We start from the raw sequence: 55,039 nt of genomic DNA, 5'->3' as shown, positions 1-55,039 counted from the left end.
CTCTCCACGGTAGGCCAGACGGTTTCCTGGTCGGCGCGCGCCTCGGCGATCAGCCATTCGCAGAAGGCGTGCACGAGGGGCCGCGTTTCCGCCTGGGGCGAGCGCAGCAGGTAATAGCAGTGGGGGCCGCGCACGGCGTGCTCGAACACGCGCACCAGGCGGCCCGAGCGCAAATCGTCGCCGATCAGGGGGCTGGCGGCGATGGCCACGCCCTGGCCGCTGGCGGCCGCGTCCAGGCATAGATACGTGTGCGAAAAGCGCGCGCCGCTGTTGCCGCTATTGCCGCTGTAATGCACGCCGCAGCTGTGCAGCCAGCGCGTCCAGTCGATTTCGCCGGGCAGGTGCACTTCCGGTTCGTCGTGCAGCAGCGGGTAGCGCAGCAGGTCGGCGGGCTGGCGCAGGCTGGCCGCGTTGGCGCGGAAATCGGGGCTGCAGACGGCGGAAAACCATTCTTCCATCAATAAATCGACTTTCAAGCCAGGATAGCGGCCCGGTCCCAGGCGGATGGCCACGTCCACGCCATCGCGCGCCAGGTCGACCGGGTGCATCGAGGCCAGCACGCGCAGTTCGATCTGCGGATAGCGGTCGCGCAGGCGGCCCAGGCGCGGCATCAGCCAGCGCGAGACGAGCGAACTGGTGGCCGTCACCGTCACCACCTTGTCGTCGCCCTGGCGCCGCGCCTGCTCGGAGACGTCGGCCAGCTGGTTGAGTATCGGCCCCAGCGAAGCCGCATAGCGCTGCCCGGCGCTGGTGAGCACCACGCCGCGCGGCATGCGCTGGAACAGCACGATGCCCAGCCACGCTTCCAGCTGTTTTACGTGGTGGCCGATGGCGCCGGCCGAGACGTGCAATTCTTCGCCCGCGCGCTGGAAGCCTTCATGGCGGGCAGCCGCCTCGAAGGCGTGCAGGGCGGCGAGCGGGGGCAAGGGACGTGACATGGCACTCTTCAAGTGAATTGAGCCTCAGTAATATTCGGCCTATCCGTGAAGAATATTGGTTTGTTTCATTTTGCGCAAGCGAATATGATGCCGTCTATGCGTGAAGTGACCCGCAATAGGATTCACGCATGAACATCTTCCGGCCTTGCTTGGCATTTATATTTACAACGCCTGGGAAAACCGTCGCGAGCGGCAGTGATTTGTGGCTGAGAAGCGCAACCGTACTTCAGTACGGTGAGCATCGCAGGCCGCAAAGCGCGACGCGCAGCAGGTTTGCCCAGGTGTACTCTAAGAGGTTTAGTCATGTCTGATCGCCGCGCTGTTGCGCTGGTGTTGCTGTCGGCCGCCGGTTTCGGCAGTTCCGCAGTGTTTGCCAAGGCGGCGTATGCGTCCGGGGTCAACCCGTCGACCATGCTGGCCTTGCGTTTCGTTATCGCCGCCATGCTGTTGCTGCCGCTCGTGTGGCTGGGCGGCTGGCGCTTGCCGCGCGGTCGCCTGCTGGCCGGCTACATGCTGATGGGCTTGATGTACACGGCGCAGTCGCAAGGCTATTTCAATGCCCTCATGTATGCCAGCAGCGGCCTGTGCGGCATGTTGCTGTATGTGTATCCCGTGCTGGTGACGATCCTGGCGCTGGCGCTGGGCTGGGAAAAGCTGGACCGCCGCATGCTGGTGCTGATGGCGCTGGCGATTGCCGGCATGGCCATCACCCTGGGCGGCAAGCTGCAGGGCCAGCCCATCGGCATCGCGCTGGCCTTGATGGCCGCCGGCGTGTACGCCGTGTACATTCTGTTTGGCAACAGCTTGTCGAAAAGCCGCGAGAATATTCACCCATTGGCCGCTTGCGTGGTGATCCTGGGCACGGCAGGTCTGTCGAACAGCGCGATTGCCTTGTGGCAAGGCGTGTCCTTGCCGGGCACGGCGACGGGCTGGCTGGCCGTCAGCGCCATCGCCCTGTTCTCGACGGCCATCGCGATTGCCGCCTTCTTTGCCGGCGTGGCGCAAATCGGCGCGGCCAAGGCATCCATCATTTCCACGTTCGAGCCCGTCATCACGATGGCGTTCGGCGTGACCCTGCTGAAGGAATCCGTCAGCGGCACGCAATTGCTGGGCGGCGCCATGGTGCTGGCCGCCGTGGTATTGCTGGCGCAGCGCCCCACGGCGAAACCGGCATCCATGCCGGCGGTACAGGCCAGCGCCTGAGTTCAACGCTGACATTTTCTCAACACTGATCAGTTGTATCGATCGGTCTCCTTTGCGCTGCGACGGGTTTACTGTCGCGGCGCTTTTTTTGCGCGTAACTTTTTTCACATAAATAAGCCTTGATTGCGAATGATTCTCATTTATAATTAACTTCAAGATTCCCCCACCACCAGCCAGCCCATGCCAGCCAGTGTTCGCCTTGAAAGGAGACACCGTGACGAGCATGCCCCCTATTTGCAACACCGAGCTGGTCGCCAGCGAATTTGCCCGCCTGCGCCGCGAGAAAAAAGCCCGCCACCGCGACATCGCCGAGGAACTGGCCATTTCCGAAGGCGAGTTGATCGCCGCGCATGCCGGCTTGTCGCTGGCCGATGGCGCCTTGCTGGTCGCCGAGCGCCTGCAGGCCGACTGGCCCGCCATCATCGCCGCGCTGGAACCGCTGGGCGAAGTCATGGCGCTGACGCGCAACGCTTCGTGCGTGCATGAAAAGACGGGTGTCTATCGAAAAGCCAGTCACAACAACCACGTGGGCCTGGTGCTCGGTGGCGACATCGACTTGCGCGTGTTTTACCGCCAGTGGGCGCATGGCTTTGCCGTGCGCGAAGTGAACGAAAAAGGGGGCGGGAAGGAAGTGCAGCGCAGCCTGCAATTTTTCGATGCTGCCGGCTATGCCGTGCACAAGATCTTCATGAAGCCGCAAAGCGACCTGGCCGCCTATGACGCGCTGGTGGCGCATTTTTCCGACGCGGACCAGGCGGCCGGCATCGCCGTGACGGCGCCGGCTGCGCCGCCGGCCGAACTGCCCGACGCGCAGATCGACGTGGCCGGCTTTCGCGCCGCCTGGGCCGATTTGCGCGACACGCATGAATTTTTCACCCTGCTGAAAAAATATTCGGTCTCGCGCCTGCAGGGCCTGCGCCTGGCCGAGGCGCGCTTCGTGCAGCAGCTCGACAAATCCTGCGTGCTCGACCTGCTCAACAGCGCCGCCCTCGAAAAAGTCGCCATCATGGCCTTCGTCGGCAATGCGGGCATGATCCAGATCCATTCGGGGCCCGTGCACAAGATCGCCGTGATGGGGCCGTGGATCAATGTCCTCGATGCGCGCTTCAACCTGCATTTGCGCGAAGACCATATCGCCAGCGCCTGGGTGGTCAAAAAGCCCACGGTCGACGGGCTGGTGACGTCGGTGGAACTGTTCGACGCCAAGGGCGACACCATCGTCATGTTCTTCGGCGAACGCAAGCCGGGCGTGCATGAACTGTGCGAATGGCGCAACGTCGTCGAGCGCGTGCTGCAGGAGGGTGAACTATGCGCCGCATGATCGCCGCCAGCGTGGCGCGCCGCATCGCGCTGAAAAAAATGGGGGCGGGAGCCCTGGCCCTGGCCGCGCCGATGCAGGTGCTGGCCGCCGTCAGCGACGCGGCCAAGCCGATTGTCAAGGCGCGGCGCATCGTCAGCGTGGGCGGGGCCCTGACGGAAATCGTCTATGCGCTCGAGGCGCAGGGCGAACTGGTGGGCGTCGATACGACTTCGCTGTATCCTGCCGTTGCGCAACAGCTGCCGCAGGTCGGTTACGCGCGCACCCTGTCGGCCGAGGGCGTGCTGTCGCTGGCGCCCACGCAGCTGATCGCCACCGAGGAGGCGGGGCCGCAAACGGTGCTGCGCCAAGTGCGCGACGCGGGCGTGCCGGTGGCGGTACTGAACGCGAATAACAGATTCGAAGGCTTGCTCGAACGGGTAAAACAGGTGGGCCAGATCACGGGACGCGCCGACCCCGCCGCGCGCCTGGCGCAAGCCTTGCAACAGCAGTGGGACGGCGCCCTGGGCAAGGTGCGCCAGCGCAGCCAATCACCGGCACAATCAGCGGTGCGCGTGCTGTTCATCCTCGCCCATGCGCCGAACCAGGTAATGGTGGGCGGGCGCGAGACGGGCGCCGACGCCATGCTCGCGTATGCGGGTGCCGTCAACGTGATGGGCGGGCAGGGCGGCTTTGCCGGCTACAAGCCGCTCACGCCGGAAGCCGTGATCGCCGCGCGGCCCGACCTGGTGCTCGTCACGGACCAGGGCTTGAAGGCCTCGGGCGGCGTGGACGGCATCTTGAAACTGCCAGGGCTGGCGCAGACGCCGGCCGGGCGCAAGCACCGCATCGTCTCGCTGGAAGCCATGCTGCTGCTGGGCTTTGGCCCGCGCATGCCGCAGGCGCTGGCCGAACTCGATGCCGCATTTGCCAAAGCCATGGCCGCATGAACGTGGCCTCCCTGGCGTCCGTCGCTCCCTGGCGCTGGCCGCGCTGGGGCGCTGGCGGGCTGCTGGCCGCCGCCCTGGCGTGCGGCTTGCTCATCGCCGTGCAGGCGGGCGCCGTGCCGGTGGCGCTGGCCGACTGGCTCGCGCCTTTGCAGGCTGGCGGCGAGGCGCTGTCCGGCGGCGCGTATGTGCTGTGGCATATCCGCCTGCCGCGCGCCCTGTTTGCCATCCTGATCGGCGCCGCGCTGGCGCTGGCCGGCGGCTTGACGCAAGGGTTGTTCCGCAATCCGCTGGCCGATCCGGGCCTGCTGGGCGTGAGCAGCGGCGCCGCCTGCGCGGGCGCGGCCACCATCGTCTTTGCCGCCAGCCTGCACGTGGCGCCCGAGCTGCGCGTGTGGCTGCTGCCGGCCGCCGCGTTTGCCGGCGCCATGCTCATTTGCGTGCTGCTCGACCGGGTCGCCCGCTGGGCCACGCCCGGCTCCATCGTCGGCCTGCTGCTGACGGGCGTGGCGCTCAATGCCATCACGGTGGCCGTCATGGGCCTGTGCATCTACCTGGCCAGCGACGACCAGTTGCGCACCCTGACTTTCTGGACATTGGGCTCGCTGTCGGCCGGTAGCTGGCGCCAGGTGGCGGCCTTGCTGGTGGTGCTGGCCGGCGCGCTGTGGGCCACGCGCTTCCTGATGCGCTCATTGAATGCGCTGGCGCTGGGCGAGGCGCAGGCCCTGCACGTGGGCATCGACGTAGGCCGGCTGCGCACGCAGGTGATCGTGCTGGTGGCCGTGCTGACGGGTTTTGCCGTCGCCTGGTGCGGCGGCATCGGCTTCATCGGCCTGATCGCGCCGCACCTGGTGCGCACCTGGCTGGGCGCGGACCAGCGCAAGGTACTGCCGCTGGCGATGCTGATGGGGGGCTTGCTGCTGCTGTTGGCCGACACCCTGGCGCGCACGGTGGCCATTCCGGCGGAAGTCCCCGTCGGCATTTTCACGGCCTTGCTGGGCGGGCCATTTTTCCTGATGCTGTTGCGGCGCTTCCGCCACGGCACCGCCTGAAAGGATGCGCATGACGCCCCTGCTGGAACTCTCCTTCGCCACCACGCAACTGGGCCAGCAGTATTTCGGCCCCTTCAATCTGCAGGTAGCGCCGGGCGAGCGCATCGCCATCCTCGGCCCCAGCGGCGCGGGCAAGTCGACCCTGCTCAAACTGATGGCGCGCGAACTGCCTCCGCAGGCGGGCCAGGTGGCGTTCGCGGGCCGGCCGCTGGCGCAGTGGCCGCTGGCCGAACTGGCCCGGCGACGCGCCGTCCTGCCGCAAGGTTCGAACGTGGCCTTCGGACTGCAGTGCGAGCTGGTGATCGGCCTGGGGCGGGTGGCGCGCCTGGTCGACCCGCAATTGGAACAGATCGTGCAGGACGCGGCCGCCCTGGCGCACGCCGCGCATTTGCTGGGCCGCCGCCTGGACACCCTGTCCGGCGGCGAACAGGCGCGGGTACAGCTGGCGCGCATCTTCGCGCAGATGTGGGACGTACACGATGGCTTGATACTCGTCGACGAACCACTGGCGGCGCTCGATCCCGGCCTGCAGTTCGATTTGCTCGACAGCCTGCAGCAGTTTTGCGCCGCGCGCGGCCACGCCGTCGTCGCTATCCTGCACGACATCAATCACGCCTTGCTGGGCTTCGAGCGCCTGCTGCTGGTGCGTTCGGGCCAGCTGGTCGCCGACATCGCCAGCGATGCCGGCGCCGTGCCCGCCCTGGCGGCGCTGTACGGCATCGCCCTGACGACGGCGACCAGCAGCGATGGCGACGTGTGCGTCATCCCTGCCAGAAGCGCCGTGCGCAGGGCCGCCTGACCGACTCACTCACCACACGTCCGCCGTGCGCGGCCGCGCCATCTGGCCGCTGCCCAGCAGCCACACCATCAGCGCATCGGCCTGTTCGCGCGTGGCCACCACCTCCTGCAGGATGCCGAAGGCCTTCATGGCGCCGGCCGCCATCGCCTGCAGGCGCGCGCGCTGTTGCGCGTCCGCCTCGACCGACACCAGGCCCCGGCACAGGGCGGCCAGCTCTGCCTTGTTGTGCTTGAGCCACAGGCCGCGCCGCTTGCGGTCGATGTGCGCTTCATCGCCGCGTTCCTCTTCGAACAGCATGACGAACGGTACGCCATGGCGCAGCAGGGCGTCCATGTCGTTTTCCCACAGCGGGGCATAGCCGGTAACGGCCGTTTCAGGGCGAAAGCGCACGACGGGAAAGTCGCTGACGTCGTGGATGGAAAAATGTGCGGGATTCGGTTTCATGGCGTGCTTCCTTGCGAGGTGGTTGAAAATGCTTGCCAGCCGCCGCCCAGCGCCTTGTAGACCTGGACCAGCGACAGCGAAGCGGTGGCGCGGCTGTCGACCAGCGCCGCTTCGTTGTTCAACAGCGTGTTTTGCACATGCAGCACGTTGATGAGGTCCGTGCCGCCCTGGCGGTACTGCAGTTCCGCGCTGCCCAGCGCCCGGCGTCCCTGCTTGACGGCTTCATCGAGGCTGGCCTGGCGGCGGGCGTTGGCCTGGTAGCCCGAGAGCGCGTCTTCCACCTCGTGCCAGGCGGCCAGCACCGTCTGGCGGTAGGCGATGGCCGCTTCCTGCTGCTGCGCTTCGCGCAATTGCAGGGTGCCGCGCAGGCGGCCGCCATCGAACAGGGGCACGCTGAAACCGGGGCCGAAGGCGAAGCGCTTGGCGTCCCAGCCGATGTCGGACAGCTGCATCGCCTGCAGGCCGATGCTGCCCGACAAGGTGATGCGCGGATAAAAGTCGCCTTGCGCGACGCCGATGGCGGCCGTGGCCGCGTGCAGCTGCGCTTCGGCGCGGCGGATGTCGGGACGCCGCTCGGCCAGGCTGCTCGGCACGCCCAGCTGCACTTGCAGGGCCACGCCCGGAATGTCCTTGCCCGCCGCCAGTTCCGCCTGCAAGGCTTGCGGCGGCAGCGCCAGCAAGAGGGCGAGGGCATTGCCCAGGCGCGCTTCGCGCTGCTGCAGCGGCGGCAGGCGCGCTTCGATGGTGGCCACGTGGGCTGCCGCCTCGGCCTCGTCGAGTTGCGTCGCCGCGCCTTCGCGCAGGCGGATGCGCGTCAGGTCCAGGGTATGGCGGGCGATATCGAGCAGTTGCTGCGTGATGGCCAGGGTCTGCTGCGCGCCGCGCAACTCGATGTAGTCGCGCGCCGTTTCGGCCAGCACGGCCAGCAGCACGCCGCGCTGCGTTTCCATGGCCATGTCGACGCGCGCGTCGGCCGCTTCCACTTCGCGCCGCACGCGGCCCCACAAGTCCAGCTCCCAGGCCGCATCGAGATTGCCTTGCCACAGGCTGTAGGCGGACTTGCCGTTGTGGCGCGACGGGTCGCTCAAGCCTTGTTCGCTGTTGCGCGCACGGCCATAGCTGCCATTCGCGCCCAGGGACGGGCCTTGCGCGGCGCCGGCCACGCCGCGCGCGGCGCGGCTCTGTTCCAGCCGGCTGCCTGCCGCCAGCACCTCGAGGTTGGCGCCGGCGGCGCGCTGCAGCAGGGAAGACAGGGTGGCGTCGCCAAAGCTGTCCCACCAGCGCTGCTCGATGGCGCCATCCTGGCTGGCGGCGAAACGGGCATCTTCCGCCTGGCGCCATTGCTGTCCCAAGTCGTTGCGCGGGCGCTGGAAGTCGCTGCCGACGCTGCCGCAGCCGGCCAGGCCCAGGACCGTGAAGAGTATCAGTGCTTTCATCGCGCGCTCACCTGTTGCAGCTGTGGATGGCGCATGGCCGTATCGATGCGCACTTCGGCCGACATGCCCACGCGCAGGCGGGCGTCGCCATCCTGGCCGGGATCGAGCGCGATCCTGACGGGAATGCGCTGCACCACCTTGGTGAAGTTGCCGGTGGCGTTTTCCGGCGCGATGGCGGCGAACGTCACGCCCGTGGCGGGCGCGATGCTGTGCACCGTGCCGCGCAGGAGCACGTCCGGATAGGCATCGACGGCGATGCTGGCGCGCTGGCCCTGGCGCACGTGGGTCAGCTGGGTTTCCTGCAGGTTGGCGACGACGAAGCTGCGGTTCAATGGCACCACGGCCATCAGGCTGGCGCCGGGCGCCACCAGGGCGCCGACGCGCACGGCGCGGCGTCCGACGATGCCGTCGATGGGGGCGCGCAGCTGCGTATGCGACAGATCAAGTTCGGCCCGTTGCAGGCTGGCGCGGGCGCGCAGCAGGGCCGCTTCGGCCGCGCCTTGCTGCGCCTGCAGAATGTCCGTCTGCTTGCGGGTGGAGACGAGGGCGGCGCGGTTCTGGGCCAGGCGCGCGCGGCTCACGTCGAAGCGCGATTGCGCCTGCTGCGCGTTTTGCACGCTGCCCGCGCCCTGGCCGGCCAGGTGCTGCGAGCGGGCCAGCTCCTGCTGCGCCAGTTTGTCTTCCGCCTGGTTGGCGTCGACCAGGGTCGTGGCTTGCTCGATCACCGATTGCTGGCGCTGCAAGGTGGCGCGGGCATTTGCCAGTTGCGCTTCGGCGCCGGCGACGTCGGCGCGGGCCGAGGCGGCGGCGGCCTGGTAGTCGCGGTCGTCGATGCGGGCCAGCAGCTGACCTGCCTTGACAGTCTGGTTGTCTTCCACCAGCACTTCCCGCACGATGCCGCCCACCTTGGGGGAAAGCACGGTGTAGTCGGCGCTGACAAAGGCGTCGTCGGTGGCTTGTTCGTCGCCACGGGCGAACAGCAGTTGCCAGGCGCAAAAGGCGAGGGCGCAGGCCAGCAGGGCCAGGCCGAGAAGAAATGCGCGTGAGCGCAGTATGGGTGTTTGCATGGTGAAGCTCTTTCGTAAAAATGGAAATCAGGCTGAGCGCGGCGGATAGACGCGCGTCGGCAGGATGGGGATGATCAGGATCATGGCCAGCGCGATGGCGGCCACGGTGAGGTACAGGTCGGACGAGGTCAGGGTGACGACTTGCGCATGCATGCGCGCACCCAGGCCCGCCACGTCCACGCCGACCGGCAGGTTGCCCAGGCGTTCGCTGAGCACCGTCGAATGAAAATGGTTGCGGCGCGTGATCAGCGCATCGAGCACGCCGGTGGCGACGACGGCCGACATGCCCTTGATGGTGTTGAACCAGGCGGAGGCGAAAGGGCCGTCCTGCGGCGCCAGGCCCGTCGTGGCCAGCAGCAGCAAGGGAATCACGGCCATCGGTTGCGCAAAGATCTGCACCGCTTGCAGCAGGTAGAAATGCGTGCGGATCCAGTCCGGCGACATGCGCGCGCCGAGCACGCAGGACAGGGCCAGCAGGGCCAGGCCGATGGCCAGCACCCAGCGGCAGTCGACGGCGCGGATATTGCACAGGGCGGCCACCAGCGGCAGGGCGATCAATTGCGGCAGCGCCACCATCAGCATCACGGGCGCCGTTTGCAGCGGGCGGTAGGCGTGCACCTGCGCCAGGTAGGACGAGGGAATCAGGATCACGGCCAGCAGCACGAACAGCACGCCGCCCAGGGTCAGCAGGGCGTGGCTGAGGTTGCGTCGCGATAGCAGCTGCAGCTTGAAAAACGGCAGCGGATGCGACCATTCGTTGATGAAGAACAAGACGAGCAGCAACAGGCCGCCGCCCAGCAGCACGCAGATCAGCGGCGAGGCGAACCACGCCAGGCGCTCGCCCTGCAGCAAGCCCACCACCAGCATGCTGATGGCGGGTAAGCCCAGCAGCAGGCCGCGCCAGTCGAACTGGTGCAAGCGTTCCAGGCGCAGCGGGTCTTGCGGCAAGCCCCAGGACACCATCAGCAGGGCGACGATGCTGCCCGGGACGACTTGCCAGAACGCCCATTGCCAGCCCAGGTATTCCGTCCAGAAGGCGGCCAGCGGCGTGCCCAGGCTGGGACCGAAGGTGGCGCTCAGCGCATAGCCGCCCAGGCCATACAGCTTGATGTTCGGCGGCAGGAAGCGCAGCGCCACCGTCATCAGCATGGGCGGCAGGGCGCCGCCGGCCGCGCCCTGCACCACGCGCAGGAACATCAATACGGACAGGTTCGGCGCGAACGGACAGAGCACGCCGGCGGCCATGCAGACGAGGATGGCGGCGGCCGTCAGGCGCCGCAGCGAAAAGGTGACGGAGCACCACGGCGCGAACGCCATGGCCGACACCGAGGCGGCCGCATACAGGGCGACGAGCCAGCTGGCGTCGTCGCGCGCGATGCCCATGGCGCCGCGGATGTCGGCCAGCGCGACCTTGGTGATGTTTTCATTCAGGCCGGACACCAGCACGGCCAGCAGCACGCCGGCCAGGCCCGTGGCCAGACGCAGGCCGAAGATGGGAGGTGCGGGCGGCGCGGCCGCAGGGACGGCGCCGGGAAGGGGGGCAGCAGACACAGGGAACTCCGTGGATGAGAATCAGTCCACGCAGTATAGGTAGCCGTTAATCTTGTGAAAATTGATAATTAATGAAGTCTGAATTGCGTCTGGCGCAATGATTCAGGTGCCAGGGAGCGCGCTGCCGCACAGCTCCTTGATCATGCGGCGCAGCCAGCGGTGCGCATGGTCGTGGTCGAGGCGCGGGTGCCAGGCCTGGAAGACTTCCACGCTGTCGACGGGGATGGGCAGCTGGAAGGTGCGCAGCCTCAAGCCCAGGCGCTCGACGATGGCCAGCAGGGGCGTGGGCATCAGCGGCAGCAGCAGGCGCGAATCGGCCACGGCGAAGATGGCGGACTGGAAGTTGGGGCTGATCAGCGACACCCGGCGCATGTAGCCCCGCTCGGCCAGGGCCGTGTCGAAGGGGCCGCGCGACAGGCCGCGCCGCGAGACGCTGATATGTTCGTACTCGGTAAAGCTGTCCAGGTTGACGGGGCCGTCGAAGATCGGGTGGTCGCTGCGGGCGATGCCGACAAAGCCGGTGGTAAACAGCTGCTGCAGCTTGATGTCGGGCGCAAAGGCGCGCCGCGCGCTGATGTACAGGTCGACGCGGCCCGCGTGCAGGGCGTCGTTTTCCGTGGCGCCATCGCCTTCGGGCACGAAGCGCAGCACCGTGTGCGGCGCATGGCTGGCCAGCAGGTCGCGCAGCTTGCCGCCGTAGGCGCCGACAAACACGTCGTTGGCGCACAGGCTGAAGGTGCGTTCCAGGGTGCGCAAGTCCACTTCGCGGCCGGACGTGAAGATGGCGTGCGCCTGCTCCACCACGCCGCGCACCTGTTCGCGCAATTCCAGCGCGCGCGGGGTGGGCGCCAGGCCGCGCCCGGAGCGCACGAAGACAGGGTCGCCGATGGCGTCGCGGATGCGCGCCAGGGTGCGGCTCATGGCCGGCGCGCTCAAATTCATGCGCCGCGCGGCAGCCACGGCGCTGCCTTCCTCGAGCAGGATATCGAGGGCGACGAGCAGGTTCAGGTCGGGGAGTTTCATGCGGCGATTATAGCCCGGGGGCCAACGTCGGCGCTGCGCCGGCAGGACGCCGGCGCATCAGGGGATGCTACTGCAGGATTACTCGGCTGCCGGCTCGGCGCCGCAGCATTTCTTGAACTTCTTGCCGCTGCCGCAAGGGCAGTCGTCGTTGCGGCCCACTTTCGGTTCTTCGCGCTTCATGGTTTGCACGGGGGCCTTGCGGCGCGGGACCCAGAAACGGTGGATGGCCGGCAGGTTCGCTTCCAGTTCCTGCGCCAGCTTGTGCGCCTTGACCGGGTCTTCCACCAGTTTCAGCTCTTCTTCCTTGATTTCGTCGGCGCCCAGCAGGTAGATAGGCTGCATCAGTTCGGCCACTTCGGAATCCCAGATCTCGTTCCACGAACCGGGACGCAGTTCCATGCCGTCCCAGAAGCCCCAGCACCAGGCTTCGGCGTCGATCAGGGTCTGGCCTTCGTAGTCGTGTTCGACGAACAGGGCTTCGAACTCCTTCGGCGCCACTTCAAACGTCACCAGCACTTCGTTCATGAAGCGCATGATCAGGTTGACGATGCGCTCTTCTTCCTTGCTGTTCTTGAATTTCGGCGCATCTTCGGCATCTTCGCCCCACACGCGCGGCAACCATTCGGCCGGCATGATCGGTTCCGGGCCGATGGCGACGGCCGTCAGATAGCCGTGCAGCATATCCATGGTCATCGCGTCTTCGGAGCAGCGCTCCGACAACAGGAATTGGTCTAATTCGTCGAATTCTTTTTCTGATAATGGCTGTTCGAGTTGCATGGCTTGCTCTTTGTATTGAATATAAGCCGCCAGTATACGCCTTGCGGCGCTTCATCACCGAAGTGTTTGCACCGGCGGCCCGCGCGCGCCTTACAATGTCGCTTATGCACAATGAAAACCAGCCGCACGAGGACGACCGGCCCGTCCATCCTTTTTCCGCCCTGAGCCCCGATTGCGTGCTCGACGCCCTCGACAGCGTGGGGCTGCGCGGCGATGGCCGCCTGCTGGCCCTGAACAGCTATGAAAACCGCGTCTACCAGGTGGGCATCGAAGACAGCGCGCCCCTGGTGGCCAAGTTTTACCGCCCCGCGCGCTGGAGCGATACGGCCATCCTGGAAGAACACGCGTTCGTGTCCGAACTGGTCGAGCGCGAAATCCAGGTAGTGCCGGCGCTGGAAATCAACGGCAGCACCCTGCACCAGTATCATGGCTTCCGCTTTGCCGTCTTCCCCCGCCACGGCGGCCGCGCGCCCGAGCTGGGCGACCCGGCGACCCTGGAATGGATAGGGCGCTTCATCGGCCGCATCCACGCCGTCGGCGCGCTGTCCACCTACAAGGAGCGGCCGGCGCTCGATCACCAGACGTTCGGCGTCGAGCCGCGTGAATTCTTGCTGGAAGGTAATTTCTTGCCGCCCGAACTGCTGGCTGCGTATTCCAGCGTGGCACAGCAGGCGCTCGACGGCGTCAAGCGCTGCTATGACCGCGCGGGCGACGTGGCCGTGCTGCGCACGCATGGCGATTGTCATGGCGGCAACGTGCTGTGGACGGATGCGGGCCCCCATTTCGTCGATTTCGACGACAGCCGCATGGGCCCGCCCATCCAGGACCTGTGGATGATGCTGTCGGGCGAGCGGGGCGACATGGTGCGCCAGATGAGCGACATCCTGGCCGGCTACGAAGATTTTTGCGATTTCGACCCGCGCCAGTTGTACCTGGTCGAAGCGCTGCGCACCCTGCGCCTGATCCATTATTCGGCCTGGCTGGCGCGCCGCTGGGACGATCCCGCCTTCCCCGTCGCCTTCCCGTGGTTTAACACGCAGCGCTACTGGCAGGACCGCATCCTCGAGTTGCGCGAACAGGTGGCCTTGATGGATGAGGCGCCATTGTGGCCTGTTTAAGCGCGCGATAAAACGCCCATGGCGGCGTTGCATTGCCTAGGCGTACTATTCGTACTGCCTTCGGCAATGCGCCTTGCCCTGAGCATTTTCTCGGACGCTTAAATCCCTGGCAAATCCTGAAAAGAGCGGTAAAACAGGCTCTTCTTGCCGCGCTGATTTGTGCATGCCTGTTCGATAATGGTGGTAATAAATTCCCATAAGCAACGGAATTCACCCGAATAAGCGAGAAATCATGCAAGCACAGCAAAATCAGCGCCAGGCCGCCTCCCTCACCGTCGCGTATTCCGCAGACGACGAGTTCGACCAGGACAGCATGGTCTCGCTGCATGATTTCAAGGACCTGGAGCGCAAGACCGAGGCGCCCGTGCCTGCTGCGCCAGTCGCCGCTGAGCTCCCTGCGCCCCAGCCGCCAGCCGAACCGGCAGCGGAAGCCGACGCCAAGGCGCCGGCCGCGGAACGCCAGAAAATGGAATTGAAAGCCATCCACGAGGCGATTGCCCGCGTGGAAGCGGAAGCGAAGGCCACCTGCGCCGCCGAAAGCCGCGCGCTGGCCGAGGCGCGCGTGCGCTCGCTGGCCGAGGACCGCGCCGCCATCGACGCCGCCGCTGCCGCCGCCGCGCAGCAAAATGCGCAGGCCGCCGAAGAGGCGATTGCCGCCAACCGCGAACGTCTCGATACCATGCGCGCCGCCGCGCAAGCCAGCGTGGCCCGCCTGGAAGCCGTCAAGCAGGAAACGGCGGAACTGCGCGCCCGCGTGGAATCGGACAATGAAATCCGCCTGGCCGCCGAACAGCGTGCGCGCGCCGAACAGGAAAGCCGCTTGCGCGCCAGCGAGCAAGTGGCCGTGCAGTCGGAACTGGCCGAACAGGCCGCCCGCGCCGCCGAGGAATTGCAAGTGCAGACGGAGCAGGCGCGCCTGCAGGCCGTCGAGCGCGTCGCCGCCGTGCAGGCGGCCAAGGAAGAAATGGTGGGCATCGCCTCGGCCGACGCCAGAGTCGCCGTGCTGGCCCGCGAGCGCGAACGCCATGCGCACGGCGCGCGCCAGACGGCGCAGATGCTGGCCGAGGCGGAAAGCGAAGCGCTGGACTTGACGGTGCAGCGCGAGCGCGCCGACCAGATCGCGCTGGAATCGGCCTTCAACCGCGCCGCCGCCGAAGTGCGCGCCCTGGAAGAAGCGCGCGCGCTGGCGCATCTGGAGCAGGAACGCGAAGCCATCGCCCTGGCGCAGGCGGAATCGGAACGCCATGCGGCGCAATCCCTGCGTTTGCGCCTGCAGACGGAAAAGGAATTGCGCGACGCGGCCATCCACCGCGAGCGCCTGGAAATGGTCGCCGTGGCCAGCGCGCAGGCGCGCCGCGATGCCGACGTGCGCATCCTGGCCGCCACCGAGGCGCGCATCGAGGTGGACCGCCAGCTGCGCGCCGTGGCGCTGGCCCGCGTCACCGCCGAACAGGATGCGGAAATCGCCGGCCACGCCAAGCTGGAGGCGGAAACGGCCGCACTGGAACAGACCAAGGCACGCGAAGCGGCCGAGCAGGCAGCTGCCGTCGCGGCGGCCCGCGAACTGGAAGAGCAGCAGCGCGCCGCCAGCCTGGCGCATGAGCGGGCCGAACTGGCGCGCCAGGCGGCGGAACTGGCCGCCAGCCAGAACGACGCCGAGCAGGCCGAAGTCGATGCCGGAAAAGCAACGTTGGCCGCGCAGGAACAGGCAGCGCAACTGGCGCAGGAAAAAGCCTTGCAGGCCGGGCAGCTGCTGCAGGCGGAACAGGAACGCCTGGCCGCCGAACAAGCTGCCATCGCCGCCTTGAAAGAGAAACTGGAAGCGGAAGCGCTGGCGTGCAACGCGGCGCAGGAACGCATCGCTGCCGAAGGCGCGCAGGCGGAACTGCTGCGCGGCCAGCATGCGGCCGAACTGGCCTTGCAGGAAGCGGCGCAGAAGGAAGCCGACGCGATCCGCATCCTGATGGATCAGGCGCTGGTCGAAGGCGAGCAGAAAGCCGCCGCCGCGCAAGCCGTGCAGGCGCAGGCGCGCCTGGCAGTGGAATTGGGGCAGGTGCACAGCGAGCGCGCCCGCGTGGAAGAAGACAAGGCGCAAGCCGCGGAAGCGCTGCTGGCGTCCGAACGCGATTTCGTCGCGGCCGAACGCGAGTCGCTGGCGCTGATCGCGCAAAAACTGGGGCAGCAGCGCCAGACCAGCAGCGCCGAAGAGCGCGCCTCGCAAGCCATCGCGGGCCGCCTGGAAGCGGAAAAGCAGGCGACGGCGGCAGCCGAAGCGCGCGCCGCGATGGAGCAGCAGGCGCTCGACGCCATGCGCCAGCGCGAGCAGCTGGAACTGGCTGCGCAGCAGGCCGCCAGCGAGAAGCTTGCCGCACAGCAAGCCTTGCTGGCCAGCGCCCAGGCCCATGCCGCCCTGCAGCGCAAGGCGGCCGAGACGACGCGCGCGATGGCCGAGGCCAAGCAGCAATTGCTGGAGATGGAAACGGCGCGCGCGCAGCAGCAGGAGCGCGAACTGGCCGCCCTGCGCGCCAGCCTGGAGCAGCCGCAAAGCGCGTTTTCCAGCTCCTTGAGCGCCGCCCGCGCGAAAGCCGAACAAGTCAGCTCGGCCAGCTTGACGCGCGAAGTGATCGAGCGCCTGACGCAGCCGAATGAATCCGCAGGCGCCGTCTGGCGCTCACGTTGAAGGCCTGAAAACCCGATAACACCCGGGGTCGGACCTTAACGGGGAAACGCAGTCCAATGGACTGCGTTCCAATCGCGCTGCGACCGACCCCAGTCCCAGGTTTGGGTTACGTCTGCATCTCCCTCAAAACTTCCGTCCCACCCCCACCAGTAGCACATCCGCATCGCGGTGATAATCGGTGATGACCCGGTTCCACGCCACTTGCGCCACCCAGCGGCGGTCGACGTGGTAGCGGGCCACGGCCGACAGCAAGCCTGTCAGGCGCGTGCCGTGGCCCTGGCTGTCGCGCCCGTCCCACGCCACGTAGGGGCCGCCGCCCATGCCGAATTCCACCTTTTCATTGAGCGAGCGGATCAGCCACAGCTGGGCGGCCGCGCCGCGCCGGTGCGCCAGGTCGGTGTTGCCTTCATCGAGGGCGGTGATGGTCCAGTCCACGTATTTTCCCGCCGCGCGCCGGTATTCCAGGGTGAAGGGGCGCGAGGACTCGGAGCGCAGGCTGTTGACGATGGTGTGGCCCGTCGCCAAGGTCAAGGTGTCGTCGTACGCCCAGTTTTGCAAGTGCAGCTTGGCGCCCGGCACGCCGTCATAGCGGTAGCCGGCGCCGAGCAGCAGGTGCGTGGTGTTGTCCTTGCCGTCCGGCTTGATGCGGTTGAGCTGCGCTTGCGCATACCAGCGGTTGTCGAATTGCCAGCGTGCCTGCAGGCTGACGATGGAGCCCCAGCCGTGGTCATTGTCGAAGTTATGCAGGCCGTCGTCGGTCCTGGCCGTGTCGAAGAAGAAGTAGCGGCCCACGCCGGCGCCCAGCATCAGGCCTTGCTCCACTTTTTTCGTGCGCAGCCAGGCCTGGCCTGCCATGCCGTCGCGGTGATGGTCTTGCGGATGGCCCTCGTTGATGTAGGACAGGCTGACGGCATTGTAGTTGCCCACCGGCTGCGTGTAGCTGACGGCGGCCACAAAGGTGCGCTCACTGGTCGAGCTGACTTTCAGGGCGCCGGCCATGCCGGACAAGTCCTGTGCCCGGGCGGACAGGGGGTGCGAGGCGGCCAGCAGCGCCAGGGCGATGAATGGTATGCGCATGACGTTTCCAGTGACGGGTGAATACACGCTAACGATCGGCTGGCGGAGCGACATGCGATGGCACAAGAATCTTGCACATTGACTACATTTGTAAACTGTTCAGCCAGAACTCGTCACAAGTGTACAAGAAAGTGAGAATGTGTGAGGCGCCGGCCTGGAAGGGCTGGCCGGCGCGGGATTGCTGGACTTGCGGGCGTATTGCTGTCTTATTACTGGCTCAATACGACTTTATCGGCAAAATATTCCGTCTCGCCGAAGCATTGCGTGGGCACGCCCTTGTGCTGGCTGTAGGTGACGAGGATGCGCTTGCCGGCGGCCGCCGTCAATTGCTTCGCCACTTCTTCATCGCGCACGCTGAACTGGAATTTTTCCGGGATGGTGCCCGGCAGCGCCGTCAGCAGCAATTCACCTTCCCATGTCTTGCAGATCCAGCCCCGCTTGGAGAACTTTTGCAGGTAGCCCGCCCGTTCGCCTTCCGAGTACGAGAAGCTGAGGGCCATCCACGTGTAGGCTGCCAGCAGCAGGAAGCCGGCCACGAGGAAGATGGCGAAGGCGAAGGTGACTTTTTTGGTCGTTGGGGTCATGTTGGGAGGTGAATTGTTTAATTGGAGAAAGAATTAATCTTTCCGTCCGGCTTTCCAGTTGAGACCAAAGTTGTAGCGCTCGTCCATCGCCTGGTGCGCCGTGATTTTACCTTGGCCGCCGAAGTATTCCACCAATTTTGTCACCTGCAGGTTGCCGCCGTGGTTTTCCAGCATGGCGATGGCGCACATGGCGTGCTGGCTGTCGCTGTCGAGGCGCACTTCCACGGTTGGCTGGCCGGGAATTTCGATCGTCACGACGCCATCCGTGGCGGCCCAGTTCGGCACGCCTTCGTAGATGAACGCGTACACGAGCACGCGCTTGATCTGGTCGAAATGGGTGCCGTTGATGAAGATGTTTTCGCCGCTGCTGACGCTGCCCGTGCGGTCGTCGCCTTCCAGGTGGATGTACGGCGGACGGTCATATGCGCCCCAGCTGTTGCCCAGCGCCTGCACGGCGCTCTTGGCGCCGTTGCTCATTTCGAACAGACAGCCGATATCGAGGTCGATGCCGCCCGCACGGCCGGCCGGCTTGTTGAACAGCTTGCCGAGGAAGCCCGTGTCCAGCTTCGAGGCGGGCGCCTGGCCTTGCGACGCGTTCTGGTTCCAGTTCAGGTTGACGCGGATGCGGCCATAGCCGCCGCTGTCGCGCTTGTCGAGCGAAATCTTGTCGCCGCGCTTTTCCAGGCGGATCTTCGACAGCGAGATTTTATTCGCCGCCGGCGGGGCCGCTGGCGCAGGCACGGGAACCGGCGCCGGGGACGATTGCGCCGCCTCGCTGCCGCCGAAGTGTTTCAGCAGCGCCGCCAGGCCGCCCGCGAAACCCTGGCCCACGGCGCCGAAGCGCCAGCTGCCGTCGCGGCGATACAGCTCGCCGATGATGACGGCTTTCTCGTCCTGGAAGTCATTGCCCGTGAAGGCAAACGTGGCCGCCTGGCCCAGCGCCATGCTGGAATTGCCCAGCGCGCGCATGCTGCCCTGTTCCGTCGCCGCCGTGAAGACCAGCTTGTCGATCGAGGCGGGCAGGCGGGAAAGGTCCACCTGGAAGGTGGAGCGGGGGCCGTTCAAGTCCACCGTGATGGCGTTGTCCGGCGCGCTTTTCTGGTTGAAGAACACCATGTAGCGGTCGTCCGACAGCTTGCCGGCCGCATCGACGCCGAAGCAGCTGACGTCCACTTCCATCGAACCCGATACGATATCGAGCGTGACGGCAAACGGGCCATTCAAGCCCAGGTCAGCCAGTTTGCCTTTTTGTCCGCGTGTGAAATTGGTCATGGTCGTGCAATCCCTTCGTCGCTTGAGAGTTGAGTCAATGAGGTAGTCGGTGCGTGCGCCGGCGCCGTGTCGGCCGCGTGGCGGATGCCGAACAGGCGCGCCTGCTCGATGATGCGTTGCGCCCAGCTGCTGTGCGTGGCCACTTCGCACATCGATTCCTGCATGCGGAACACGGCCGGGCTGTCCGGATCGATGATGCGCAGCGCCAGTTCGATGTCCGACTGCGCCACCTGGTAATGGCGTTCGATTTGCGGCACCTGGTCCGGGTGGATGGCCGTCTTGGCGATCATGCCGTGCGCCATGTCCTGCGCCACTTCGGCGTCCAGCCAGCTGCCTTGCGACAGGTGCTCGAAGACGGGCGCCGTCAGCTGGAAGCCGTGCGGCTTGAAGATGGTCACCAGGCGGCCGATGACCTGTCCCAGCGGGGTTGAATAGATGGTGCCGCTGGTAGGGCGGCGCAAGCCCAGCAGGGCCAGCAGATCGTTGCCGCCGATGCGCAGGGCCAGGATGCGGCGGCGCACTTCCGGCGCCGACAGGACGATGCGGAACTGCTTCATTTCCTCGTCGTCGAACACTTCCGCCGTTTCCAGGGTCGGCATCAGCAAATGGTGCGTGTGGCGCACCAGCTCGAAATACGCGGCGAAGTTGTGGCGCGTGGATTTCGGCAGCACGAAGCCGCTCAATTTGTCGGCGCCGGGCATGGACAGTACGCGCGCCAGCACTTCGAGATTACGCACGCGCACGAAGCGCAAGGTATCCGATTCGGTGCCCATGTTTTGCAGCGCCAGCGACAAATTGAACAGCGCGTAACTGAGGTCGCGTTCCGCGATGGCGTCTTCGGTGCAAAGTATGACCGAACGCAAATGGCTGAATTTGTCGCCATTGGCGATCGCCAGCAAGTCCTTGTGCGTGGTCGGCACATACATGGAGGCGCCCAGCGCCGCCTTGTGTTCGCTTTGCGGGTGTAGGGAGTTGTTATCCATCGACTGCGCTCCTGATAAGGGCGACCGCCTGGTAAGGCAGCGCCGGTTCTACTGTGACGGGTATGGCTTTTTCCTGCGCCAGAAGCAGCAAATGTGCCACGTCCGGCGCATTCGTGTCGCGCACGATCAGGCGCTCGGGCACGCGGCGCAGCAGCACGCGGGTCGCTTCGCCGATGCCTGGCTTGATCAGGTTGATGTCGCTGATGCCGTACTCTTGCTGCGCCGCGGCCATGTAGGCTTGCGAGCGGGCCGCCATGGCTGGCGCATCGCTCGCTTCGGCCAGCGGGATGCCACTGCTGGCGGCAATCGCCATGGCGTCGGCCACGAGGCCGTCGGCGAAGGCGCGCGACTGGTCGTGCTGTTCGAACTGTGCGTAGTACACGCAGCCGTGGAAGTCGTCCGGGCCGATGGCTTCATTCAACACGGAGCGGCTGACCAGGCCCGAGACGGTGGCATTCAAAATGCTCGACGGGATCAGGTAGTCGCTGGCCGAGGCGGCGCAGGCGGCCGTGCCGGCCAGGTCGGACAGCACGAACAGGCCGCCGTCGATGGCCGTGCCATGCGCCGCGTTGAAATCGTTGACCGTCTGGCGCAGTTCGCGCGAAATCACGCCCTTGCCCGTCCAGCCGTCGACGAAGACGAGGGAGGCGTCACTGTGGCCCTGCGCCAGGATGTGCTGCAAGGCTTTCGCATCGATGCCGCGGTCGCGGATGATGGAGACGGAATAATGCTGGCACTCGCGCTGGAACACCTGGCGCAGCAAATGGCCCAGGATGACGCCCACGGGCGTGCCGGCGCGCGCCAGCGACACCAGCGTGACGGGCCCCGTGCGGCGCGCCGCGATCAGGGCCGCCAGGCGCAGGCAGTCGCGCGCCATCTGCAGGCGGTTGGCCGCGAACGCGCTCTGGAACAGGGCCAGGTAGGCGGGCGAGGGCAGGGATTCCGGCGACAGCATTTCGCTGTAGTGGCGCTGGCCCGACTGGATCAGCCGCTCCTTTTCGGCCAGGTCGAGGATGGGTTCGAGCGCCATCGGCGTGAGCAAAAATTCCACGTCTTCCTGCCGGTAGCTGCCGCTGAAATGCTGCCTGGTCATAGCGCCGCCACCGTAAGTGCCGCCAGCTGGGTGCCGTTGGGGATGATGGCGTAGTCGCAGGCGGCCATGAAGCGGGCGTCCGAACGGCTGTCGCCCATGCCGAAGCTGACGATGGGGCCGTGTTCGGCTTCCAGTTCCGCGCGCAGGTAGGCCACGGCGCGCGCCTTGTTCAAGGTCTTCGGCAGCACGGCCAGGTTGTTGCCGTTGCGGTGGATGAAGTAGTCGCTGCCTTCCGTGGCGATCCATTGCTGCAGCACCTGCTCTTCGATGTCGGCCAGGCGCTCGCCGCGCGCTTCATGGTCCTTGACGACGATGTAGAACGGCGTGTTGTAGTCCTCGATCAGGCGCGCGCGCGAGGGCATGCCCGTTTTGGCCTGGAAATCGTCGATGATGCGCATGGCGTCCCGCAGGCCGGGCAAGGCCGTCTGCATGTCGTCCTGCATCAGGGACAGCCAGCCCGCGTCAAGCGCGCCGCCCGGCTGCAGCACGATGCCGCCGTAATCGAGCACGCTGTAGCTGGTAAACGGCAGGTCGACGCGGCGGAAGGCGTCGCCATTTCTCGCCGTGGCGGGAATCAGGGTCATGCCGCTTTGCGCAAAGTCAAAGAAGGCGCGCTGACGCGCCGTCGTAAACGAGCAGGCGTCGCCATTTTTCAGATAGGCGGCTGGCTGCAGGTCGGTCTCGCCGACGCATTTTTTCGGGGTCTGGAACAGTGTGTCGTCCAGATCAACAAACAGGAATTTCTTCAATTTTGGTCTCTGACTGAAAGTGGAACAGGCGGCCATTCAACTGGCCGGCGAGTTGCATGAGGGCCGGGCTGGCCGGGGTTTCATGGCAGATAAAAACGTGCTGGTACTGGCCAGGCGCCACGTTGTACAGATAATTGGCGATGCCTTCGCCGTAATTGTCGTCGCAGCGGACGATGTGGCCGACGGAACCCCACGACAGGATGGGGGAGCGCGTGGTCGATTGCACCACCACGTTCTTGCCCAGGCTTTCCAATTCGCGCGCGAGCAGGAACGATGGATGCATGAATTCGCCCGTGCCCAGCACCAGCACGGAGTCGCCGGCGCCGATTTCCTGCGCCAGCTGCACCGCCAGGCCTTGCGGCGGATTCAAGGCGCGGCCCACGCCGATGCGGCCGAACGCGGGGCTGGCGCCCCGTTCCGCATTCGCCTCGAAGCGCTGCGCGCTGGCCGCCACGGGGGCCGGCGCATCGCCGGCCTGGAAGGCGTAGTGGCCGAAGAGCGCCGCGCCGATGCTGGTGGGCAGGCCGAAACGCTCACTCAAGCCCGCGTTGGCTGCCTGGCCCATGAAATTGGTGATCACGCCCAGGTGCAGTTTTTCCAGCTGCGGATAGCGCGCGCGGCACACTTGCACCAGGTTGGCGAAGGTGTTGCCGGTCGACGCTTCATCGTCGATCAGCACCAGGCTGCGCGCCGTGGAAAACAGGGCGCTTGCCGCGTCCGACAAATGCAGGAACTGGCGCGGCGCGTGGCTGTGCGATTCCTCGAATTCGAAGAAGGGCACGCTGCCCACGCGGTAGCGCGAGCTGTGCAAGAACAGGGCCTTGCCATTCGGGTTCGCGCGCAGCCACGCCTCGAACACGCCCTGGCCCAGGCCGACGGCCGTTTCCGCCATGGCGATGAAGACCACGGGACCGGGCAGGCTGGGGGGAATCTGCGCGGCCAGGTCGTCGTGGATGGCTTCCATGGCGCGCGGCGTGACGGGCCAGTGCTTGCCCAGCACCTTGGACAGGAACAAAAAGCCCCGCTTGGCGTTGGCGCGCGCGGCAAAGCCGATCAGCCAATCCAGCGGAAAGCGCGCCTCGTCCACTTTCAAGGTCAGTTCGCCCGTGGGCATCTGCTGCTTGACGAGGTTCATGGCAGCTCCACGGCGTAGGCGGCTTCGCCCACGCGCATGCCTTCCTGGATGGCGGGCACGGTGAGCTTGTCAAAGCCCTGGTCGAAACCGGCCAGCGCCAGGTAGGGCAGGTTGGGACCGGCCGCGCACGCCATGCCGATGCCGCCCGACATGCGCGGGTTGATCTCCAACAAGGCCAGGCCATTCGCGCCTTCGCGGAACTGGATGTTGAAGACGCCATTCAGGCGGTAGTCGCGCGCCAGTTTGTCGCAGGCCGCCAGCAAGTCGGCGCGCAGCTCGATCAGCTGGCCGCTGCCGCCCCCGTGCAGCTTCTTGCGCGGCACGGCGCAAATGAGCTTGCCCTGGTCGGCGACGCAGTCGGCGCTGTATTCGTGGCCATCGAGGTATTCCATCAGCAGCAGGGTCTTGAACGTTTCCATCTGCGCCAGGCCGTTGCGCAGCTCTTGCGCATTGATCTGGTAGGCGGCGCCGGCCAGCAACAGCTGGGCGCTGGTGCGCTCTTCATCGAGAATGGCAAAGCCCAGGGCATACACGGATTCGGACGGCTTGATGCACAGCTTGCGATGCAGCGGGCGCAGTTCGGCGCAGGCGGCGTCGTATTCGGCGATGTTTGTGACGGCGCGGTAGTCGGCCGGGCGCGCCATGGGCAGATCGAGGCCGTCGCAGAAGCGCGCCTTGTCATGCATCAGGGCCAGCGTCTCTTCGCTGGCCACGCTGAGCACGCGCGTGCCGATGGCGGCGAAGCGCGCGCTGGCGCTGCCGATCAGGCCAGCTTCCTTGCCGGGCCAGAAAATCGTGATGCCCCGGTCGCGGCAAAATTCCAGGCACCACTCGACATAATCGAGACCCGTGAGGCCGGACGGTTCGACCGCGTATTCGTGGGCCGCCAGGAAGGCGGCCGCGTGCGCGTTCGTATTGCTGCACACGAGGTGATAGCGGGGCGCACCGTTTGTCGCGGCCATATCGGCCTCGCGGATCAGGCGCATGGCCGTGCCGACGGAGGAAAATGTTTTGTTGAACCAGACTCTTTGCATGTACGGGGACCGGGTGGAAATAGGGGGAAGCCGCGCGCAGGTGCGCGCGCGGGGATTCTAGCTAGCCAGACTTAACCTGGCCTTAGAATTTTTTTGAACTACAACGTTGAGCAACAAACTAACAGCGCCTGACAAAACCGTAGCGAGCGGAAGGAAGAGGTGGCCGAGAAGCGCAACCGTACTAAAGTACGGTGAGCATCGCAGGCCGCCTATGCCGACGCGTAGTAGGTTTGGTCAGGTGCCTCTAGCCAGCCTTGCCGCTGGCCGTCCACTTCAGGAAGGCGTCGCGGTTGCGCGAGCAGATGAACACCTTGCCCGAGCCGGAAAAGCGCAGCACGATGCCTTCGCCGCTGGTCACGCTGTTGACGATATTGCCGAGGAAGCCGCCGATGCCGCCGCCGCCCGAACCGCCGCCCGTGGTCACGGAAATTTCGTATTTCAGGCTATTGTCCCAGCACACGACGTGGGAATTGTCGATCACGACATCCTTGCCCGGCTCGACATCGAGCTGGAACATGGAGCCGAAGCCCGACACCACCACTTGTCCCGTGCCGGCCGTCTCCATGACGAAGAAGCCGCCCGACTGGGCGAACAAGGCGTTGCCGATGCTTTGCGTGCGCACCTTCATTTCCGTGCCCGAGGTGGCGGCGACAAAGGCGCCGTCGTTGAGCAGGTACTGGCGCGCGCCCACGTCGACCACTTCGATGGCGCCCGGCAGGGTGGGCGAGAGCAGGCAGTCGCCGCTGCCGCGCACCGCTTCGATGTGTTGCTGGAAGAACGATTCGCCGTTGGCGAAGCGGCGCATGATGGCGCTGCCCAGGCCGCCCGTCATCTTGCCTTTCAAGTCCAGCGCCGTTTCCATCATCACCATCGCATCGGATTCGCAATAGATGGTTTCTCCCTGTTTCATGCTGACGTGGAGGAAAGGATCGACGTCGCCCGTGACACTAAATACTGGCATGATAAATCTCCAAAAAAAAGCCGCCTGAACTGTGCAGGCGGCAGTGATGATATGACATTTATACAATTCACCCCGGAAAACCGTAGCGGGCACGCTCAATGAGCGGCCAGCAGGTTTAACGAGCGTGAATGTTAGGCATTGACGCCGAACGAACGGGCCAGTGGGCCCAGGCCGCCGTTGAAGCCCTGGCCGATAGCCTTGAACTTCCATTCGCCGTTGTAGCGGTAGATTTCGCCAAAGATCATCGCCGTTTCCGTCGAGCTGTCTTCGGACAGGTCGTAGCGGGCGATTTCTTTTTCGCCTTCCGCGTTCAGGCAGCGGATGAAGGCTTTCGAAACCATGCCGAAGTTCTGGCGGCGCGCGTCGGCATCGTGAATGGTGACGGTGATGCTGATGCGGTCGATGTCGTTTGGCACGCGGGTCAGGTCGATTTCGATGCGCTCATCGTCGCCTTCGCCTTCGCCCGTGGTGTTGTCACCCGTGTGGACGACGGAGCCGTCGGTCGACTTCAGGTTGTTGTAGAAAATGAAGTCAGAGTCGCCACGGACTTTGCCGTCGCTTTTCAGGAGGAAAGCGCTACCGTCAAGGTCGAAGGTGGCGCCGTCCGTCGAACGAGGATCCCAGCCGAGGCCGACGATGATCTTCTTCAGGTTCGGTGCTTCCTTGCTCAGGTTGACGTTGCCGCCTTTTTGCAAACTGATTGCCATGTGGTGCTCCTTTTCAGTAATTAACTCAAAACGCCAATCAAAACCTACTGCGCGTCGTAATTTGCGGCCTGCGATGCTCACTGTACCTTCGTACAGTTGCGCTTCTCTGCCACAACTTCCTTCCACTCGCTACGGTTTTGTCAGGCGTTGTTAAACATGCCTTCATGGGATGAGCGCAAGGCGCTCGTGCCATTACTTCCTCAAATGGGGGCGGAACCCCCGATTTCAAGCTTGTGCCGCGTGCCGTTTGCGATAACGCAAGGATGACCACAGCGAGACCAGGATGAAGGCCACGCCCGACAGGCCCGTGAACCACTCCGGAATATGGTACTTGACGGACGCCAGCATGATCAAGGCAAGGATGCCGATCGCATAGTGGGCGCCGTGCTCCAGGTAGACGAATTCGTCCAGCGTGCCCTTGTGCACCAGGTATACCGTCATCGAGCGCACGAACATGGCGCCGATGGCCAGGCCCAGCATGATGATGACGACGTCGTTGGTGATGGCGAACGCGCCGATCACGCCGTCAAAGCTGAACGAGGCGTCCAGCACTTCCAGGTACAGGAAGCCGCCGATGCTGCCGCGCGCCACGGTTTTTACCAGGTCGCCATTGCCGTTCCTGGCCGGCGCGGCGTTTTCTTCTGCGTCATCCTGCAAGTCCGGTTCGCCTTCTTCCAGCAAGCCGCTGATCCAGTTCACGCCGATGTAGACGGCGATGCCGACGATGCCCGACGCGAGCACGCTGTATTTTTGTTCCACGGGGCCCATGGCCACGCAGGCAGCCACGGCACCCATGGTGATCAGCACGGCCAGGCTTTCCGTGCCCAGCGCGTTGACTTTTTCCTCGGCCCAGCCCAGCCAGTGCAATTCCTTCTCGTCGTCGAACAGGAAGTTCAGGAACACCAGCAGCAGGAAGGCGCCGCCGAAGGCTGCCACTTGCGCATGGTTGTCCGTCAGGTGCTTGGCGTACACATCGGGCGTCGTGGTGGCCATGGTCCATACGTCGACGAGGCCCAGGCCCGTGGCGACGGAAACGATGACCAATGGAAACAGCAGCCGCATACCGAAGACGGCCACGAGGATACCTACCGTCAAGAACAGTTTTTGCCAGAATTCATTCCAGTGACGCAAGACCGAGGCATTCACCACCGCATTGTCGAACGACAGCGACACTTCCATGATGCCCAGCACGCCCGTGATCCACAGCGCCTGGATCAGGCCCGGCATGCCGCCATGGCTGTAACCCCACCAGCCTGACACAGCCATCAGGATAAAAGTGACTAAAAAGGAAATTCTGAAATGCCGCATGAGTACCCCGTTGCAAGTATGAAAGACGTTTGATTATCCGCGCCGCTGTGTGCGCCGCACTGAGTGTTGATATACGTCAATTGTTGTATATGCCATGATTTTATATTAGTTGCCGCCGGGGACGGCGTTTTATAGGCTGACGACAGACAGTTCTGCTGGCGCGGATGTTCTGCGATAATTGCGGCGCGCCTGTCTCCCCTGACACACCCTATACATATATAAGAAGGAATACCCCGTGGATATCGCTTACCTCGTCACGCCCCTGATCACCTGGATCCTGGTCGGACCGATCAAATTCCTGATCAACAGTGTCCGCACGCGGCAATGGGCGTTCGGCCTGGTCGGCAATGGCGGCTTTCCCAGCAACCATAGTGCCGTCGTGTCCAGCATGGCGACCCTGATCGCCTTGCGCGAAGGCATCGGCCATCCCGCCTTCGGCGTGGCAGTGACCCTGGCCTTCATCGTCATCATCGACGCCAACAGCCTGCGCCAGCACGTGGGCAAGCAGGCGGCCGCCATCAACCGCCTGGCCAAGGAAGCGACCAGCCCCGCGCATACCTGGTTGCGCGAGCGCATGGGCCATACCCTGGTGGAAATCGCCGGCGGCCTGTGCACGGGCGTGGCCATCGGTTTCCTGATCAACACCGTTTTCGGCCGCTAAGTTCGCTTCCCCTGAAACGCAAAACCCCGCTTCAAGGCGGGGTTTTGCGTTTCAGGGCGTAAAAACTACGTTTCATCCATTGATTAAAGCATTACAGGAAACCGCCGATTGACATGCCCGGATGCGCTCATGGATACTTTGGCGCTTGTGGTTTTAATAAAAATATTATGCTTGCTATCGCTCGCAGCCCTATCCGGGCCGCGGGAACGGTAGTGGTGCTATCTATCCGGAGAATTACCCATGTTGCGCAAAACCCTGTTTGTTCTGGCAATCGCTTCTGCCCTGGCCGCCTGCGGCAAAGAGTCCAAAGATCCCGGCAAGGGCGGCAAGAATGCCAAGGAACAGGCGGGCGCTGCCGCCAATTTGCTCGTGTCCCCGGAAGACTTGCTGACCATCCAGAGCAATGCGCTGGCGTCGGGGCCGGTCATTACCGGCTCCGTGCAGCCTGAGCGCAACGCGGATTTGCGCGCCGAAGTATCGGCCGTGGTGATCCAGGTCATGAAGGAAAATGGTGAAATCGTCAAGCGGGGCGACGTGCTGGTGCGCCTGGACGAAACGTCCATCCGCGACGGCCTCAATTCGGCCGAGGAAGCCAGCCGCGCCGCCGGCCAGGTGCTGGAGCAGTCCGAACGCATGTTCCAGCGCATGAAAACCCTGCGCGCTTCGGGCATGACGTCGACGCAGGCGCTGGAAGACGCGGAAATCCGCCGCAACAATGCGCAAAGCGATCTGTCCGCCGCGAAAAGCCGCGCCGTGCAAGCGCGCCAGCAGTTGCAGCGCACCCTCGTGCGCGCGCCGTTCGACGGCATCGTGAGCGAGCGCAAGGTATCGAATGGCGATACGGCGCAAATCGGCAAGGAATTGATCAAGGTCATCGATCCAACCAGCATGCGCCTGGAAGGCCTGGTGTCGGCCGACAAGATCGGCGTCGTCAAGGTGGGCCAGCCGGTATTGTTCCGCATCAATGGTTATCCGGGACAGGATTTCGCGGGCAAGGTGCGCCGCGTCGATCCGGCCGCCAACGCCGTCACGCGCCAGGTGGCCGTGCTCGTCGATTTCAATGACAAGGAACAACCGCGCGTGGCCGGCCTGTATGCGGAAGGCCGCATCGAGACGGAAACCGTCAGCGCGCTGATGATACCCGACTCGGCCCTGGTGAAGGCGGGCGACGTCACGTACACGTGGAAAGTCAAGGACAAGGCCTTGCATAAAGTCAACTTGCGCATCGGCGCGCGCGACGTGCGCACGGGCCAGTGGGAAGTGCAAAGCGGCCTGGCCAGCGGCGATACCGTGCTGCGCACGCCGGGCTCGACCTTCAAGGATGGGCAGAAAGTGGAATTGACGGCCGCCAAGGCCGTGCCAGCCGCCGCCGTGGCCAGCAGCAGCACCGCCGTTGCCGGTAAAGGAAACTAAGCCATGTTCCTTTCCGATTTCAGTATCAAGCGGCCCACCGCCACCATCGTCCTGATCCTGGCCATGATGTGCGTCGGCTTGCTGGCGCTCAAGAAATTGCGCGTCAACCAGAACCCGGACGTCGAAGTACCGTTCATCGTCGTCAGCATTCCTTACCCTGGCGCGTCGCCCGACACGGTCGAGCGCGAAGTGGTGAACCGCCTGGAAAAGTCCTTGCAAAGCATTTCCGGCGTGACCGAAGTCAACAGCGATTCGAATGAAGGTTCGGCCAGCATCTTCCTGAAGTTTTCCTTCAATACCAATTTGATCGAAGCGTCCGACAATATCCGCAATGCGATTGCCGCCGTGCGCTACAAGTTGCCGACGGAAATGCGCGAACCTATCCTGCAGCGCATCGATCCGGCTGCAGAGCCCATCATGCAGCTGGCCCTGTCGTCGAATACGCAAAGCCATGCGGAAATTTCGCGCCTGGCCGAGGACGTGCTGTCGGACCGCTTCCGCACCGTCGATGGCGTGGCGCTGGTCAACGTGGGCGGTTCGCTCAAGCGCGAACTGTCCGTGCTGCTGCGGGCGGAAAAGTTGCGTGAATACAATGTTTCCGTCAGCGACGTCGTCACCGCTTTGCGCAACCAGAACACGAATGCGCCCGTGGGCAAGGTGCGCGGCACCCTGGACGAGAAAAGCATCCGCCTCGTGGGCCGCATCGAGTCGCCAAGCGACTTCGAAAAAGTGGTGATCAAGCGCCGCGGCGAGGAAATCGTGCGCCTGGCGCAAGTGGCTACCATCGAAGATGGCTTTGCCGAAGTCAACAGCCTGAGCATGCGCAGCGGCAAGCCCAACGTGGGCATTTCGATCACCCGCGTGCGCGACGCTTCCACCGTCAGCGTGGCCAACAAGATCCGCGACATGGTGGCGGAAATCAACAAGACCTTGCCGAAAGGCACGATCCTGCAAGTGACGCGCGACGGCGGCGAAAACGCCCAGCATAGCTTGAACAATGTGATCGAATCGCTGGTGCTGGGCGCCGTGCTGACGATTTTCGTCGTCTACGCCTTCCTGAACTCGTGGCGTTCGACCCTGATCACGGCGCTGAGCCTGCCTACATCCGTGATTGCCGCCTTCATTGCCGTGTGGCTGTGCGGCTTTACCCTGAACTTCATGACCTTGCTGGGCTTGTCGCTGGCCATTGGCGTGCTGATCGATGATGCCATCGTCGTGCGCGAAAACATCGTGCGCCACATGCAAATGGGCAAGGACCGCCGCACGGCCGCGCTGGAAGGCACGGCCGAGATTGGCATGGCCGTGGCCGCCACGACCTTCTCCATCATCGCCGTCTTCATTCCCGTCGCGTTCATGCCCGGCATCTCCGGCGAATGGTTCCGTCCGTTTGCCTTGACGGTGACGTGCTCGGTGCTCGTCAGCCTGGGCATCTCGTTTACGCTCGACCCGATGTTGTCGGCTTACTGGGGCGACCCGGTCGAGGAACACTCGGCACCGAAAAAAGGCATCGGCCGTGTACTGGAAAAATTCAATCACTGGTTCGACCACCAGGCCGACCGCTATGGCCGCGTGATCGCCTGGGCCCTGCATCATCGCCGCTGGATGGCCGTGATCGCCTTCGGCAGCCTGGTGGGCGCCATCGTCCTGCACGCTACGCATGGCGGCACGAGTTTCCTGCCAGCATCCGATTCGGGCAACTTGATGATCAATGTGCGCACCCCATCGTCGAGCAGCATCGAGTATTCGCGTTTGAAACTGGAAGCGGCGGCCGTGCTGGCGCGTACCTTGCCTGAAACCAAGGATACCAACAGTTCCATCAATGCAGGCGGCGGACGCGTTTATGTCGACATCGGCAAGCGCAATACCCGCAAGCGTTCGGCCAAGGAAATCGCCGTCGAGCTGCGCGAAAAGATGTCCCGCCTGGTGGGCGCCGAATACGTGGTGCAGGATGACTTGAGCAACGGTTCGCAAAAACCGATCCAGGTGGAATTCACGGGCCCGGATTCGCGCAAACTGATGGAAATCACGAATGCCTATATGGACAAGCTGCGTGCCATTCCCGGCGCCGTCGACGTGGGCCTGTCCGAGCAAGACCCGAAGAACGAGCTGCAGATCGAGCTGAACCGTGGCCTGGCCAACTCGATGGGTATTTCCGTCAATGACGCGGCGCAATCGTTGCGCGTGGCCTTCGCCGGCGTGGAAGTGGGCGACTGGGTCGATCCGACGGGCGAAACGCGCGACGTGGCCGTGCGCCTGCATCCCGATGACCGCGTGGCATCGGAAAACATCGAGCGCCTGCCGATCAGCGTGACGGGGACTTCGCAAATGGTCCCGCTCGACCAGATCGCCACCATCACCATGGGCAAGGGCCCTTCCGGCATCGAACACAAGAATGGCAAGCGCACGATTACCGTGTCGGCCAATGCGCAAGGCCGCTCGAACGGCGAAGTGACGAGCGACGCCATGAAACTGGCCAACTCCATCGACTTCCCGCCCGGCTACGGCCTGGCGCTGGGCGGCGCCGGCCAGGATCAGCAAGAGCTGTTCACGGAAATGCTGATCGCGCTGGTGATGGGTATCGGCCTGATGTATTTGATCCTGGTGATGCAGTTTGGTTCCTTCACCGCGCCGGTGGCCGTGATGATGTCCTTACCGCTCAGTTTGATCGGCGTGGTGGTGGCGCTGGTGATCACGAATAACACCCTCAACCTGATGAGCTTTATCGGCATCATCATGCTGATGGGGCTGGTCGCCAAGAACGCCATCCTGCTGTTGGACGCGGCGCGCAAGCGCGAGGAAGAGGGCCATGGCCGCGAAGACGCGCTGATGTATGCGGGCCGCATGCGTCTGCGCCCCATCCTGATGACGACGTTCGCGCTGATCGCCGGCATGTTCCCCGTGGCGCTGGGCCTGGGCGAGGGCGGCGAGTTCTACCGTCCATTGGCGATCGCCATCATCGGCGGCACCATCACCTCGACGATTCTGACCCTGCTGGTCGTGCCGACCTTCTATGACAGCATCGAAATCGCCCGCGATGGCGCCGTAGCCAAGTTCCACCGCCGCGCTGCGCGCATGCCCGTGGCCGTAGCCATGCTATTGACCTTGATCGAGTGCGTGCTGACCCTGCTGCTGGTGCGCTTCGCCTACCGCATGCTGAAAAAGGCCGTGCTGTTCCTGATGGGACGCCGCACGCCGAAGGCGACGTCGGTCAGCCTGCAAAAGTAAAACCGGGCCAAGGCCAGCTTGCGCTGCGCCGTGGTATTTCAAGAGCCTTCCGCGGAAGGCTCTTTTTTTTGCCTGCCCGGTTGGCCAGGATGCGGCGCGCTAGCTGTTGCGCGGTGGCGGCGTGGTCCCTGTGCCGTTGCCAGGCGGCGTGGTGGAGGGCGGGGTGGTCGTGCCATCGGGGTTGGTGGTGGTGCCCGGTGCCATCCCTGGCGTGGCCGGCGTGGTGGCGTCCGGATTGGTCGTGCCCGTGGTGCCGGACGTGCCGCTGGTGGCGGGCGGCGTTGCCGGCGCGGTGGCGGCGGGCGTGGCGGTGGTGCTGGTATCGTTGCGCTTGTTACAACCGCCCAGCAGCGCACAGACGATGGCGCTGCCGAGGACGAGCTTGCTGGTGGTCAGGAGTGGAGCCGTCATGATTGTTCCTTTTCAGTGAAAGACTGTCGTGGAAACGCATGCCTCGCCAGATTGCGTATCTGGAGCAAGGCTGGCATCGCTTGCAAGGTTTAGAGTAGGCGGGCCGGTACTGGTTCACCGGACTTGCACAGGCGCGGTGCTGGCGGAGATAGGGAGCGCGCTGCGTTTGACGCAGCGCAAATCCGCAAGGGATACGGGGTGGGCCAGGACAGGACGTCCTGGCCGCGCAAGACGATTTATTTGGCGGCAGGGGCCTTGCTCACTTCCACTTCCCAATCCACGCCCGACTCGACGTGATGCTTGGCGGCAAAGTCGCCCTGGCTGATGGCGACGGCCACGTCGAGCAGGCTGTTCAGGTAGACGAGGGGCTTGCCCTTGGCCACGCCGCCAAACGTGTGCTCGAACGGCGCCGTGACCTTGGCCACTTGCTTGCCCTTGTGCAAGATGCGTACTTGCAGCGGGTCGTGCAGTTTTACCTGCAACTCGTCGAGCAGGGATTTCGGAATGTTCGTCCACACATTGCCGTATTTCACATCCAGTACGGGCACGATGCCGCGAATCGTGTTGCCATCGCGTACAGGCTTTTGATACGCGATCTTCACCACGGATTCGCTCGGCAATTGCGGACCCACCTGTTCATAGCTGATGGCGCCCGACGCCAGGCGCGCACCGACGTACGCGTACACGTCGCGGCCATGGAAGGTGTAGGACTCGGCGGAGCCAGCCAGGCGGTTGACCTTTTCATCGATTTCGCGCAGTTCGGCCACGCCGTCGCGCTCGGCGATCAGGGTGAACAGGCCATTGTCCGGCCCCACGAAGTAGCGCCCGCCCTTGGTTTTCAGCACCACCGACTTGCGCGCCGTGCCCACGCCCGGATCGATGACGGAAACGAATACCGTGCCTTCCGGCCAGTAGTTGGCCGTCTGGTACAAGCGGTAGGCGCCCAGCCAGATATCGTAGTCGGGAATCTGGTGCGTCAGGTCCGAAATGGTCAGCTGCGGATCGACGCCATAGGCCACGCCATGCATGGCCGACACGGCGCCATCGGCCGTGCCGAAGTCCGTCATCAGCACCAGCGGCGTGCCGGCCTGGGCGGACGACAGCAGGAGGGCGCTCAGGCAGGTGCCGGCGACGAGGTGGGAGAGGCGTTTGATGATCATGATTTCCTTTGTATCCAGTGTCAGAATGTGTAGCTTAATTTAGCGTAAAAGTACGCGCCATTGACGCCGATGGGGTTGATGAAATTGTAGGGCAGGGCGCCGCCATACGTGGCGTTATTCGTTTCCCGCACGCGCTGCGGATAGCGGTCGAGGATGTTGTTGCCGCCCACGCTCAAGGTCAGTTGCTTGCTCAGTTTCAATTGGCCTTCCAGGTCCAGCGACCAGACGGCGCCGAAGCGTTGTGCGGGGATGCCGTCGATCAAGGGCGCATCGCTGTCATACGAAAAGTCTTTCAGCTCGCCAAAGCGCGTGGCGCGCGCCTGCACGCCCCAGCCGGCCGCCTGCCAGTCGGCGCCGAGGATTAATTTGCTGGAGGGTGACGCATGTTTGATGCGGAACAAACTCGTCTCCGTCAGCAGGGTCAGACTGGGATCGATGTTGGCCAGCGCAGCGGAACTCTGGCGTACCTTGTCGAGGCTGGTCTTGTTCAGGTTCAGCGCCGCATTCAGGTTCAGCTTGCCTGAGGTGAACGCCAGGTCGTGGTTCAGCACCACGTCCAGGCCTTTGGTCCGTGTGTCGAGCAGGTTGGCCAGGTAGGCCACGGACTGGATGTCGCTGCGGTCATTCGCCGCCAGGTAGGCCGTGACGGCGTCGCTTTGCAAGTCGCTCGAACGCGTGATGCGGTCGCGGATGCGGATCACGTAGGCGTCCACCGTCACGCTGGTGGCGGTGGCCGGTTTCCAGGCCAGGCCCAGCGAGACGTTGGTCGATTTTTCAGGTTTCAGCTGTTGCGCGCCGAAGCTGCGCGCCAGCGGGGCGCTGGCCGGCAGCAGGGCCGCCGTTTGCAGGGCTGTGCCATCGGCATTGAAGTTCAGGGTGGCGAAGCGGAAACCCGTCTGCACGAGGGCCGGTGCGCGGAAACTGTTCGACAGCGAACCGCGCACAAGGAAGTTGTCCGTCACTTTATAACGCGTCGACAGCTTGCCCGTGCTGGCGCTGCCGAAGTCGCTGTAGTGGGAATAGCGGGCGGCGGCGCCTACCAGCAGGCGTGGCGTGAGGTCGCTTTCCACGTCCGCATACACGGAGCGGATTTGCCGGCTGCCGTCGTAGGCGTCCAATGGGCGCAAGCCCGGTTCTGCCTGCGCGCCCGGCGGCGCATCGGTAAAGCTGCCGGCCGCATACGAGGCAGGGTCGCCAGCCGAGCTGGTGTAGGTTTCGCGCATCCATTCGGCGCCCACCGCCAGGTTCAAGGGGGCGGGCAAGCCGATGTCGATGCTGCGCGTGGCATCGAGATTCAAGGCGTTCTGGCGGAAGTCGAAGCCGGCCAAATTAAAACGCGTGGGGCTGGCCGCGCCCAGCGAGGCGTTGACGGAGTGGCTCACGCCGTAGTCAAAGCGGTCGCTGCCGTGGCGCGCGCTGGCGTCCCAGTTCCACTCGCCCCAGCTGCCGCGCACGCCGGCCACGATGCTGAGGTCGCGCTTGTCGCCGTTGGTGACGGGACGGTAGCCGTTCGGATACAGGGCCGGCACATTCGACGGGTCGCCCGGATAGCGGAAGTAGGCGCTGCCGTCCGATGTGCGCTCGTTGAGGGTGGCAAACGAGTACAGGTCCAGGCCGTTATCCAGGGTGAGCTGGGTGTTGTAGAACAGATAGTGGTTGCGCTGGCGCGAGTCGCCCGACTTGAACACCACCTTGCCGTCGAGCGCCTGGTCGGCTGGCGTGAAGTTGTAGGAAGTCCAGCCCGCGTCGCTGGGGCCGGCCCGTTCCGTGGGCGAGCGGTGCCGCGTTTCCGCGCCGAAGCGGAAGTAGCCCGCGTCGCCCAGAGGCACGCCATAGTCGGCGTTGACGATGACGGTCTGGCCATCCATCAGGGTTTGATCGGTCGGGTCGAAATGCGTGTGGTTGGCGCCATAGCTGATGGACGCGGCGCCGCCCGTACGGGCCTTCTTCAGCACGATGTTGATCACGCCCGCCACGGCATCGCTGCCGTACTGGGCGCCGGCGCCGTCGCGCAGGATTTCGATATGGTCGATGGCGTTCGGCGGAATGGCGTTGATGTCCACCGGCACGGTGCCGGCAAAGCTGCTTTCCGTGTCGAGCACGGCGCTCGTGTGGCGGCGCTTGCCGTTGATCAATACCAGCACCTGGTCGGGCGCCAGTCCCCGCAACTGGATGCCGCGCACGGAGTCCGACGCGCCGCTCGACTCGATGCGGGGGAAGTTGATCGAGGGCGACAGGTTTTGCAGGGCCGCGCCCACGTCGCCCGTCGCCAGCGCATTGCTCACTTCGCGCGCGCCGAAACGGTCGATGGGCACGCTGCTGTCGAACACCGTGCGGTTGCGCGCGCGCGAGCCGACGACGGTGACCTGGTCAATGTCGGCGCCGGCCGTGTCAGCGGCAGCGCCTGTGCCGGCGGTGGCTTGCGCGTCCTGGGCCCAGGCGGACGGTGCGCCCAGCATGGCGCAGGCCAGCACGATGGCGCGCAGGGGCGTGGCGGGAAGGGAGGCGGGGGCGGATGAATGGCGCGGATGCAAGGCGGTGTCCTTTGGGCTCGATTAGTGTCGGTGTGGAAACAGTTGCCATGAGCTTAAGGGAGGCGCCCGCCGGCGCTAACGATTCTTTCTGGATATGCTTATGCTGTTGTTTTTATGCCGTTATGACCCCGCGCTCAGGATTTCGGCGCGGCCGGCATGTCGGGCTGGGCCGTGACTTGTGTGCCGGCCGCTTCCAGCGGTCGAGGATGCCGAACTCCCTTTCACGCAGGCGCTCGTCGGCTACCACGCAGGGGAGGCTGTCCGCACCGATGCGCGCCAGCACGGCTTGTGCTGTCCGCTGCACCCGCATGTAGGGCGAGTACAGCACGACAGTTGCCTGTTGTTCAGGGGGGGCGAATCAGTCGCCCAGGGCTTGCGCCTGGCGCGCGCCCAGTTGGGAGAGGGGGGGATCGACATCGCGCTCGGCGATGGCGATCAGTAACTGTTTTTCCGCTTCAGCGGCATCGCGCGCCACGTCACCGGCACTTTGGCCGTGACGCACGATCCAGATGTGCTGCGGCCATTTCTGTTTCATCGCCTTGCGCCTTCCTCCATGTTTATTGTCAATCAATATAGAGGGAGGCGGCAAGGCACGGCGCTGGATAACTTCCTAGGCGGCGTGTTCCGCTTCGTCCAGGTCGGGCGCGTCGTCGCTGTTGTAGACGGCCAGGTCGGTTTGTCCCATGACCCGGCTGGTGACGGTGCCGGCCGTGATCGAACCGCTCACGTTCAGGGCCGTGCGGCCCATGTCGATCAGCGGTTCGACGGAGATCAGCAAGCCGGCCAGCGCGACGGGCAAGTCCATCGCCGACAGCACGATCAGGGCGGCAAACGTGGCGCCGCCGCCCACGCCGGCCACGCCGACGGAACCGATGGTGATGATGGCCAGCAAGGGCAGCAGGAAGCTGATCGTGAATGGATCGACGCCGACGGTGGGGGCGATCATCACGGCCAGCATGGCGGGATAGATGCCGGCGCAGCCGTTCTGGCCGATGGTCGAACCGAACGAGGCAGCAAAGTTGGCGATGCCTTCCGGCGTGCCCAGGCGCTGGGTTTGCGTCTGCACGCTCATCGGGATCGAACCGGCGCTGGTGCGCGAGGTGAATGCGAAGGCCAGCACGGGGAAGACTTTTTTCACGAAGCGCAGCGGGTTCAGGCCCACGCCGGCGATGATGGCCAGGTGGACGAGGAACATCAAGATCAGCGCGCTGTACGAGGCGACGACGAAGTTGATCAATTTCAAGATGTCCGTGTAGCTCGACGAGGCCACCACTTCAAACATCAGCGCGAACACGCCGTACGGCGTCAGGCGCAACACCAGGGTGACCATGCGCATGACGATGGCGTGCGCCACTTTCATGAAGTTTTCGAAGGATGCGAAAATTTCCGGCTTCTTGGCGGCGATGCCCGTGGCCGAGATGCCGATGAAGATGGAGAACACGACCACGGCGATGGTCGACGTCTTGCGCGCGCCCGTCATGTCGAGGAAGGGGTTGGTCGGCACGAAGCTGACCAGCAGTTTCGGCAGGGACAGGGCCTTTGCCGTTTCCAGCGAGCCTTGCAGCTGCACGCCGCGCGCCACTTCGGCGGCGCTCGACGTCAGGCCGACAGCCGTCAGGCCGAACAGCTTGGCCATCAAAATGCCCAGCGCGGCGGCGACCGTGGTGGTGATGAGCAGGGTGCCGATGGTCAGCGCGCTGATCTTGCCCAGGGAACTCGCGTCCTTGAGTTTCAATATGGCGGAGATGATGGATACCATGATCAGCGGCATGATGATCATTTGCAGCAATTTGACGTAGCCGCTGCCGACGATGTCGATGTATTCATTGGTGCCGGCGATGATGGGCGAGCCGGCGCCGTACAGCCACTGTACGGCCGCACCGAGCAGCACGCCCAGGCCCAGGCCCGTGAAGACGCGCACGGTAAACGTCGCGTGTTTGCGTTGCTGGTGGAACATGAAGGCGAAGACGATCAGCGCAACGAGCAGGTTCAGAATGATGTTAATTGCCATAAGTGGGCCTTATCTTGGTTTTATTCGAGACTGCGGAGAGCGCGTGGAACTTTGCTACCAGTAACTTTCGTTCTTGCCCCGGGCGAAAGGGCAAGCACTGTACAGTACTATGGTGGCGTTTTGCGCAATACCGCTGCGAATATTACGCTATATGAATATGCTCCACAGGCATAAGTCTTCCGGCGGATTGTGAAAAACATGATTTCATGCCAGCATGTTTTGCCTATTTATTAATATCGTGCCAATTATTTCAAGGAAAAAGATGAATGCTTTAACGGAAGTGCAGGTACTCGATGCGGAAGAACGCTTGCGCCTGGCCATGATGGCCTCCGACGTTGCGGTACTGAAAGATTTGCTGGCCGATGACTTGTTGTTCACCAATCACCTGGGGCATTTGCTGAGCAAGCATGCGGACCTGGCCGCGCATGAGCAGCGCTTGCTGACCATCACGGACTTGCGCGCCTCCGAGCGCCATGTGCGCGTCAACGGCCACGTGGCCGTCGTTTCCGTGCGCATGCAACTGACGGGCAGCTATCACGACGTGGAAACGCATGGCGACTTCCGTTTTACGCGCGTCTGGGCGCACAATGCGGCCGGCGCGCTGCAAGTGATCGCCGCCCATTCCGGCGTCGTGGCTTGAGGAGCAAGATTTAGTGGATCATCGTTCCAAAGGGCAGCTGTTGGAAGCTGTCATCGCCGCCGGCCCGGCCACCCTGGCCATCACGGCCGGCTATCCCGTGCTGCTGTACAACCTGGTGCGCACCTGGGCCGACGCCCCCGGCGCCAATGCGCTGGCCGCGTTGCTGCTGACGGGCGGCCTGTGGGCCTTGCTGGAATTCTGGCGCATCGCCCTGGCGACGGTGGCGCGCAAGGCATACGCGTTCAACTGGCGCTTCTGGCTGGCCATCGCCAGTTTTCTCGCCTGCTTCGTGCGTTTCGTGCCGGACATGCCGGCCGGACTGATGTTGTTGCTGATGATGCTGCCGGCGCTGGCGTGGACGCATTTCATCTTGTTGCAGATCAAGCGCCCGCGCAAGGCTTGATTGCTGGAAGTGTCGTAGCGGGAGCGATATAGCATGAGTGCAATCCAAAAACTGGGCGAGCAATTCCACGCGATAGCGTCGAAATCCGACTTTTTCATGGCGACGTATGTGGATGCCGTCAAACTGCGCGTGGCGCGAACGCAGATCAGCAAAGGGCCGTTATGTAACGTCAGGCCATTCGATGCCCAAAGGGCCGGCTTCAAGCCGGGAAAAGAGCTGAAGTCGCTGCCCGCGACGCTGAAAGATACTCATGTCTACTATTTCGATGGGGAAGGCAGGGTCATCCTGGTGGAAAGCTATGGCGGATCTGCTGCCGTCATCAACAGGAGTTTCTATTTTCATGAGCGCGGCGAACTGAAAAGCGTGCATTTCAATGCGGGAGGGAGCTTGAGGAATGTCATGCTCAGTTTTCTTGACGGGGCACGCATCGCGCAGGACATTAATTTCGGAAAATTTGGCGAAGGGACTTACGATTACCTGTATGAGGATGATCGCCTCCATTCCATCGTGGTCCGGCAGAGAGAGCATGGCCAGGAAAACCATACCGGATATCAGATCCTGTTCGGCTATGTGGACGGACAGATGGACAATATTCTTCACGTGTTTGCGAATGGATATCAGGAGCAGCGCTATCCATGACGATGGTGGTTTTTAAGGCAAGGCCATGAAAAAACACATGTGGCATCTGTATTATGGTGGGACAGATGTGGTGGACGCCAATGCAGCGTGGGCGAGCGGGCATGCCGGTGCGGGCATCTGTACAGACTGCGGAAATTATATGCCCGGGAATGAAGGCGATTTCGCCGTGGTGGTGGATCAGCGTATTCCTGCACAAGCGGATATGTTTTCCATGGGGCGCTTGTCGCCGTCCATCATGTCCGCCAGGCTGCAGCAGTTGATTATGGCTGATCCTCGCCATCCTGCGCGTCCAGCCACTGTATCCGTCCATTCCCCGCCTCCAGCAGGTGGGCGAGCAGGGCGGTGGCCGCCGTTTCAGGCAGGCTGAAGTCGAACAGTACGTCTGCGCCATGTTCCACGTTCAGCAAGGTGGCGCCGGCGCCGTCGAGCTCGCGGCGCAGCATGCCTTCCATCGCATACGGCACCGTGCAGCGCAGGGACCTTTGGCGCACGATGGCCGTCTTTTCCGCCTGCAACAACGCTTGCGCCACGCTGTCCGTGTAGGCGCGCACGAGGCCGCCTGCGCCCAGCTTGATCCCGCCAAAGTAGCGCACGACGGTCGCCAGCACGCCTTCCAGGTCCTGGTGGCGCAGCACGTCGAGCATGGGCCGCCCGGCCGTGCCGCTCGGCTCGCCATCGTCGACGGCCGCCGATTGCCCGCCCGCCAGCAGCGCCCAGCATACATGGCAGGCGCCCGGATGCTGCGCCTTCAAATCGTTGACCACTTGCTGCGCGCTGGCGCGGTCCGTCATCGGTTGCACGCAGCCGATGAAACGGCTTTTCTTGATGATCAGTTCGCTGTGGACGGGGGCGGCAATGGTAAACGGCATGGCGGTTGCGAAGGCGGGCAAAGCAGCATGATAGAGGAAATGCGCGCCCGCGACGAGCCAGTGCCGCCTACGTGGCCGATGGCGATACCAGTTCGCGCAGCGCAGCATCGCGCACTTGGACGATGTCGAACAGTCCCAGTGCGTGAAGGGCGGGCAGCGCGTCGCGGATGTCGCGTTCGGCGCTGCTGCGCTCGGCGTCGCTGCTGGCCTCATCCAGCCATAGCCGGGCATTCGCCAGGAAGGCGCCCACCGTTCCCTTGCGTACGGTGACGCCATTGAACTGGCCCTGGTTTTGTTGATCCGGCAATACGTCTTCTGCTCGCATGGTGCACTCCTCAATGTTGGAAAGATTCCACTGTATGATGGACGGATTGTCTTGCCTGCGTTGTTTATGACTATCGATACGTCAAATCCGCCAATTTTTCCAGCGTCGCCGCCATCGCCGCTGCGCGCCATGCGCTTGTCCCAGCCGCAGGAAAGGGTGACGCCGCCGCACCGCCATGCCAGCGGCCAGCTGTTCGGCGCCGAGCGTGGCCTGCTTTCCGTGGCTGCCGATCATGGGCAGTGGGTGGTGCCCGCCAGCCACTGCGTGTGGATGCCGCCCCATCACGTCCACGCGCTGCGTTCGCATGGCCCGTTTGCGGGCTGGAGCGTGTATGTGGACGAGGCCAGTTGCGCCAGCTTGCCTGCCGCGCCGTGCGTGATGCGCGTCTCGGGTTTGCTGCGCGAGGCGGTGGGCTGCGCCAGCGCCTGGAACGACGGTGCGCTGGACGCGCGCCAGGCCCGGGTGGCAGGCGTGATCCTCGACGAGATCGCCGCCGCGCCGCACGAGCCGTTCGGTTTGCCGCTACCCACGGACCCGCGCCTGCTGCGCGTGGCGCGGGCCGTGCTCGATGACCTTGCCGACGAGCGGGGCGTGGAAGCGCTGGCCGCCTGGGCCGGCGTGTCGCCGCGCACCCTGGCGCGCCGTTTCACGATCGAGACCGGTTTTACTCCGTCCGCCTGGCGCCAGCGCGCCCGCATCCTGCGCGCCCTGGAGTTGCTGGCCGCCGGCCAGCCCGTCACGACGATTGCACTGGACCTGGGCTACGACAACGTCAGCGCCTTCATCGCCATGTTCAAGCGCGTGATGGGCGTGACGCCGGGGAGGTATGGGGACGGACATGGCGGTGAATCGAGCAATATCGGTATTTGATAAAGCGCACCTTGCTGTTGATAGAGGCGGCCAAGGCTGAAATCGTGTGCGAATGCCGGACTTGATCCCTATCCCTCGTCCTTCCTGATCTTGTGCTGTTCCGATGTTGACGCTTGACGGCTTGTCTTTTGATCGTTTGAGAGAGGGTAATAGCACCTAACAAAACGTCGTCCCCGGAAACAAAGGGCACCGATGCTGGTCAAACCTACCTGACATCATTTTCGAGGGCCGCGCCATGGCCAAAGCACTTCTTCCTGATGACCTGTGGGCGCTGATTCAGCCTTTGCTGCCAGCACATCGTCGCTCTCCCAAAGGCGGGCGTCCTCGCATTGACGACCGTGCCGCCTTGACCGGCGTCCTGTTCGTCCTCAAGACCGGCTTGCCTTGGGAATATCTTCCCCGTGAACTCGGTTGCGGCAGCGGCATGAGTTGCTGGCGGCGTCTACATACCTGGCAACAAACCGGCACGTGGCAACGCATCCATGACGCCATGCTGCAGCACTTGCGGAAATACGACCAAATTCAGTGGGAACGCGCCAGTGTCGACTCGGCCAGCGTGCCATCCCCCCTCGGCAGACAGCATACCGGCCCCAATCCCACCGACCGCGGCAAGCTCGGATGCAAGCACCATCTGCTCGTCGATCAACGCGGTCTGCCTCTGGTGGCGAGCATATCGGGGGCTCAGGTACATGATTCCCGAATGCTCATTCCCCTGCTTGAAGCCGTCCTTCCAGTAGCAGGTCTTGCTGGCCGTCCACGCAAACGTCCTGCCAAACTGCATGCCGACAAGGCCTACGCTTCGCGTGCCCATCGGGCCTGGTTGCGCAGCCGTGGCATCGTTCCACGCATAGCCCGCTACGGCATTGAGTCGCGCGAACGCCTAAGTAGCCCCCAATAAATTATTGTGATTTCTGACTTCCATAACCGGCGCTCTGCGTCGCAGCGGGCGCCTTGCATAGCATCCAGTTCTGTTCGTCATAAATTCACAATAATTTCCTGAGAATTACTTAGGTAAATGGCGATGGGTGGTCGAACGCACAATGAGCTGGCTGCACCGCTTTCGCCGATTACGCATCCGCTACGAGCGCCGTGCCGATATCCATCAGGCATTCCTCTCGCTTGCCTGCATACTCATCTGCTGGAGATACATTCAGAGGTTTTGTTAGGCGTTCTAAGTCTCAATCCAGGTTTGTTTTTTATTTGGTTAATTCATATTTTTTTGGAAAATTATCGTATTTAATTGAGTTCAGTGAAGTATTTTCCTGCGGCGATAGGATAGTGAGTGTGTGGAAGCTATCAAGTGAGGTTGTATTTTTAAAAATCGGTAGTGTTGAAATAATAATTGATAGTGTGTTTCATTTAAGCTAACATATATTTGTTAATGTAAATATAAGGAAATGTATACTATGAATTTTTTGAGAGTTGCGGCGATTTTTTTGGCACTGACATGCGCTTCTGCCAATGCTCAAACAATTGTCACATATGATATAAAAAATGGGCGTGCAAAGGATGCAGGGAACTGGAATAATAATTACGATGGAACGCTAACGCGAGTTCATCCCACATTGGATTTGATTTATGATTACAGTGGCGGTAAAGGATCGTTGAATGATGGAATAGTTCCGAGTGGCGTTGAGAGTACCCAGTTCATCTATTCCCCTGATAATCCGATAATTACTTTGCACTTGTCGGGTCAGAGTATTATTCATGAGATGAATTTTTATAGTATGTTGCACGCAGGAAATGTCTCTGCTGGAAATTTGTCGGGGGCAAAGATCAGCTTTGGCGATCAGTCGCTATACTTGAATGCGACTAACTGGGGACCAAAATGCAGCAGTAACCTGTGCAATAATGGATTCAGTTTTGCCGGAACGGCTCTGGAGGGAATTGCCACGGATGTAATAACGATTAGTGATTTTAAAAATATAGGTAATGGTCTGCCCCTATATGCCATTGGTGAGATTGTCTTGAATGGATCGTTGGTATCGCCCGTTCCTGAGCCAAGTACCTATGGAATGTTGCTTGTCGGAATTGTTGCGATTGGGTTGCAGGCAAGAAGGCGCCGCGGCGCCAAATCTGATATGGCTTGAGATGCCTGGGAGGGGGTATGTAGGACTGTCGTGTGCTAGCGCAGATGCGGCGGAAACAGAAAAGCCCACGAACCGGGTTCGTGGGCTTTTCTGAAGTATTTGGTAGGCCGTGCGGGATTCGAACCTGCGACCAACGGATTAAAAGTCCGCTGCTCTACCAGCTGAGCTAACGACCCAAAAACTTTGACTACTTACTGCGGTAACGCTGTGCCGTATCAACATGCTTGCCATGCTGACGACTGAATCTTGGTAGGCCGTGCGGGATTCGAACCTGCGACCAACGGATTAAAAGTCCGCTGCTCTACCAGCTGAGCTAACGACCCAAGGGCGGCTATTATGACGGCCAATGGCGGTTTTGGGAAGGGCGGGGATGGAAAAAACCTTGCGCAACGCTCGGGGGCGGACTAATATAAGTAGGTAGTCTACCTACTTATATATTTCCATGCCCACTACCGAAGACCTTCCCATCCCCGAACGCGCGCTGGCGCTGTCCGATGAATTGCGCACGGCGTTCAAGCGCCTGCTGCGCTCCATGCAGCGCGAAGGGGGCGAGCTGGAAGGTGGCGTGTCGATGATGCAGTACATGCTGCTGGCGCTGATCCACGAGCAGCCCGGCATCGGCGTGGCCGCGCTGGCGCGCCTGCAGAACGTGCGCGGGCCGACCGTCAGCGCGCAGGTCAAGTCGCTCGAAGAGGCGGGTCTCGTCGAGCGCAGCGCGCCCGATCCGCAGGACCGGCGCCGTTCCGGCCTGCACCTGTCCGCACATGGCCTGGCCATCCTCGACACCCTGCGCGCGCGGCGCCGCGATGCGCTGGCGCGGCGCATCGCCCGCCTGACGCCGCAGCAGGTCGACGCGCTGGCCGCCGCCATGCAGCCGCTGCTCGAGATAGGCCAGGCATGAGCGGCCTCGGCACACCCGCAGGCGCAGAGGCGCCATTGACGGAGCGCGAAGTGCGCGCCACCTACCTGGGTCTGATGGCCGTGCTGGGCCTCGGCGCGCTGGACCAGAGCATCGTCGCGACGGCCTTGCCGCGCATCGTCGATGACCTGGGCGGCATGGCGCACCTGTCGTGGGTGGTGACGGCGTACGTGCTGGCCTCGACGGCCACCATGCCCCTGTACGGCAAGTTGGCCGACCAGTACGGCCGCCGCCCCATGATTTTCACGGCCTTGCTGACTTTCCTGCTCGGTTCCGTGCTGTGCGGGCTGGCGCAGAACATGACGGAACTGATCATCTTCCGCGCCATCCAGGGCCTGGGCGCGGGCGGCTTCATGCCGCTGGCGCAGATCATCATCGGCGACATCGTGCCGCCCGCCGAGCGGGGCAAGCGGCAAGGCATGGTGCCCATCGTGTTTGCCGTCACCAGCGTGCTGGGCCCCGTGCTGGGCGGCGTGATCACGGACGCCCTGTCGTGGCACTGGATTTTCTTTGTCAATATTCCCGTCGGCGCGGCCGCCTTCGTCATCATCGCGCGCGCCATGCGCAAACCCGCGCTCGCGCATGCGCACCGGATCGATTATCTTGGCTCCGCCTTGCTGACGGGCGCCGTCACGGCGGCGCTGCTGGTGCTGGCATTGGGCGGCACCGAGTGGCCGTGGGATGCGCTGGCCATCAAGGTGTGCGGCGGCGTCGCCGTGCTGCTGGGGATCTGGCTGGCGTTCCACGTGGGGCGGGTGGATGAACCCGTGCTGCCGCCCGACCTGTTCGAGAACCGCACCTTCAATATCGCCAGCCTGGTGATGGCCATGACGTTCATGGGCCTGATGGGCGCCAGCGTCTTCTTTCCCCTGTTCTTCCAGCTGGTGATGGGCACCAGTCCCGCCGAATCGGGCGTCATGACGGTGGCGATGATGGTGGGGCTGGTGGCGTCGTCGATGTTCAACGGCCGGGTGCTGTCGCGCTCGGGCAAGTACAAGATGGTGCAGGTGGCGGGGCTGGCCGTGGCGGTCGTGGCGTTTGCCGTGCTGGCCTGGGCCATGGAAACGTCGCGCGGTTACTGGATCATCGAGCCGGCCATCTTCTTCCTGGGCACGGGGCTGGGGCTGGTGATGCCGAACATGACGATCGCCGTGCAAAATGCCTTGCCGCTGGCGCGCCGCGGCGTGGGCACGGCCATGCTGGCCTTTTTCCGCTCGCTGGGCGGCTTGCTGGGCGTGACGGCGTCCGGCGCCATCCTTGCGCGCCAGCTGCACCAGCATGGCGTGGAAGCCGTTTCGGCGCTGGGCGCGCAGGCGGCCGTGCAGACGGTGGAGGTGTACCGCCATGCGATTGCCAGCGTGTTCGGCGCCGGCGCCGTGCTGCTGCTGGTGGGGCTGGTCTTCCTGCTATTCCTGCCGGAACTGCCCCTGGAGGGGCATCCGGCGACGGTCAAGGATGATCAGTAGCGTTCCAGCCAGTGCGCGTACGGCGCCGGCAGGGTCCACGAGGCGCGTTCCACGCCGATTTCCTTGGCGGCAAAATATGCCCAGTGCGGGTTGGCCAGGTGCGCCTTGCCGACCATCACCACGTCCAGCTGCTCTTCCTTGACGACGCGCTCGGCGATGGCCGGCGTGCCGAAGCCCCAGGCGGACGAGACGGGCACGCCCGCTTCGCGTCGCACTCTCTCGGCGATCGGGCCCATGAAGGCAGGGCCCCAGGGAATTGCCACATCGGGAATGGTAAAGCCCATGCTGACACTGATCATATCCATGCCGGCATCCTTGAACTGGCGCACGAGGGCTATCGATTCGAGCAGGGTTTGCTCGTCGCGGCCGTCGAATTCCAGCACGCCGAAGCGGATCGTCAGCGGCAGGTGCTCGGGCCACACTTCACGCACGGCTTTCAATGTTTCCAGCAGGAAGCGGCTGCGGTTTTCCAGGCTGCCGCCATAGATATCGTCGCGCTGGTTCGAGTGGGCGGAAAAGAAGCTTTGCGCCAGGTAGCCGTGGGCGAAGTGCAGCTCCAGCCATTCGAAGCCCACTTCGCGGGCGCGGATGGCCGCGTCGACGAAATTCTGGCGCACGCGGGCGATATCGTCGAGGTCCATGGCGCGCGGCACTTTCGGCAGGCCGCCGCCAAAGGCGATGGCGGACGGGGCGATGGTTTGCCAGCCGCGCGCGTCTCCTTCGGCAATATGGTCGTCGCCTTCCCAGGGGCGGTTGGCGCTGGCCTTGCGGCCCGCGTGGGCGATCTGGATGCCGGGCACGGAGCCGGCCGCCTTGATGGCCTTTACCACCGGCACGAAGGCTTGCGCCAGATCATCGTTCCAGATGCCCGTGCAGCCTGGCGTGATGCGGCCTTCCGGCGCCACGGCCGTCGCTTCGACGATCACCAGGCCCGCGCCGCCGCGCGCCATGCCTGCGTAATGCGACAGATGCCAGTCGTTGGCCTGGCCATCGACGGCCATGTACTGGCACATGGGCGGCACGGCGATGCGGTTGCGCAGGGTGATGCCTTTGAGGGTGTAGGGCTGGAAGAGGGCGGACATGGTGGCCTTTGTGTTTGTTGGTGGAAATGTCAGGGAATGCTGATTCGGTAGTTCGTAAATATTCGAATAATGGAATTAGTATAGCGCATGCTGTATGATTCTGCTCATGCGCCCACACAAACATCCTCCCGCCAGCGAATTCGTCCTCGAGCGCGTGCTGTACGCCCTGAGCGATTCCATCCGCCTCGACATCGTGCGCCACCTGGCCCGCGTCGACGCGGCCGCTTGCGGCGACCTTGATGGCGGACGGCCGAAATCGACCGTTTCCCACCATTTCAAGGTCTTGCGCGAAGCGGGCCTCGTCTACACGGAAAACGCGGGCACGACGCACATGAATACCCTGCGCCGCGCCGATATCGAGAGCCGCTTCCCCGGCTTGCTGGATGCCATCCTGGCGCAGCAGCCCTTGGCGCCCGAGCCGCCGCAGGCGGAAAAGCCGACAGTTTAGCCGCCTGCCGTGCCCCGCCATTTTTCAGGCTCGGCTATGATATCGGCCTTTCGGTAAATCCTCAGCCGCGCGCCTGTTGCGCGATGGGCTGGCGAGACTACCTGGCATGGCAAGGGATGGGAATGACGGCAGCAGCAGTGGTATCACAGGCGGACCTGGCACATCGTCCGCAGTTTGGCTGGATCAATGGTTTGAAGGCAGGCGCGGCGCAGTTGATCGTGTTGCATCACCTGGCGTTTTACGGGCCCATGTCCGACTACGTGCAACCCCTGTGGCCCGAGCTGCTAGGCTGGCTGGGCGGTAGCGCGCGCATCGCCGTGCAAGTGTTCCTCGTCATCGGCGGCTTTCTCGTCGCCAAATCCCTGTCGCCCGCCGGCCGCCCCGGCATTGCCACGCCGCTACAGGCGATCTGGCGCCGCTATGCCAAGCTGGCGCCGCCTTTCTTGGCCGCCACCTTGCTCGCGGCCATCGTCACGCCCGTGGCCGGCATCTGGATGCTGCACGACTCCATGTCGGCCGCCGTCACCCTGGGCCAGCTGAGCGCCCATGCCTTGCTGCTGCACGGCGTGCTCGGCTACGAGTCGCTGTCGGCCGGCGCCTGGTACGTGGCCATCGATTTCCAGCTGTACTTGCTGACGGTATCGCTGCTGTGGCTGGGCGGCCGCCTGGCGGGCCAGCGGCGCGGGCACTGGCTGATGCCGCTGGCCGTCACCGCGGGCATCACCTTTTCCCTGCTGTATTTCAATCTCGACGCGGGCTGGGACAATTGGGCGCCGTATTTCTTCGGCAGCTACGGCCTGGGCATGCTGGCCTGGTGGGCCAGCGATCCGGCCCGCAAACCCGCTGCCATGACCGCGCTCATGGCCATGGCAGCCGTGCCCGTCCTGCTGGCCCTGGCCGTCGACTACCGCAGCCGCATCGCCCTGGCCCTGATCGTCGCCTGCGCCCTGTTCCTGTTCGGCCGCGCCCGCACGCCGTCCCAGGGCGGCGCCTGGAATGTCATCAACGCCCTGGGACGCATCTCGTATGCCGTGTTTCTCGTCCACTTTCCCGTCAGCCTGCTGGTCAATGCGCTGTTTATCAGCTATGTCCCGCTTGAGCCGGAGTGGCAGGCGCTGGGCATGCTGACGGCCTGGGGTGCCAGCCTGGCGACCGGCGCCGCGTTTTACCGCTGGGTGGAGGTGCCGCTGGGGCGCGCGATGGGCAGCGCGGTGGCGCATCTGGCCGGGAGGCCGGCGCTGGTGTCGCGTTAACGACTGGTTTCCGGTATGCCGGGAGAGGTTCAGGGATATAGTTGCCGTGTATGCATGACGGCAAGAATTTCTATTGCGCTTGCCTCAACGCGATATACGACGACATAGTTTGGGTGAGCAACCAGTTCCCGCGTGCCGGCAACTCTTCCGGTCCGGTATAAATGAGGATGATTTGGAAGTTGGGAGATGGCGTTGTCGATGTCGTTGTAAAGCTGCAGCGCCGCCGGCTGGTTGCGCTGCGCGATATACGTGAGTATTGCGGTCAAATCTTCCTGCGCTTTAGCCTTCCATCGAATCGGCAGCATGGTCATCAGGCTGGGCTGCGACGATTTTCTTCAGTTGCGCCATGACCGCTGCATGTGGATGGACAGGGCGGTCATCATTTAGTGATGACAATACCTTGGCGCGAAACCAGTGGTCATAGGTTTCGGCTGCTTCCGCTGTCTCAAATGCGGACGTGGTCGAGGGTAGGGGGTCGTTCATGATTGCCTGATTATACGACAGTTCGACAGAGGCGCATCGCAGGTGGCAGGGTGTTTGATTTGCGTCAGCGGTCGCATCCCGTGCAGGTGATGCTGCCGAAAACAAAAAAGCCAACCGCGAACGGTTGGCTTTTTCATAGTATTTGGTAGGCCGTGCGGGATTCGAACCTGCGACCAACGGATTAAAAGTCCGCTGCTCTACCAGCTGAGCTAACGACCCAAAAACTTTTTACAACAACTTCGGTAACACTGTGCCGTAAAAAAATGCTTGCTATAACAACTCGCAAGCAGATCAGTACTGCGTATTCGTGGTAGGCCGTGCGGGATTCGAACCTGCGACCAACGGATTAAAAGTCCGCTGCTCTACCAGCTGAGCTAACGACCCGAAGAAGAAAGATTATAGGGGGTGCCCGGGATTCTGTCAAACCTAACGGGCAACTTTTTCCCCGCTTTTACTTTTTGCCGCCCCGTTCCTTGGCGGCCTGGGCCGCGCTGGAGTCCGGGTAGCGCGAGATCAGGGCGTTCAGCGTCTTGGTCGCGTTCGGCTTGTCTTTCAGCTCCGTGTAGCAGCTGGCGATGTTGAGCATGGCGTCGGGCGCTTTCGGGCTGTCCGGGTAGTGTTTCAGCACGGCCTGCTGGGCCGTGATGGCGCTCTTGCAGTCGCGCTGGGCGTAATAGGCGTTGCCCAGCCAGTATTGCGCGTTGGCCGCATAGGCCGATTCCGGATAGCGTTTCACGAAGCCGTCCAGGGCCGTCACGGCGCCCTTGTAGTCGCCCGACTTGAACAGGCCGAATGCGGATTCGTATGCGCTTTGCTCGGACACGCCCACGGCCGCTTCCTGGCCGTCGATGGTGACCTGGCGCGGTTCGAGCTTGCGCAGGCGCGCGTCGATATCGGTGTAGAAATCCTTCTGGCGCTTTTGCGTGTTTGCCAGGTCGTTGCCCAGCACTTCGATCTGGCCGCGCAGGCGGGCGATCTCTTGCATGGTCTGGTCGTGCTGGTTGAGCAGGCTCAAGGCGCTGGTCTTGTCCGCCTTGGCGTCGATGCGGCTGTTCAGGTCGCGCGCCATGGCGTCGACCTTGGCGCGCAGCTCGAGGATGGCCTTGCGTGCTTCGTCGTCATCGAACAGGGCGGCGTTGGCGTGCAGGGGCAGGTAGGCAAACGCGGCCATCAAGGCGGCGGCGACGCCGGCTTTCGAGAATGTCATCATGAGTCGGGCTTTCAAAAGTTACGCAAACATGCAAACGGGGCGCCGGGCGGTGAATCACCGCGCTGCGCCCCATTATTATGCCTATGACTGGCCAGTTAGGTAAGCGTCAATGCTGCCGCGCTCACCCCTGAACATCAATAAACGATGTCAGCGCGGCGGTTTTCTGCCCATGCTGCTTCGTTGCTGCCTTGAGCTTTAGGCTTTTCTTTGCCCAGCGACACGGCTTCCATTTGGCCTTCTGGCACGCCCAGGGCTGCCATCGACTTGCGCACGGCTTCAGCACGTTTCTGGCCCAGGGCCAGGTTGTACTCAGCGCCACCGCGTTCATCGGTGTTACCTTGGATCAGGATCTTGCGGCTAGGCGTTTTCACCAGGTAGCCAGCGTGGTTTTGCACGACTGGGGTGTCCGCTTCGCGCACGACGTATTTGTCGAAGTCGAAGTAGATGCTGCGGTTGGCCAGCACGCCTTTTGGATCGTCCAGTGGATCGACTGATGCGGTCGTTACTGGCTGAACTTGACGGGTGTCAACTGGAGCGACGACTTTTTCAGGAGCGCGCTCAACCACTGGGGTCTCTGCTACTTTGACTGGGGTGCTGCAGGCGGACAGCAGGGCTGCGGTAGCGGCGATGAAAGCCAAACTTTTAAAGTTACTCATTTTTATTCTCCGGGTCATGGTTAAAGGTGAAACTGTACAGCATTTACTTCATAAAAGGACCCCAGGTGGGCTCCTTGATATTGCCAGCTTGCGTAGTCAAACGCTGTTTGACGCGGCCATCCACCGATACCACTGCCAGCGACTTGCGTCGTCCGGATTCGGTCGCGTACATGATATATTTCCCGTTGGGCGAAAAGCTCGGTGATTCGTCGTTGGCGGTGTCCGACAGGCGCAGTTCCTGGCCACTAGCCAGGTCGAGCGCGTAGAGCTGGAAATTGCCGTCGCGACGGGAAATATAAGCGAGTGTCTTCCCGTCGGACGAAATCCGCGGGCTGATGTTGTAGGAGCCGCCAAACGTCACGCGCTTGGCTTCGCCACCGCTGGTCGACATGCGGTAGATTTGTGGTCCGCCGCTGCGATCGCTGGTGAAATAAATACTTTGGCCATCGGCCGAGAATTGGGGTTCCGTATCGATGCCGCTGCTGGTGCTGACGCGGCGCAAGCCGCTGCCGTCGGCATTGACGGTGTAGACCTGGGTATGGCCGTCGCGCGACAGGGCCACGGCCAGGCGCGAGCCGTCCGGGCTCCAGCTCGGCGCCGAGTTGCTGCCTTTTTCATTCGACACGATGGTGCGCTGGCGCGTCACCAGGTTTTGCACGTAGACGATGGGCTTTTTCTTTTCGAACGACACATACGCGACCTTGGTGCCGTCCGGCGACCACGACGGTGAAATGATCGGCTCGTTCGAGCGCAGGGCGACCTGGATGCCTTCGCCATCGGCGTCGGCCACTTCCAGGCGGTATTCGCGGCCCGATTGCGTGACGTAGGCGATGCGCGTGGCGAACGCGCCTTTGACGCCCGTCAATTTTTCATAGATATCGTCGGCGATCTTGTGCGCCAGCAAGCGGTTGAATTGCGGCGCGGCCGCATTGTTCATGCTGGAGATCTGGGCGCCCTTGATGGTGTCGAACAGCTTGTAGCGCACGTCCAGGCGGCCATCGGCCATGCTTTGCACGGTGCCGGCCGCCAGCGCGTCGGCGCCGCGCGATTTCCACTGCTCGTAGCTGACGGGCGCCGTTTCCGACACGGGCGCATCGGCGTCGATCAGCTTGAACACGCCGCTGCGCGCCAGGTCGGCCTTGATAATGCCCGACAGCGACTGCGGCGCCGCCGATTCATTGACGAAGCTGGCGACAGCTACCGGGATCTGGTTGCTGCCGATCCCCGTAATCTCCACGCGCAGCTGCGCCTGGGCGCCGGAGGCTCCCAGCATCAGGCCGGCGCAGAGCACGACATAGCTCATTTTTTTCATGGTCATCATTTAGGCAAATCCTTCATCTCGAATATGAGTTCAATCTCGCGTTCCACGGTGCCGTCTTTTTTCTTCGGCAGTGGCGACGATTTATTAATGGCGTTTTCCACCGAGCTGTCATACGCCGGCAGGCCGCTACTTTTAATCTTTCGGACCGAAATAATTTCCCCAGTTGGCAGTTGCTCGATCTTGAACACGGCGCGCGGGTTGCCCGGCACGTCCGTGCTACCGCTGTACGCGATATTGCTCTTGATCTTGCTCGTCAGGGCAGCGACATAGCCGCTGTCCTTGCGTGGCGCGGTCGCTTTCGCGGCCGTACCTGTTGTGCCATTGCCTGCCTGCGCCATCAAACGCTTCATGTCATCGGCACGCAATTTGTCGGCTGCCGCTTTTTCAGCCGCCGCTTTTTTCGCCTTGGCCGCTTTTTCGGCCGCCGCTTTTTTATCGGACAGTTCTTTCTCGGCTTTTTCTTCCGCCGCTTTTTCTTTCTCTTTTGCTTGCTTGGCTTTCTCCAGCTTGTCGGCCTTTTCTTTTTCCAGCTTTTCAGCCTTGTCTTTTTCTTTCTGCTTCTGTTTTTCCAGTTCGCGCTTTTCTTCCTCGCGTTCCTTCAATTCCTGCTTGCGGCGTTCTTCCGCTGCCGCTTTGTCTTTTTCTTCTTTCAGCTTGGCCTTCTTGCGTTCGAGGGCGATCTCCGCCTCGCGCAGGTCGACCTTCGGCTCGGGCGCGGCCACGGGCGGCGGTGGCGGCGGGGCCGGCTGTTCCACTTGCGGTTCCGGCGGCGGCGCCGGTGTCGGTTCCGGTTCCGTCGCCACTTCGGGCGGCGGCGCGGCCGTCTGCACTTTCAGGTCCCATACTTCCGCTTCGACGGCGACAGGTTCCGTATTTTGCCAGTGTACGCCCACCCACAGGAAAAACAGCAGGCCAAGGTGCATCGCCAGCGCCAGGCCCAGCGAGGGCCAGCGGCTGCGTTCGCGCGGCACGCTGTAGGGCTTGCCGAGTACATGGTCGATTTGTTTGGTCTGCAAAGTCTAGTCTATCTAAAAACGGTCAAGTCTGGAAACAGGGTGCTGCGCTTACTTGGTGGCCAGGCCGACGCGGGTAATGCCCATTTTTTTTGCTTCCGAAATGAGCTGGATCACATCGTCGTACTTGCTTTCCTTGTCGCCCGCGATCATCACGGGATAGTCGGGATTGCTTTCGTGCAAACCGCGCAGCTTGCGCAGCAGGGCGTCGCGGTTCGGTTCCGTTTCCGGCGACAGCTGTTCCTTGCCGATGACGCCGATCGACAGCGAACCATTCGGTTTCAGTACGATCTGAATATAGTCATCGGGCGGTTTCGCCGACTTTTCCGCGTTGGGTAAGTTCACCACGCTGGGATTGTTCGACGACGGCATCACCATGAAAATGATCAGCAGCACCAGCATCACGTCGATATACGGCACGACGTTGATCTCGGACTTGAACTTGCGGCCACGGCCACCGCGCATGCCGCCACTATTAAAGGAGGAACCCATGGACCTTGCTCCCTCTTAGCGCGACTGGCGCTGCAAGATGTTGGAGAATTCCTCGACGAAGCTCTCGAAGCGGATCGCCAGGCGGTCGATGTCATGCGAAAAACGGTTGTAGGCGACGACGGCGGGAATGGCCGCGAACAGGCCGATGGCGGTGGCGATCAGCGCTTCGGCAATGCCGGGCGCGACGGCGGCCAGGGTGGCTTGCTGCAC

At 63.4% G+C, this 55,039-nt stretch carries 54 protein-coding genes, 4 tRNA genes and 2 pseudogenes (2 of these 60 running past the window's edge); 21 read left to right on the top strand and 39 right to left on the bottom strand.

Annotated elements, in window-relative coordinates:
- Nucleotides 1–938, bottom strand: the 5' portion of a protein-coding gene (gcvA, locus tag O3300_RS16815) for a transcriptional regulator GcvA (RefSeq protein WP_289899339.1). Its footprint begins 7 nt before the window's first position; only the first 938 of its 945 coding nucleotides appear in the window; its start codon is at nt 936–938; its stop codon lies beyond the left edge, outside the window.
- A 303-nt stretch (nt 939–1,241) separates the two neighbouring features.
- On the opposite strand from gcvA, the gene O3300_RS16810 reads away from it, so the two are divergent.
- From O3300_RS16810 to O3300_RS16790, 5 genes are all read left to right on the top strand, one after another.
- A complete protein-coding gene (locus tag O3300_RS16810) occupies nt 1,242–2,141 on the top strand; it encodes a DMT family transporter (protein ID WP_077401189.1) in 900 nt (299 codons plus the stop codon).
- Between the two features lie 223 nt (nt 2,142–2,364).
- Nucleotides 2,365–3,462 carry a hemin-degrading factor gene (locus O3300_RS16805; protein WP_305053600.1) on the top strand — a complete coding sequence of 366 codons (1,098 nt, stop codon included), beginning with the start codon at nt 2,365–2,367 and terminating at the stop codon, nt 3,460–3,462.
- On the top strand, nt 3,450–4,388 hold the full coding sequence (locus O3300_RS16800) for a hemin ABC transporter substrate-binding protein (RefSeq protein ID WP_305053576.1): 939 nt from the start codon (nt 3,450–3,452) through the stop codon (nt 4,386–4,388). Before O3300_RS16805 ends, O3300_RS16800 begins: the two co-directional genes overlap by 13 nt.
- The gene (locus O3300_RS16795) at nt 4,385–5,437 is read left to right on the top strand and encodes an iron ABC transporter permease (RefSeq protein WP_099665008.1); all 1,053 of its coding nucleotides are present in this window, start codon (nt 4,385–4,387) and stop codon (nt 5,435–5,437) included. The genes O3300_RS16800 and O3300_RS16795 overlap by 4 nt, the downstream gene beginning before the upstream one ends.
- A 10-nt stretch (nt 5,438–5,447) precedes the next feature.
- Nucleotides 5,448–6,236 (top strand): ATP-binding cassette domain-containing protein, encoded by a 789-nt coding sequence (locus O3300_RS16790; RefSeq protein WP_305053575.1) that lies wholly within the window; start codon nt 5,448–5,450, stop codon nt 6,234–6,236.
- A gap of 9 nt (nt 6,237–6,245) precedes the next feature.
- Here the strand turns inward: O3300_RS16790 and O3300_RS16785 are convergent, their stop codons facing one another.
- The 6 genes from O3300_RS16785 to O3300_RS16760 all read right to left on the bottom strand — a co-directional run bounded on the left by O3300_RS16785 (nt 6,246) and on the right by O3300_RS16760 (nt 12,534).
- Nucleotides 6,246–6,680, bottom strand: a complete 435-nt coding sequence (locus O3300_RS16785) for a hypothetical protein (protein WP_305053574.1) — start codon at nt 6,678–6,680, stop codon at nt 6,246–6,248.
- Nucleotides 6,677–8,116 carry an efflux transporter outer membrane subunit gene (locus O3300_RS16780; RefSeq protein WP_305053573.1) on the bottom strand — a complete coding sequence of 480 codons (1,440 nt, stop codon included), beginning with the start codon at nt 8,114–8,116 and terminating at the stop codon, nt 6,677–6,679. Before O3300_RS16780 ends, O3300_RS16785 begins: the two co-directional genes overlap by 4 nt.
- Nucleotides 8,113–9,183, bottom strand: a complete 1,071-nt coding sequence (locus O3300_RS16775; RefSeq protein WP_305053572.1) for an HlyD family secretion protein — start codon at nt 9,181–9,183, stop codon at nt 8,113–8,115. The genes O3300_RS16780 and O3300_RS16775 overlap by 4 nt, the downstream gene beginning before the upstream one ends.
- 27 nt (nt 9,184–9,210) lie before the next feature.
- Nucleotides 9,211–10,734, bottom strand: coding sequence for an MFS transporter (locus O3300_RS16770; RefSeq protein WP_305053571.1), 1,524 nt, complete (start codon nt 10,732–10,734; stop codon nt 9,211–9,213).
- Between the two features lie 102 nt (nt 10,735–10,836).
- A complete protein-coding gene (locus O3300_RS16765) occupies nt 10,837–11,757 on the bottom strand; it encodes a LysR family transcriptional regulator (RefSeq protein ID WP_305053570.1) in 921 nt (306 codons plus the stop codon).
- Nucleotides 11,758–11,835: 78 nt separating this feature from the next.
- Nucleotides 11,836–12,534: a UPF0149 family protein gene (locus tag O3300_RS16760; protein ID WP_034785080.1), complete on the bottom strand. Its 699-nt coding sequence runs from the start codon at nt 12,532–12,534 to the stop codon at nt 11,836–11,838.
- Between the two features lie 104 nt (nt 12,535–12,638).
- Between O3300_RS16760 and O3300_RS16755 the strand changes: the two genes are divergently transcribed.
- Nucleotides 12,639–13,652 carry a serine/threonine protein kinase gene (locus O3300_RS16755; protein WP_305053569.1) on the top strand — a complete coding sequence of 338 codons (1,014 nt, stop codon included), beginning with the start codon at nt 12,639–12,641 and terminating at the stop codon, nt 13,650–13,652.
- 232 nt (nt 13,653–13,884) lie between these two features.
- On the top strand, nt 13,885–16,332 hold the full coding sequence (locus O3300_RS16750; protein WP_305053568.1) for a hypothetical protein: 2,448 nt from the start codon (nt 13,885–13,887) through the stop codon (nt 16,330–16,332).
- A gap of 123 nt (nt 16,333–16,455) precedes the next feature.
- Here O3300_RS16750 and O3300_RS16745 read toward each other — a convergent pair whose 3' ends face one another.
- The 11 genes from O3300_RS16745 to O3300_RS16695 all read right to left on the bottom strand — a co-directional run bounded on the left by O3300_RS16745 (nt 16,456) and on the right by O3300_RS16695 (nt 27,235).
- Entirely contained in the window at nt 16,456–17,409 is a 954-nt protein-coding gene (locus tag O3300_RS16745; RefSeq protein ID WP_305053567.1) for a hypothetical protein, read from the bottom strand.
- Between the two features lie 209 nt (nt 17,410–17,618).
- Nucleotides 17,619–17,993: a hypothetical protein gene (locus O3300_RS16740; RefSeq protein ID WP_046682297.1), complete on the bottom strand. Its 375-nt coding sequence runs from the start codon at nt 17,991–17,993 to the stop codon at nt 17,619–17,621.
- Between the two features lie 33 nt (nt 17,994–18,026).
- Nucleotides 18,027–19,265: a TerD family protein gene (locus O3300_RS16735; RefSeq protein ID WP_305053566.1), complete on the bottom strand. Its 1,239-nt coding sequence runs from the start codon at nt 19,263–19,265 to the stop codon at nt 18,027–18,029.
- The gene (locus O3300_RS16730) at nt 19,262–20,248 is read right to left on the bottom strand and encodes an HpcH/HpaI aldolase/citrate lyase family protein (RefSeq protein WP_305053565.1); all 987 of its coding nucleotides are present in this window, start codon (nt 20,246–20,248) and stop codon (nt 19,262–19,264) included. Before O3300_RS16730 ends, O3300_RS16735 begins: the two co-directional genes overlap by 4 nt.
- Entirely contained in the window at nt 20,241–21,341 is a 1,101-nt protein-coding gene (locus O3300_RS16725) for a cysteine protease StiP family protein (RefSeq protein WP_305053564.1), read from the bottom strand. The genes O3300_RS16730 and O3300_RS16725 overlap by 8 nt, the downstream gene beginning before the upstream one ends.
- Nucleotides 21,338–22,090, bottom strand: a complete 753-nt coding sequence (locus O3300_RS16720; RefSeq protein ID WP_289918897.1) for an HAD family hydrolase — start codon at nt 22,088–22,090, stop codon at nt 21,338–21,340. Before O3300_RS16720 ends, O3300_RS16725 begins: the two co-directional genes overlap by 4 nt.
- Nucleotides 22,068–23,225, bottom strand: coding sequence for a phosphoribosyltransferase domain-containing protein (locus O3300_RS16715; RefSeq protein ID WP_305053563.1), 1,158 nt, complete (start codon nt 23,223–23,225; stop codon nt 22,068–22,070). The genes O3300_RS16720 and O3300_RS16715 overlap by 23 nt, the downstream gene beginning before the upstream one ends.
- Nucleotides 23,222–24,259, bottom strand: a complete 1,038-nt coding sequence (locus tag O3300_RS16710) for an ATP-grasp domain-containing protein (RefSeq protein ID WP_305053562.1) — start codon at nt 24,257–24,259, stop codon at nt 23,222–23,224. The genes O3300_RS16715 and O3300_RS16710 overlap by 4 nt, the downstream gene beginning before the upstream one ends.
- A 244-nt stretch (nt 24,260–24,503) precedes the next feature.
- On the bottom strand, nt 24,504–25,220 hold the full coding sequence (locus O3300_RS16705; RefSeq protein WP_070224704.1) for a TIGR00266 family protein: 717 nt from the start codon (nt 25,218–25,220) through the stop codon (nt 24,504–24,506).
- A 131-nt stretch (nt 25,221–25,351) separates the two neighbouring features.
- A complete protein-coding gene (locus O3300_RS16700; protein WP_086146096.1) occupies nt 25,352–25,927 on the bottom strand; it encodes a TerD family protein in 576 nt (191 codons plus the stop codon).
- A 225-nt stretch (nt 25,928–26,152) separates the two neighbouring features.
- On the bottom strand, nt 26,153–27,235 hold the full coding sequence (locus O3300_RS16695; RefSeq protein WP_251350920.1) for a DUF475 domain-containing protein: 1,083 nt from the start codon (nt 27,233–27,235) through the stop codon (nt 26,153–26,155).
- 235 nt (nt 27,236–27,470) lie between these two features.
- Here O3300_RS16695 and O3300_RS16690 point away from each other — a divergent pair, with 235 nt between their 5' ends.
- The 3 genes from O3300_RS16690 to O3300_RS16680 all read left to right on the top strand — a co-directional run bounded on the left by O3300_RS16690 (nt 27,471) and on the right by O3300_RS16680 (nt 32,534).
- Nucleotides 27,471–27,896: a divergent PAP2 family protein gene (locus O3300_RS16690; protein WP_251350919.1), complete on the top strand. Its 426-nt coding sequence runs from the start codon at nt 27,471–27,473 to the stop codon at nt 27,894–27,896.
- 240 nt (nt 27,897–28,136) lie between these two features.
- A complete protein-coding gene (locus O3300_RS16685; RefSeq protein ID WP_077401247.1) occupies nt 28,137–29,309 on the top strand; it encodes an efflux RND transporter periplasmic adaptor subunit in 1,173 nt (390 codons plus the stop codon).
- A 3-nt stretch (nt 29,310–29,312) separates the two neighbouring features.
- Nucleotides 29,313–32,534: an efflux RND transporter permease subunit gene (locus O3300_RS16680; protein WP_099664991.1), complete on the top strand. Its 3,222-nt coding sequence runs from the start codon at nt 29,313–29,315 to the stop codon at nt 32,532–32,534.
- 99 nt (nt 32,535–32,633) lie between these two features.
- On the opposite strand, the gene O3300_RS16675 is transcribed toward O3300_RS16680, so the two are convergent.
- From O3300_RS16675 to O3300_RS16650, 6 genes are all read right to left on the bottom strand, one after another.
- The gene (locus O3300_RS16675; RefSeq protein WP_305053561.1) at nt 32,634–32,945 is read right to left on the bottom strand and encodes a hypothetical protein; all 312 of its coding nucleotides are present in this window, start codon (nt 32,943–32,945) and stop codon (nt 32,634–32,636) included.
- A gap of 236 nt (nt 32,946–33,181) precedes the next feature.
- Entirely contained in the window at nt 33,182–34,105 is a 924-nt protein-coding gene (locus O3300_RS16670) for an S-adenosyl-l-methionine hydroxide adenosyltransferase family protein (protein ID WP_305053560.1), read from the bottom strand.
- A gap of 20 nt (nt 34,106–34,125) precedes the next feature.
- Nucleotides 34,126–36,639, bottom strand: coding sequence for a TonB-dependent siderophore receptor (locus O3300_RS16665; protein ID WP_305053559.1), 2,514 nt, complete (start codon nt 36,637–36,639; stop codon nt 34,126–34,128).
- Nucleotides 36,640–36,751: 112 nt separating this feature from the next.
- Entirely contained in the window at nt 36,752–36,967 is a 216-nt protein-coding gene (locus tag O3300_RS16660; RefSeq protein ID WP_305053558.1) for a histidine phosphatase family protein, read from the bottom strand.
- Nucleotides 36,968–36,997: 30 nt separating this feature from the next.
- Complete coding sequence (locus O3300_RS16655) at nt 36,998–37,174, bottom strand: histidine phosphatase family protein (protein ID WP_251350915.1); 177 nt, start codon at nt 37,172–37,174, stop codon at nt 36,998–37,000.
- A 75-nt stretch (nt 37,175–37,249) separates the two neighbouring features.
- Nucleotides 37,250–38,650, bottom strand: coding sequence for an L-cystine transporter (locus tag O3300_RS16650; protein ID WP_251350914.1), 1,401 nt, complete (start codon nt 38,648–38,650; stop codon nt 37,250–37,252).
- Between the two features lie 262 nt (nt 38,651–38,912).
- On the opposite strand from O3300_RS16650, the gene O3300_RS16645 reads away from it, so the two are divergent.
- From O3300_RS16645 to O3300_RS16635, 3 genes are read left to right on the top strand one after another with little or no spacing between them, the layout of a single operon-like run.
- The gene (locus O3300_RS16645; RefSeq protein WP_305053557.1) at nt 38,913–39,290 is read left to right on the top strand and encodes a nuclear transport factor 2 family protein; all 378 of its coding nucleotides are present in this window, start codon (nt 38,913–38,915) and stop codon (nt 39,288–39,290) included.
- Nucleotides 39,291–39,303: 13 nt separating this feature from the next.
- The gene (locus tag O3300_RS16640) at nt 39,304–39,693 is read left to right on the top strand and encodes a hypothetical protein (RefSeq protein ID WP_305053556.1); all 390 of its coding nucleotides are present in this window, start codon (nt 39,304–39,306) and stop codon (nt 39,691–39,693) included.
- Between the two features lie 33 nt (nt 39,694–39,726).
- Nucleotides 39,727–40,332, top strand: coding sequence for a hypothetical protein (locus tag O3300_RS16635; RefSeq protein ID WP_305053555.1), 606 nt, complete (start codon nt 39,727–39,729; stop codon nt 40,330–40,332).
- A 260-nt stretch (nt 40,333–40,592) separates the two neighbouring features.
- Here O3300_RS16635 and O3300_RS16630 read toward each other — a convergent pair whose 3' ends face one another.
- Complete coding sequence (locus O3300_RS16630) at nt 40,593–41,201, bottom strand: YigZ family protein (RefSeq protein WP_289918915.1); 609 nt, start codon at nt 41,199–41,201, stop codon at nt 40,593–40,595.
- 67 nt (nt 41,202–41,268) lie between these two features.
- Nucleotides 41,269–41,526: a hypothetical protein gene (locus tag O3300_RS16625; RefSeq protein WP_305053554.1), complete on the bottom strand. Its 258-nt coding sequence runs from the start codon at nt 41,524–41,526 to the stop codon at nt 41,269–41,271.
- A gap of 66 nt (nt 41,527–41,592) precedes the next feature.
- Here O3300_RS16625 and O3300_RS16620 point away from each other — a divergent pair, with 66 nt between their 5' ends.
- The 4 genes and pseudogenes from O3300_RS16620 (at nt 41,593) to O3300_RS16605 (ending at nt 44,486) form a co-directional block, all read left to right on the top strand.
- Complete coding sequence (locus O3300_RS16620) at nt 41,593–42,396, top strand: helix-turn-helix domain-containing protein (protein WP_369812297.1); 804 nt, start codon at nt 41,593–41,595, stop codon at nt 42,394–42,396.
- A gap of 235 nt (nt 42,397–42,631) precedes the next feature.
- Nucleotides 42,632–43,264, top strand: a pseudogene (locus O3300_RS16615) (IS5 family transposase); the annotation flags it as partial.
- Nucleotides 43,265–43,394: 130 nt separating this feature from the next.
- Nucleotides 43,395–43,562, top strand: a pseudogene (locus tag O3300_RS16610) (transposase); the annotation flags it as partial.
- A gap of 240 nt (nt 43,563–43,802) precedes the next feature.
- On the top strand, nt 43,803–44,486 hold the full coding sequence (locus O3300_RS16605; protein WP_305053552.1) for a PEP-CTERM sorting domain-containing protein: 684 nt from the start codon (nt 43,803–43,805) through the stop codon (nt 44,484–44,486).
- Between the two features lie 100 nt (nt 44,487–44,586).
- Here O3300_RS16605 and O3300_RS16600 read toward each other — a convergent pair.
- Nucleotides 44,587–44,662: transfer RNA gene (locus O3300_RS16600), tRNA-Lys, on the bottom strand.
- Between the two features lie 71 nt (nt 44,663–44,733).
- A tRNA-Lys gene (locus O3300_RS16595) sits at nt 44,734–44,809 on the bottom strand.
- Nucleotides 44,810–44,928: 119 nt separating this feature from the next.
- Here O3300_RS16595 and O3300_RS16590 point away from each other — a divergent pair.
- A complete protein-coding gene (locus O3300_RS16590) occupies nt 44,929–45,387 on the top strand; it encodes a MarR family winged helix-turn-helix transcriptional regulator (RefSeq protein ID WP_305053551.1) in 459 nt (152 codons plus the stop codon).
- Nucleotides 45,384–46,871, top strand: a complete 1,488-nt coding sequence (locus tag O3300_RS16585; protein ID WP_305053550.1) for an MDR family MFS transporter — start codon at nt 45,384–45,386, stop codon at nt 46,869–46,871. The genes O3300_RS16590 and O3300_RS16585 overlap by 4 nt, the downstream gene beginning before the upstream one ends.
- Here O3300_RS16585 and O3300_RS16580 read toward each other — a convergent pair.
- A complete protein-coding gene (locus tag O3300_RS16580; protein WP_305053549.1) occupies nt 46,865–47,953 on the bottom strand; it encodes an NADH:flavin oxidoreductase/NADH oxidase in 1,089 nt (362 codons plus the stop codon). The two genes, O3300_RS16585 and O3300_RS16580, sit on opposite strands and share 7 nt — an antisense overlap.
- Before the next feature lie 106 nt (nt 47,954–48,059).
- Here O3300_RS16580 and O3300_RS16575 point away from each other — a divergent pair, with 106 nt between their 5' ends.
- The gene (locus O3300_RS16575) at nt 48,060–48,401 is read left to right on the top strand and encodes a helix-turn-helix transcriptional regulator (RefSeq protein WP_099668182.1); all 342 of its coding nucleotides are present in this window, start codon (nt 48,060–48,062) and stop codon (nt 48,399–48,401) included.
- Nucleotides 48,402–48,523: 122 nt separating this feature from the next.
- Nucleotides 48,524–49,654 (top strand): acyltransferase, encoded by a 1,131-nt coding sequence (locus O3300_RS16570; protein WP_305053548.1) that lies wholly within the window; start codon nt 48,524–48,526, stop codon nt 49,652–49,654.
- Between the two features lie 29 nt (nt 49,655–49,683).
- On the opposite strand, the gene O3300_RS16565 is transcribed toward O3300_RS16570, so the two are convergent.
- The 10 genes from O3300_RS16565 to tolQ form a co-directional block, all read right to left on the bottom strand.
- Nucleotides 49,684–49,965, bottom strand: a complete 282-nt coding sequence (locus O3300_RS16565; protein WP_305053547.1) for a type II toxin-antitoxin system RelE/ParE family toxin — start codon at nt 49,963–49,965, stop codon at nt 49,684–49,686.
- Nucleotides 49,934–50,137, bottom strand: coding sequence for a stability determinant (locus tag O3300_RS16560; protein WP_143451356.1), 204 nt, complete (start codon nt 50,135–50,137; stop codon nt 49,934–49,936). The genes O3300_RS16565 and O3300_RS16560 overlap by 32 nt, the downstream gene beginning before the upstream one ends.
- 143 nt (nt 50,138–50,280) lie before the next feature.
- Nucleotides 50,281–50,356 (bottom strand) — tRNA-Lys (locus O3300_RS16555).
- An 89-nt stretch (nt 50,357–50,445) separates the two neighbouring features.
- Nucleotides 50,446–50,521: transfer RNA gene (locus tag O3300_RS16550), tRNA-Lys, on the bottom strand.
- Nucleotides 50,522–50,588: 67 nt separating this feature from the next.
- Nucleotides 50,589–51,347, bottom strand: a complete 759-nt coding sequence (gene ybgF, locus O3300_RS16545) for a tol-pal system protein YbgF (protein ID WP_305053546.1) — start codon at nt 51,345–51,347, stop codon at nt 50,589–50,591.
- A gap of 134 nt (nt 51,348–51,481) precedes the next feature.
- Entirely contained in the window at nt 51,482–52,003 is a 522-nt protein-coding gene (gene pal / locus O3300_RS16540) for a peptidoglycan-associated lipoprotein Pal (RefSeq protein ID WP_034786578.1), read from the bottom strand.
- Nucleotides 52,004–52,046: 43 nt separating this feature from the next.
- Entirely contained in the window at nt 52,047–53,315 is a 1,269-nt protein-coding gene (gene tolB, locus O3300_RS16535; RefSeq protein ID WP_369811619.1) for a Tol-Pal system beta propeller repeat protein TolB, read from the bottom strand.
- A gap of 5 nt (nt 53,316–53,320) precedes the next feature.
- Complete coding sequence (tolA, locus tag O3300_RS16530; RefSeq protein WP_305053545.1) at nt 53,321–54,340, bottom strand: cell envelope integrity protein TolA; 1,020 nt, start codon at nt 54,338–54,340, stop codon at nt 53,321–53,323.
- 48 nt (nt 54,341–54,388) lie between these two features.
- A complete protein-coding gene (locus O3300_RS16525; RefSeq protein ID WP_223278896.1) occupies nt 54,389–54,829 on the bottom strand; it encodes an ExbD/TolR family protein in 441 nt (146 codons plus the stop codon).
- A 15-nt stretch (nt 54,830–54,844) separates the two neighbouring features.
- Nucleotides 54,845–55,039: the final stretch of a protein TolQ gene (gene tolQ / locus O3300_RS16520; protein WP_034759183.1), read on the bottom strand. It continues 495 nt past the right edge of the window; 195 of the gene's 690 nt are visible here — the last part of the coding sequence; its start codon lies off the right edge, out of view; it ends in the stop codon at nt 54,845–54,847.

Origin of the sequence: Janthinobacterium sp. SUN206 (genome assembly GCF_030587305.1) — a bacterium.
GTDB lineage: Bacteria > Pseudomonadota > Gammaproteobacteria > Burkholderiales > Burkholderiaceae_D > Janthinobacterium > Janthinobacterium kumbetense.
This window is presented reverse-complemented; position numbering and strand designations above follow the sequence as displayed.

Bases quoted from the DNA above. Each gene is read 5' to 3' on its own strand.
- O3300_RS16810 (WP_077401189.1), top strand. From the start codon at position 1,242: ATGTCTGATCGCCGCGCTGTTGCGCTGGTGTTGCTGTCGGCCGCCGGT.
- O3300_RS16805 (WP_305053600.1), top strand. From the start codon at position 2,365: ATGCCCCCTATTTGCAACACCGAGCTGGTCGCCAGCGAATTTGCCCGC.
- O3300_RS16800 (WP_305053576.1), top strand. From the start codon at position 3,450: ATGCGCCGCATGATCGCCGCCAGCGTGGCGCGCCGCATCGCGCTGAAA.
- O3300_RS16795 (WP_099665008.1), top strand. From the start codon at position 4,385: ATGAACGTGGCCTCCCTGGCGTCCGTCGCTCCCTGGCGCTGGCCGCGC.
- O3300_RS16790 (WP_305053575.1), top strand. From the start codon at position 5,448: ATGACGCCCCTGCTGGAACTCTCCTTCGCCACCACGCAACTGGGCCAG.
- O3300_RS16785 (WP_305053574.1), bottom strand. From the start codon at position 6,680: ATGAAACCGAATCCCGCACATTTTTCCATCCACGACGTCAGCGACTTT.
- O3300_RS16780 (WP_305053573.1), bottom strand. From the start codon at position 8,116: ATGAAAGCACTGATACTCTTCACGGTCCTGGGCCTGGCCGGCTGCGGC.
- O3300_RS16775 (WP_305053572.1), bottom strand. From the start codon at position 9,183: ATGCAAACACCCATACTGCGCTCACGCGCATTTCTTCTCGGCCTGGCC.
- O3300_RS16765 (WP_305053570.1), bottom strand. From the start codon at position 11,757: ATGAAACTCCCCGACCTGAACCTGCTCGTCGCCCTCGATATCCTGCTC.
- O3300_RS16760 (WP_034785080.1), bottom strand. From the start codon at position 12,534: ATGCAACTCGAACAGCCATTATCAGAAAAAGAATTCGACGAATTAGAC.
- O3300_RS16755 (WP_305053569.1), top strand. From the start codon at position 12,639: ATGCACAATGAAAACCAGCCGCACGAGGACGACCGGCCCGTCCATCCT.
- O3300_RS16750 (WP_305053568.1), top strand. From the start codon at position 13,885: ATGCAAGCACAGCAAAATCAGCGCCAGGCCGCCTCCCTCACCGTCGCG.
- O3300_RS16745 (WP_305053567.1), bottom strand. From the start codon at position 17,409: ATGCGCATACCATTCATCGCCCTGGCGCTGCTGGCCGCCTCGCACCCC.
- O3300_RS16740 (WP_046682297.1), bottom strand. From the start codon at position 17,993: ATGACCCCAACGACCAAAAAAGTCACCTTCGCCTTCGCCATCTTCCTC.
- O3300_RS16735 (WP_305053566.1), bottom strand. From the start codon at position 19,265: ATGACCAATTTCACACGCGGACAAAAAGGCAAACTGGCTGACCTGGGC.
- O3300_RS16730 (WP_305053565.1), bottom strand. From the start codon at position 20,248: ATGGATAACAACTCCCTACACCCGCAAAGCGAACACAAGGCGGCGCTG.
- O3300_RS16725 (WP_305053564.1), bottom strand. From the start codon at position 21,341: ATGACCAGGCAGCATTTCAGCGGCAGCTACCGGCAGGAAGACGTGGAA.
- O3300_RS16715 (WP_305053563.1), bottom strand. From the start codon at position 23,225: ATGAACCTCGTCAAGCAGCAGATGCCCACGGGCGAACTGACCTTGAAA.
- O3300_RS16710 (WP_305053562.1), bottom strand. From the start codon at position 24,259: ATGCAAAGAGTCTGGTTCAACAAAACATTTTCCTCCGTCGGCACGGCC.
- O3300_RS16705 (WP_070224704.1), bottom strand. From the start codon at position 25,220: ATGCCAGTATTTAGTGTCACGGGCGACGTCGATCCTTTCCTCCACGTC.
- O3300_RS16700 (WP_086146096.1), bottom strand. From the start codon at position 25,927: ATGGCAATCAGTTTGCAAAAAGGCGGCAACGTCAACCTGAGCAAGGAA.
- O3300_RS16695 (WP_251350920.1), bottom strand. From the start codon at position 27,235: ATGCGGCATTTCAGAATTTCCTTTTTAGTCACTTTTATCCTGATGGCT.
- O3300_RS16685 (WP_077401247.1), top strand. From the start codon at position 28,137: ATGTTGCGCAAAACCCTGTTTGTTCTGGCAATCGCTTCTGCCCTGGCC.
- O3300_RS16680 (WP_099664991.1), top strand. From the start codon at position 29,313: ATGTTCCTTTCCGATTTCAGTATCAAGCGGCCCACCGCCACCATCGTC.
- O3300_RS16675 (WP_305053561.1), bottom strand. From the start codon at position 32,945: ATGACGGCTCCACTCCTGACCACCAGCAAGCTCGTCCTCGGCAGCGCC.
- O3300_RS16670 (WP_305053560.1), bottom strand. From the start codon at position 34,105: ATGATCATCAAACGCCTCTCCCACCTCGTCGCCGGCACCTGCCTGAGC.
- O3300_RS16655 (WP_251350915.1), bottom strand. From the start codon at position 37,174: ATGAAACAGAAATGGCCGCAGCACATCTGGATCGTGCGTCACGGCCAA.
- O3300_RS16650 (WP_251350914.1), bottom strand. From the start codon at position 38,650: ATGGCAATTAACATCATTCTGAACCTGCTCGTTGCGCTGATCGTCTTC.
- O3300_RS16645 (WP_305053557.1), top strand. From the start codon at position 38,913: ATGAATGCTTTAACGGAAGTGCAGGTACTCGATGCGGAAGAACGCTTG.
- O3300_RS16635 (WP_305053555.1), top strand. From the start codon at position 39,727: ATGAGTGCAATCCAAAAACTGGGCGAGCAATTCCACGCGATAGCGTCG.
- O3300_RS16630 (WP_289918915.1), bottom strand. From the start codon at position 41,201: ATGCCGTTTACCATTGCCGCCCCCGTCCACAGCGAACTGATCATCAAG.
- O3300_RS16625 (WP_305053554.1), bottom strand. From the start codon at position 41,526: ATGCGAGCAGAAGACGTATTGCCGGATCAACAAAACCAGGGCCAGTTC.
- O3300_RS16620 (WP_369812297.1), top strand. From the start codon at position 41,593: ATGACTATCGATACGTCAAATCCGCCAATTTTTCCAGCGTCGCCGCCA.
- O3300_RS16605 (WP_305053552.1), top strand. From the start codon at position 43,803: ATGAATTTTTTGAGAGTTGCGGCGATTTTTTTGGCACTGACATGCGCT.
- O3300_RS16590 (WP_305053551.1), top strand. From the start codon at position 44,929: ATGCCCACTACCGAAGACCTTCCCATCCCCGAACGCGCGCTGGCGCTG.
- O3300_RS16585 (WP_305053550.1), top strand. From the start codon at position 45,384: ATGAGCGGCCTCGGCACACCCGCAGGCGCAGAGGCGCCATTGACGGAG.
- O3300_RS16580 (WP_305053549.1), bottom strand. From the start codon at position 47,953: ATGTCCGCCCTCTTCCAGCCCTACACCCTCAAAGGCATCACCCTGCGC.
- O3300_RS16575 (WP_099668182.1), top strand. From the start codon at position 48,060: ATGCGCCCACACAAACATCCTCCCGCCAGCGAATTCGTCCTCGAGCGC.
- O3300_RS16570 (WP_305053548.1), top strand. From the start codon at position 48,524: ATGACGGCAGCAGCAGTGGTATCACAGGCGGACCTGGCACATCGTCCG.
- O3300_RS16565 (WP_305053547.1), bottom strand. From the start codon at position 49,965: ATGACCATGCTGCCGATTCGATGGAAGGCTAAAGCGCAGGAAGATTTG.
- O3300_RS16560 (WP_143451356.1), bottom strand. From the start codon at position 50,137: ATGAACGACCCCCTACCCTCGACCACGTCCGCATTTGAGACAGCGGAA.
- ybgF (WP_305053546.1), bottom strand. From the start codon at position 51,347: ATGATGACATTCTCGAAAGCCGGCGTCGCCGCCGCCTTGATGGCCGCG.
- pal (WP_034786578.1), bottom strand. From the start codon at position 52,003: ATGAGTAACTTTAAAAGTTTGGCTTTCATCGCCGCTACCGCAGCCCTG.
- tolB (WP_369811619.1), bottom strand. From the start codon at position 53,315: ATGAAAAAAATGAGCTATGTCGTGCTCTGCGCCGGCCTGATGCTGGGA.
- O3300_RS16525 (WP_223278896.1), bottom strand. From the start codon at position 54,829: ATGGGTTCCTCCTTTAATAGTGGCGGCATGCGCGGTGGCCGTGGCCGC.